Annotated in this window: 56 protein-coding genes, 1 pseudogene and 1 riboswitch (2 of these 58 running past the window's edge); of the genes and pseudogenes, 33 read left to right on the forward strand and 24 right to left on the reverse strand. The window is 68.5% G+C overall.

Annotated features, from left to right (window positions below):
• A protein-coding gene (locus AC5Y5B_RS05155; RefSeq protein WP_112631975.1) for a cystathionine gamma-synthase crosses the window boundary here: on the forward strand, window positions 1-445 show its 3' portion. It extends 716 nt beyond the left edge of the window; the window shows 445 of its 1,161 coding nt (coding positions 717-1,161); its start codon lies off the left edge, out of view; its stop codon occupies window positions 443-445.
• Between the two features lie 28 nt (window positions 446-473).
• Here AC5Y5B_RS05155 and greA read toward each other — a convergent pair whose 3' ends face one another.
• Entirely contained in the window at window positions 474-968 is a 495-nt protein-coding gene (greA, locus tag AC5Y5B_RS05160; protein WP_112631976.1) for a transcription elongation factor GreA, read from the reverse strand.
• A 219-nt stretch (window positions 969-1,187) separates the two neighbouring features.
• The gene (locus tag AC5Y5B_RS05165; RefSeq protein ID WP_500004178.1) at window positions 1,188-1,622 is read right to left on the reverse strand and encodes a DUF4307 domain-containing protein; all 435 of its coding nucleotides are present in this window, start codon (window positions 1,620-1,622) and stop codon (window positions 1,188-1,190) included.
• A 113-nt stretch (window positions 1,623-1,735) separates the two neighbouring features.
• Between AC5Y5B_RS05165 and mca the strand changes: the two genes are divergently transcribed.
• From mca to AC5Y5B_RS05185, 4 genes are read left to right on the forward strand one after another with little or no spacing between them, the layout of a single operon-like run.
• The gene (gene mca, locus AC5Y5B_RS05170; protein WP_112631978.1) at window positions 1,736-2,608 is read left to right on the forward strand and encodes a mycothiol conjugate amidase Mca; all 873 of its coding nucleotides are present in this window, start codon (window positions 1,736-1,738) and stop codon (window positions 2,606-2,608) included.
• The gene (locus tag AC5Y5B_RS05175) at window positions 2,605-2,916 is read left to right on the forward strand and encodes a hypothetical protein (RefSeq protein ID WP_112631979.1); all 312 of its coding nucleotides are present in this window, start codon (window positions 2,605-2,607) and stop codon (window positions 2,914-2,916) included. The genes mca and AC5Y5B_RS05175 overlap by 4 nt, the downstream gene beginning before the upstream one ends.
• Window positions 2,903-4,918 carry a thioredoxin domain-containing protein gene (locus AC5Y5B_RS05180; protein ID WP_500004181.1) on the forward strand — a complete coding sequence of 672 codons (2,016 nt, stop codon included), beginning with the start codon at window positions 2,903-2,905 and terminating at the stop codon, window positions 4,916-4,918. Before AC5Y5B_RS05175 ends, AC5Y5B_RS05180 begins: the two co-directional genes overlap by 14 nt.
• A gap of 21 nt (window positions 4,919-4,939) precedes the next feature.
• Window positions 4,940-5,323, forward strand: a complete 384-nt coding sequence (locus AC5Y5B_RS05185; RefSeq protein ID WP_112631981.1) for a nuclear transport factor 2 family protein — start codon at window positions 4,940-4,942, stop codon at window positions 5,321-5,323.
• 18 nt (window positions 5,324-5,341) lie between these two features.
• On the opposite strand, the gene trhA is transcribed toward AC5Y5B_RS05185, so the two are convergent.
• Window positions 5,342-6,115 carry a PAQR family membrane homeostasis protein TrhA gene (trhA, locus tag AC5Y5B_RS05190; RefSeq protein ID WP_112631982.1) on the reverse strand — a complete coding sequence of 258 codons (774 nt, stop codon included), beginning with the start codon at window positions 6,113-6,115 and terminating at the stop codon, window positions 5,342-5,344.
• A gap of 212 nt (window positions 6,116-6,327) precedes the next feature.
• Here trhA and AC5Y5B_RS05195 point away from each other — a divergent pair, with 212 nt between their 5' ends.
• The 3 genes from AC5Y5B_RS05195 to AC5Y5B_RS05205 all read left to right on the forward strand — a co-directional run bounded on the left by AC5Y5B_RS05195 (window position 6,328) and on the right by AC5Y5B_RS05205 (window position 9,197).
• On the forward strand, window positions 6,328-7,116 hold the full coding sequence (locus AC5Y5B_RS05195; protein ID WP_112632007.1) for a (2Z,6E)-farnesyl diphosphate synthase: 789 nt from the start codon (window positions 6,328-6,330) through the stop codon (window positions 7,114-7,116).
• A gap of 48 nt (window positions 7,117-7,164) precedes the next feature.
• Complete coding sequence (locus tag AC5Y5B_RS05200) at window positions 7,165-8,535, forward strand: hypothetical protein (protein ID WP_112631983.1); 1,371 nt, start codon at window positions 7,165-7,167, stop codon at window positions 8,533-8,535.
• 239 nt (window positions 8,536-8,774) lie between these two features.
• Entirely contained in the window at window positions 8,775-9,197 is a 423-nt protein-coding gene (locus AC5Y5B_RS05205; RefSeq protein WP_112631984.1) for a hypothetical protein, read from the forward strand.
• An 18-nt stretch (window positions 9,198-9,215) separates the two neighbouring features.
• Here the strand turns inward: AC5Y5B_RS05205 and coaA are convergent, their stop codons facing one another.
• Window positions 9,216-10,154, reverse strand: coding sequence for a type I pantothenate kinase (gene coaA / locus AC5Y5B_RS05210; RefSeq protein ID WP_044487112.1), 939 nt, complete (start codon window positions 10,152-10,154; stop codon window positions 9,216-9,218).
• A 116-nt stretch (window positions 10,155-10,270) separates the two neighbouring features.
• Here coaA and glyA point away from each other — a divergent pair, with 116 nt between their 5' ends.
• From glyA to AC5Y5B_RS05235, 5 genes are all read left to right on the forward strand, one after another.
• Window positions 10,271-11,551 (forward strand): serine hydroxymethyltransferase, encoded by a 1,281-nt coding sequence (glyA, locus tag AC5Y5B_RS05215; protein ID WP_112631985.1) that lies wholly within the window; start codon window positions 10,271-10,273, stop codon window positions 11,549-11,551.
• A 116-nt stretch (window positions 11,552-11,667) separates the two neighbouring features.
• Window positions 11,668-12,495 (forward strand): acyl-ACP desaturase, encoded by an 828-nt coding sequence (locus AC5Y5B_RS05220; protein ID WP_112632008.1) that lies wholly within the window; start codon window positions 11,668-11,670, stop codon window positions 12,493-12,495.
• 252 nt (window positions 12,496-12,747) lie between these two features.
• Entirely contained in the window at window positions 12,748-14,049 is a 1,302-nt protein-coding gene (gene phoH2 / locus AC5Y5B_RS05225; protein WP_500004186.1) for an RNA 5'-3' helicase PhoH2, read from the forward strand.
• Window positions 14,050-14,106: 57 nt separating this feature from the next.
• The gene (locus AC5Y5B_RS05230) at window positions 14,107-14,982 is read left to right on the forward strand and encodes a polysaccharide deacetylase family protein (RefSeq protein WP_112631987.1); all 876 of its coding nucleotides are present in this window, start codon (window positions 14,107-14,109) and stop codon (window positions 14,980-14,982) included.
• 150 nt (window positions 14,983-15,132) lie between these two features.
• The gene (locus tag AC5Y5B_RS05235; RefSeq protein WP_205869046.1) at window positions 15,133-16,575 is read left to right on the forward strand and encodes an adenylate/guanylate cyclase domain-containing protein; all 1,443 of its coding nucleotides are present in this window, start codon (window positions 15,133-15,135) and stop codon (window positions 16,573-16,575) included.
• 10 nt (window positions 16,576-16,585) lie between these two features.
• Here the strand turns inward: AC5Y5B_RS05235 and AC5Y5B_RS05240 are convergent, their stop codons facing one another.
• From AC5Y5B_RS05240 to glpX, 3 genes are read right to left on the reverse strand one after another with little or no spacing between them, the layout of a single operon-like run.
• Window positions 16,586-17,587 (reverse strand): hypothetical protein, encoded by a 1,002-nt coding sequence (locus AC5Y5B_RS05240; RefSeq protein WP_112631988.1) that lies wholly within the window; start codon window positions 17,585-17,587, stop codon window positions 16,586-16,588.
• A 54-nt stretch (window positions 17,588-17,641) separates the two neighbouring features.
• Window positions 17,642-19,051 (reverse strand): class II fumarate hydratase, encoded by a 1,410-nt coding sequence (locus tag AC5Y5B_RS05245; protein ID WP_430918048.1) that lies wholly within the window; start codon window positions 19,049-19,051, stop codon window positions 17,642-17,644.
• A gap of 37 nt (window positions 19,052-19,088) precedes the next feature.
• Window positions 19,089-20,168: a class II fructose-bisphosphatase gene (glpX, locus tag AC5Y5B_RS05250; protein WP_500004195.1), complete on the reverse strand. Its 1,080-nt coding sequence runs from the start codon at window positions 20,166-20,168 to the stop codon at window positions 19,089-19,091.
• 55 nt (window positions 20,169-20,223) lie between these two features.
• On the opposite strand from glpX, the gene AC5Y5B_RS05255 reads away from it, so the two are divergent.
• The 3 genes from AC5Y5B_RS05255 to AC5Y5B_RS05265 are packed head-to-tail and all read left to right on the forward strand — an operon-like array spanning window position 20,224 to window position 23,323.
• Window positions 20,224-20,922, forward strand: coding sequence for a DUF4245 domain-containing protein (locus AC5Y5B_RS05255; protein WP_500004197.1), 699 nt, complete (start codon window positions 20,224-20,226; stop codon window positions 20,920-20,922).
• 32 nt (window positions 20,923-20,954) lie between these two features.
• Complete coding sequence (locus AC5Y5B_RS05260) at window positions 20,955-21,752, forward strand: dienelactone hydrolase family protein (protein ID WP_112631992.1); 798 nt, start codon at window positions 20,955-20,957, stop codon at window positions 21,750-21,752.
• Between the two features lie 26 nt (window positions 21,753-21,778).
• Window positions 21,779-23,323: a carboxylesterase/lipase family protein gene (locus AC5Y5B_RS05265; RefSeq protein ID WP_112631993.1), complete on the forward strand. Its 1,545-nt coding sequence runs from the start codon at window positions 21,779-21,781 to the stop codon at window positions 23,321-23,323.
• On the opposite strand, the gene AC5Y5B_RS05270 is transcribed toward AC5Y5B_RS05265, so the two are convergent.
• From AC5Y5B_RS05270 to AC5Y5B_RS05285, 4 genes are all read right to left on the reverse strand, one after another.
• Window positions 23,320-24,408 (reverse strand): 3-beta-hydroxysteroid dehydrogenase, encoded by a 1,089-nt coding sequence (locus AC5Y5B_RS05270; RefSeq protein ID WP_112631994.1) that lies wholly within the window; start codon window positions 24,406-24,408, stop codon window positions 23,320-23,322. The two genes, AC5Y5B_RS05265 and AC5Y5B_RS05270, sit on opposite strands and share 4 nt — an antisense overlap.
• Window positions 24,409-24,480: 72 nt before the next feature.
• Window positions 24,481-24,750 carry an exodeoxyribonuclease VII small subunit gene (locus AC5Y5B_RS05275; RefSeq protein WP_240631680.1) on the reverse strand — a complete coding sequence of 90 codons (270 nt, stop codon included), beginning with the start codon at window positions 24,748-24,750 and terminating at the stop codon, window positions 24,481-24,483.
• Entirely contained in the window at window positions 24,740-25,996 is a 1,257-nt protein-coding gene (xseA, locus tag AC5Y5B_RS05280) for an exodeoxyribonuclease VII large subunit (protein WP_289176343.1), read from the reverse strand. The genes AC5Y5B_RS05275 and xseA overlap by 11 nt, the downstream gene beginning before the upstream one ends.
• The gene (locus tag AC5Y5B_RS05285) at window positions 25,993-26,592 is read right to left on the reverse strand and encodes a lipid droplet-associated protein (protein WP_112635865.1); all 600 of its coding nucleotides are present in this window, start codon (window positions 26,590-26,592) and stop codon (window positions 25,993-25,995) included. The genes xseA and AC5Y5B_RS05285 overlap by 4 nt, the downstream gene beginning before the upstream one ends.
• A gap of 89 nt (window positions 26,593-26,681) precedes the next feature.
• Here AC5Y5B_RS05285 and AC5Y5B_RS05290 point away from each other — a divergent pair, with 89 nt between their 5' ends.
• Window positions 26,682-27,692, forward strand: a complete 1,011-nt coding sequence (locus tag AC5Y5B_RS05290) for a 4-hydroxy-3-methylbut-2-enyl diphosphate reductase (RefSeq protein WP_112635867.1) — start codon at window positions 26,682-26,684, stop codon at window positions 27,690-27,692.
• A gap of 4 nt (window positions 27,693-27,696) precedes the next feature.
• On the opposite strand, the gene AC5Y5B_RS05295 is transcribed toward AC5Y5B_RS05290, so the two are convergent.
• Complete coding sequence (locus AC5Y5B_RS05295; RefSeq protein ID WP_289176342.1) at window positions 27,697-28,905, reverse strand: DUF6542 domain-containing protein; 1,209 nt, start codon at window positions 28,903-28,905, stop codon at window positions 27,697-27,699.
• A 142-nt stretch (window positions 28,906-29,047) separates the two neighbouring features.
• Here AC5Y5B_RS05295 and ychF point away from each other — a divergent pair, with 142 nt between their 5' ends.
• Window positions 29,048-30,121 (forward strand): redox-regulated ATPase YchF, encoded by a 1,074-nt coding sequence (gene ychF, locus AC5Y5B_RS05300; RefSeq protein ID WP_112635780.1) that lies wholly within the window; start codon window positions 29,048-29,050, stop codon window positions 30,119-30,121.
• Window positions 30,122-30,146: 25 nt separating this feature from the next.
• Here the strand turns inward: ychF and AC5Y5B_RS05305 are convergent, their stop codons facing one another.
• Window positions 30,147-30,647: a nitroreductase/quinone reductase family protein gene (locus AC5Y5B_RS05305; protein WP_112635778.1), complete on the reverse strand. Its 501-nt coding sequence runs from the start codon at window positions 30,645-30,647 to the stop codon at window positions 30,147-30,149.
• A 72-nt stretch (window positions 30,648-30,719) separates the two neighbouring features.
• On the opposite strand from AC5Y5B_RS05305, the gene AC5Y5B_RS05310 reads away from it, so the two are divergent.
• The 7 genes from AC5Y5B_RS05310 (at window position 30,720) to AC5Y5B_RS05340 (ending at window position 34,590) form a co-directional block, all read left to right on the forward strand.
• On the forward strand, window positions 30,720-30,932 hold the full coding sequence (locus AC5Y5B_RS05310) for a hypothetical protein (protein ID WP_112635776.1): 213 nt from the start codon (window positions 30,720-30,722) through the stop codon (window positions 30,930-30,932).
• On the forward strand, window positions 30,929-31,549 hold the full coding sequence (locus tag AC5Y5B_RS05315; RefSeq protein ID WP_112635774.1) for a cation efflux transmembrane domain-containing protein: 621 nt from the start codon (window positions 30,929-30,931) through the stop codon (window positions 31,547-31,549). Before AC5Y5B_RS05310 ends, AC5Y5B_RS05315 begins: the two co-directional genes overlap by 4 nt.
• Before the next feature lie 11 nt (window positions 31,550-31,560).
• Window positions 31,561-32,112 (forward strand): VOC family protein, encoded by a 552-nt coding sequence (locus AC5Y5B_RS05320; RefSeq protein WP_112635772.1) that lies wholly within the window; start codon window positions 31,561-31,563, stop codon window positions 32,110-32,112.
• Between the two features lie 102 nt (window positions 32,113-32,214).
• A complete protein-coding gene (locus AC5Y5B_RS05325) occupies window positions 32,215-32,613 on the forward strand; it encodes a VOC family protein (protein WP_112635770.1) in 399 nt (132 codons plus the stop codon).
• 61 nt (window positions 32,614-32,674) lie between these two features.
• Window positions 32,675-33,058, forward strand: a complete 384-nt coding sequence (locus tag AC5Y5B_RS05330; protein ID WP_289176341.1) for an Mtp family mycobacterial-type pilin — start codon at window positions 32,675-32,677, stop codon at window positions 33,056-33,058.
• Between the two features lie 283 nt (window positions 33,059-33,341).
• Window positions 33,342-33,905 carry a peptidoglycan endopeptidase gene (locus tag AC5Y5B_RS05335; protein ID WP_353852120.1) on the forward strand — a complete coding sequence of 188 codons (564 nt, stop codon included), beginning with the start codon at window positions 33,342-33,344 and terminating at the stop codon, window positions 33,903-33,905.
• A gap of 361 nt (window positions 33,906-34,266) precedes the next feature.
• Window positions 34,267-34,590 carry a putative quinol monooxygenase gene (locus AC5Y5B_RS05340; protein WP_112635626.1) on the forward strand — a complete coding sequence of 108 codons (324 nt, stop codon included), beginning with the start codon at window positions 34,267-34,269 and terminating at the stop codon, window positions 34,588-34,590.
• Window positions 34,591-34,597: 7 nt separating this feature from the next.
• Here the strand turns inward: AC5Y5B_RS05340 and AC5Y5B_RS05345 are convergent, their stop codons facing one another.
• Window positions 34,598-35,278, reverse strand: a complete 681-nt coding sequence (locus AC5Y5B_RS05345; protein ID WP_112635624.1) for a guanylate cyclase — start codon at window positions 35,276-35,278, stop codon at window positions 34,598-34,600.
• 154 nt (window positions 35,279-35,432) lie between these two features.
• Between AC5Y5B_RS05345 and AC5Y5B_RS05350 the strand changes: the two genes are divergently transcribed.
• A complete protein-coding gene (locus tag AC5Y5B_RS05350; RefSeq protein WP_112635622.1) occupies window positions 35,433-35,642 on the forward strand; it encodes a hypothetical protein in 210 nt (69 codons plus the stop codon).
• On the opposite strand, the gene AC5Y5B_RS05355 is transcribed toward AC5Y5B_RS05350, so the two are convergent.
• Window positions 35,594-36,427, reverse strand: a complete 834-nt coding sequence (locus tag AC5Y5B_RS05355; RefSeq protein ID WP_112635620.1) for an adenylate/guanylate cyclase domain-containing protein — start codon at window positions 36,425-36,427, stop codon at window positions 35,594-35,596. The two genes, AC5Y5B_RS05350 and AC5Y5B_RS05355, sit on opposite strands and share 49 nt — an antisense overlap.
• Window positions 36,428-36,548: 121 nt before the next feature.
• Between AC5Y5B_RS05355 and AC5Y5B_RS05360 the strand changes: the two genes are divergently transcribed.
• On the forward strand, window positions 36,549-37,958 hold the full coding sequence (locus AC5Y5B_RS05360) for a glucose-6-phosphate dehydrogenase (RefSeq protein WP_112635618.1): 1,410 nt from the start codon (window positions 36,549-36,551) through the stop codon (window positions 37,956-37,958).
• Window positions 37,959-37,974: 16 nt separating this feature from the next.
• Window positions 37,975-38,997 carry a phosphogluconate dehydrogenase (NAD(+)-dependent, decarboxylating) gene (gnd, locus tag AC5Y5B_RS05365; protein ID WP_112635616.1) on the forward strand — a complete coding sequence of 341 codons (1,023 nt, stop codon included), beginning with the start codon at window positions 37,975-37,977 and terminating at the stop codon, window positions 38,995-38,997.
• Here the strand turns inward: gnd and AC5Y5B_RS05370 are convergent.
• On the reverse strand, window positions 38,994-39,857 hold the full coding sequence (locus tag AC5Y5B_RS05370; RefSeq protein WP_112635614.1) for an alpha/beta fold hydrolase: 864 nt from the start codon (window positions 39,855-39,857) through the stop codon (window positions 38,994-38,996). The genes gnd and AC5Y5B_RS05370 overlap by 4 nt on opposite strands.
• A gap of 121 nt (window positions 39,858-39,978) precedes the next feature.
• Between AC5Y5B_RS05370 and AC5Y5B_RS05375 the strand changes: the two genes are divergently transcribed.
• From AC5Y5B_RS05375 to AC5Y5B_RS05385, 3 genes and pseudogenes are all read left to right on the forward strand, one after another.
• Window positions 39,979-40,455: a VOC family protein gene (locus tag AC5Y5B_RS05375; RefSeq protein ID WP_112635612.1), complete on the forward strand. Its 477-nt coding sequence runs from the start codon at window positions 39,979-39,981 to the stop codon at window positions 40,453-40,455.
• Window positions 40,456-40,563: 108 nt separating this feature from the next.
• Window positions 40,564-41,472 (forward strand): alpha/beta fold hydrolase, encoded by a 909-nt coding sequence (locus AC5Y5B_RS05380; RefSeq protein ID WP_112635628.1) that lies wholly within the window; start codon window positions 40,564-40,566, stop codon window positions 41,470-41,472.
• A gap of 16 nt (window positions 41,473-41,488) precedes the next feature.
• A pseudogene (locus tag AC5Y5B_RS05385) lies at window positions 41,489-42,732 on the forward strand (WS/DGAT domain-containing protein).
• Here the strand turns inward: AC5Y5B_RS05385 and AC5Y5B_RS05390 are convergent.
• The gene (locus AC5Y5B_RS05390; protein WP_112635794.1) at window positions 42,733-43,347 is read right to left on the reverse strand and encodes a winged helix DNA-binding protein; all 615 of its coding nucleotides are present in this window, start codon (window positions 43,345-43,347) and stop codon (window positions 42,733-42,735) included. It abuts the pseudogene before it with no gap.
• Complete coding sequence (locus AC5Y5B_RS05395) at window positions 43,344-44,924, reverse strand: pyruvate, phosphate dikinase (protein WP_112635792.1); 1,581 nt, start codon at window positions 44,922-44,924, stop codon at window positions 43,344-43,346. Before AC5Y5B_RS05395 ends, AC5Y5B_RS05390 begins: the two co-directional genes overlap by 4 nt.
• Before the next feature lie 212 nt (window positions 44,925-45,136).
• Between AC5Y5B_RS05395 and AC5Y5B_RS05400 the strand changes: the two genes are divergently transcribed.
• Window positions 45,137-45,658, forward strand: coding sequence for a DoxX family protein (locus AC5Y5B_RS05400; RefSeq protein ID WP_112635790.1), 522 nt, complete (start codon window positions 45,137-45,139; stop codon window positions 45,656-45,658).
• Here the strand turns inward: AC5Y5B_RS05400 and AC5Y5B_RS05405 are convergent, their stop codons facing one another.
• The 3 genes from AC5Y5B_RS05405 to AC5Y5B_RS05415 all read right to left on the reverse strand — a co-directional run bounded on the left by AC5Y5B_RS05405 (window position 45,659) and on the right by AC5Y5B_RS05415 (window position 49,682).
• Complete coding sequence (locus AC5Y5B_RS05405) at window positions 45,659-47,017, reverse strand: HNH endonuclease signature motif containing protein (RefSeq protein WP_289176339.1); 1,359 nt, start codon at window positions 47,015-47,017, stop codon at window positions 45,659-45,661.
• A 101-nt stretch (window positions 47,018-47,118) separates the two neighbouring features.
• Window positions 47,119-48,483 (reverse strand): flavin monoamine oxidase family protein, encoded by a 1,365-nt coding sequence (locus tag AC5Y5B_RS05410; protein ID WP_500004210.1) that lies wholly within the window; start codon window positions 48,481-48,483, stop codon window positions 47,119-47,121.
• A gap of 185 nt (window positions 48,484-48,668) precedes the next feature.
• Window positions 48,669-49,682: a GGDEF domain-containing protein gene (locus tag AC5Y5B_RS05415; RefSeq protein ID WP_500004212.1), complete on the reverse strand. Its 1,014-nt coding sequence runs from the start codon at window positions 49,680-49,682 to the stop codon at window positions 48,669-48,671.
• A 235-nt stretch (window positions 49,683-49,917) separates the two neighbouring features.
• Here AC5Y5B_RS05415 and AC5Y5B_RS05420 point away from each other — a divergent pair, with 235 nt between their 5' ends.
• Complete coding sequence (locus tag AC5Y5B_RS05420) at window positions 49,918-51,651, forward strand: DUF3556 domain-containing protein (RefSeq protein WP_112634212.1); 1,734 nt, start codon at window positions 49,918-49,920, stop codon at window positions 51,649-51,651.
• Window positions 51,652-51,719: 68 nt separating this feature from the next.
• Here AC5Y5B_RS05420 and metE read toward each other — a convergent pair whose 3' ends face one another.
• From metE to AC5Y5B_RS05435, 3 genes are all read right to left on the reverse strand, one after another.
• Window positions 51,720-53,990, reverse strand: coding sequence for a 5-methyltetrahydropteroyltriglutamate--homocysteine S-methyltransferase (gene metE, locus AC5Y5B_RS05425; protein WP_112634211.1), 2,271 nt, complete (start codon window positions 53,988-53,990; stop codon window positions 51,720-51,722).
• Window positions 53,991-54,137: 147 nt separating this feature from the next.
• Window positions 54,138-54,367, reverse strand: a riboswitch (cobalamin riboswitch).
• Between the two features lie 13 nt (window positions 54,368-54,380).
• On the reverse strand, window positions 54,381-55,034 hold the full coding sequence (locus AC5Y5B_RS05430) for an NAD(P)H-binding protein (protein WP_500004215.1): 654 nt from the start codon (window positions 55,032-55,034) through the stop codon (window positions 54,381-54,383).
• Window positions 55,035-55,135: 101 nt separating this feature from the next.
• Window positions 55,136-55,433 carry the 3' end of an SDR family oxidoreductase gene (locus AC5Y5B_RS05435; RefSeq protein ID WP_500004218.1) on the reverse strand. 545 nt of this gene lie beyond the right edge of the window, so the window shows 298 of its 843 coding nt (coding positions 546-843); the start codon falls outside the window, past its right edge; its stop codon occupies window positions 55,136-55,138.

The following is a 55,433-nucleotide window of genomic DNA, read 5'->3' on the forward strand; positions in this document are numbered from 1 at the left end:
GGTGCCCGGGCCGTTCGACGCCTACCTGACCATGCGCGGCCTGAAGACCCTGGTGCTGCGCATGCAGCGGCACAGCGAAAACGCTTCGGCCGTAGCGGAATTCCTCGCCGGGCATCCCGCCGTGGGCACGGTGCTCTATCCCGGCCTGCCCTCACACCCCGGCCACGAGATCGCGGCCCGGCAGATGCGCGGCTTCGGCGGCATGGTCTCGGTCCGCATGCGTGGCGGCCGCGACGCCGCCCGCGACCTGTGCGCCAAAACCCGGGTGTTCATCCTGGCGGAATCGCTGGGCGGGGTGGAGTCGCTGATCGAGCACCCCAGCGCCATGACCCATGCGTCGACGGCCGGGTCGCAATTGGAAGTTCCCGACGATCTGGTGCGGCTGTCGGTCGGCATCGAGGACGTCGCCGACCTGCTGGCCGATCTCGACCGGGCCTTGGGCTAACGGCGGGTCGCCGCGGGCTGAGCCCGGATCAGGAGTGGTAGGGCTCCGCGCTGACCAGCGTGACCTGGACGGTGTTGCCGTTGGGCACCACGTAGGTGCGGGTCTCGCCCTCCTTGGCGTCGATCAGGGCGCCGCCCAGCGGCGAGTTGGGCGAATAGACCTCGAGCTTGCCGTCGTTGACGCCCTCCTGGCGGGTGGCGATCAGGAAGGTCTCCGTGTCGGACTTGTCGCCGTTGTAGTAGACCTTGACCACCGAACCGGGCAGGGCGACGCCGGACTGCTTGGGCGCCTCGCCGACCTTGGCGTTGTTGAGCAGGTCCTGCAGCTGGCGGATGCGGGCCTCCTGCTGACCCTGCTCCTCGCGGGCGGCGTGGTAGCCGCCGTTCTCGCGCAGGTCGCCCTCCTCGCGGCGGTCGTTGATCTCCGCGGCGATGACCGGACGATTCGCAATCAACTGGTCGAGCTCGGCCTTGAGCCGGTCGTGTGACTCCTGGGTCAGCCAGGTCACGGAAGTGTCCGTCATCTCGTCGTGCTCCTCGTATGTTGTTCCGCGAGTCCGCGTTAAGTCCTGTTAGCTCCGCCGCCGGGAGTGTGCGGGTGCCTCCCCGTGTGCTGCCGCTCCGTTTTGCTCACGTCCGCTAATGCAGCAACACGGTCCCAACCGGAACCGTGCATTCATCCATGTTACCACCGTGCAAACAGTTGATGACCCCATATTCGCAGTTCGCTGTGGATGGGGAGGTCACGCCGGGCGCAGGTAGGCGGGCACATCGGTGCCGCAGCCATAGATGTCGGCGACCACCGGCGGCTCGAACGATTTCACCGTCGTGGTCACCTGCACGGTGCCCGCATCCGACGGCGGGACCAGCAGTTCCCGGCGGCCCGTCTCGCTGCCGTCCTCGGCGCGCACCCGCACGATGCAGTCCACCGGCCGCGACGGATCCGATCGCGTCACGCTAATCGTTATCGACGCCGTCTGGTCGTCGATCACCCGATAGCCGGCCATCGTCCCCTTGACGTCGCTCGTGCCGAACCGGTGATAACCGATGACGGCAACGACGAGTCCGGCCGCCACGACCAGCGCGCCCAGCGTGACGACCACCCACCGCCGGGGGATGCGCGATCGCCGGGAGCGCCCGTAGCGGGCCTCCGGACGAGGAATCGGGGATTCGGTCACGACTGATTTTGCCTGGTTGTGGGCCGCCCGGCACCGGCCGGCAGCATGCGACGAACTCGGAACTGGAATTATAGGGTCAGACCGGGCGACCCCCAGAGGTGACAAGGAAGCACGTGAGCGAATTGCGGTTGATGGCGGTGCACGCCCACCCCGACGACGAGTCCAGCAAGGGCGCGGCCACGCTGGCCCGCTACGCCGACGAAGGCCATCGCGTACTGGTGGTGACGTTGACCGGCGGTGAGCGCGGCGACATTCTCAACCCGGCGATGGACCTGCCCGAGGTGCACGGCCACATCGCCGAGATCCGCCGCGACGAGATGGCCAAGGCCGCCGAGATACTCGGCGTGGAGCACACCTGGCTGGGTTTCGTCGACTCCGGACTGCCCCAGGGTGACCCGCCGCCGCCGCTGCCCGAGGGCTGTTTCGCGCTGGTGCCGCTCGAGGAGTCGATCGAGGCGCTGGTCCGCGTGGTTCGCGAGTTCCGTCCGCACGTGATGACCACATACGACGAGACCGGCGGCTACCCCCATCCCGATCACATTCGCTGCCACCAGGTTTCGGTGGGCGCCTACGAGGCGGCCGGCGACTACCGGCGCTTCCCCGACGCCGGCGAGCCGTGGTCGGTGTCCAAGCTCTACTACAACCACGGGTTCCTGCGGGCCCGGATGCAGCTGCTGCACGACGAGGCCGTCAAGCACGGTCAGGAGCCCCCGTTCAAGAAGTGGCTCGAGCACTGGGACGCCGCGCACGATCCGTTCGAGTCCCGGGTGACCACGCGGGTCGAATGCTCGGCGTACTTCAGCCAGCGCGACGACGCGCTGCGGGCGCACACCACCCAGATCGACCCGGAGCACGACTTCTTCGCCGCTCCCATCGCGTGGCAGCAACGGCTTTGGCCCACTGAGGAATTCGAGTTGGCCCGCTCCCGCGTCCCGGTGTCGCTGCCCGAGGACGACCTGTTCGCCGGGATCGAGAGCGACGCGTGAACCACCTCTTTCTCGTCGTGACCGCCGCCGGCTGGCAGGCCGACGGCCCGCCCCACCACACCGGCCCCGACTTCGGCAAGGCCAGCCCGGTCGGGCTGCTGATCGTCGTGTTGCTGTTGATCAGCACGCTGTTTCTGCTGCGATCGATGAACCGGCAGCTGAAGAAGGTGCCGGAATCGTTCGATCCCAAGCACCCCGAACCGGACCAGGCCGCCGACGAGGGCACCGACGCGGTCGGCCCCGGCGCCACCCCGGACGAAGGCAACGGCCCGCCGCGAGCCCCGGGACCCGGCGATGAGCCCGGCTGACCAGGCTTCGACGAATACCCTTGGGCTGGCGACCAGCCCGTACCTGCGTCAGCACGCCGACAACCCGGTGCACTGGCAGCAGTGGACCCCCGAGGCGCTGGCCGCCGCCGCCGACCGCGACGTGCCGATCCTGCTCTCGGTGGGCTACGCCGCCTGCCATTGGTGCCACGTCATGGCCCACGAGTCGTTCGAGGACGACGACGTGGCCGCCGCGATGAACGCCGGGTTCGTCTGCATCAAGGTCGACCGTGAGGAACGTCCGGACATCGACGCGGTGTACATGAACGCCACGGTCGCGCTCAACGGGCACGGCGGTTGGCCGATGACGTGCTTCCTGACGCCGGACGGACGACCCTTCTTCTGCGGTACCTATTATCCGAAAGACGGCTTCCTGCAACTTCTTTCGGCCGTCTCGGCCACCTGGCGGGAGCGTCGCGGCGAGGTCGAGGAGGCCTCGGACCGCATCGCGGGCGAGTTACGCAGGATCTCGTCGGGCCTGCCGGGCGGCGGTCCCTCGATAGCGCCGGAGCTGTGCGACCACGCCGTCGCCACGGTGCTCGAGGATCGCGACGCGGTGCACGGCGGGTTCGGCGGAGCGCCCAAGTTCCCGCCGTCGGCGTTGCTCGAGGCGCTGTTGCGCCACTTCGAGCGCACCGGCTCATCGCAGGCGCTTGCGGCGGTGACGCACACCGGCAACGCGATGGCGCGCGGCGGCATCTACGACCAGCTCGGCGGCGGCTTCGCCCGCTACAGCGTCGACAAGGCTTGGGTGGTACCGCATTTCGAGAAGATGCTCTACGACAACGCGCTGCTGCTGCGCGCCTACGCGCACTGGGCCCGGCGCACCGCGGACCCGCTGGCGCGCCGGGTCGCCGCCCAGACCGCCCAGTTCCTGCTGGTCGAGCTGGCCGACGGCGCCATGTTCACCTCGTCGCTGGACGCCGACGCCGACGGCCGCGAGGGTTCGACCTATGTGTGGACTCCGGCGCAGCTGAACGAGGCGCTCGGCCCCGACGACGGTCCTTGGGCGGCAAGCGTTTTCGCGGTCACCCAGAGCGGCACGTTCGAGCACGGCGCCTCGGTGCTGCAGGCCCCCGCCGATCCCGAGGACGCCCAGCGGCTGGAACGCGTGCGCGCCGCGCTGCTGACGGCCCGCCGTGCCCGAGTCCAGCCCGGCCGTGACGACAAAGTCGTCACGTCGTGGAACGGCCTGGCGATCACCGCCCTGGCCGAGGCCAGCGTGGCGCTGGACGAGCCCGAATTGGCGCAGGCGGCAATGCGTTGCGCGCGAACGCTGCTCGGTCTGCACCTCGTCGACGGCCGGTTGCGACGCGCCAGCCTGGGCGGCGCGGTCGGCGACAGCGCCGCCATCCTCGAGGACTACGCGATGCTGGCCACCGGTCTGCTCGCCCTGTACCAGCTGACCGCCGAGGACACCTGGCTGAGCGCGGCCACCGGGCTGCTCGACACCGCCCTGGCCCATTTCGCCGATCCGCAGCAGCCCGGCCGCTGGTTCGACACGGCCGACGACGCCGAGCGGTTGGTGTTGCGGCCGGCCGATCCGCTGGACGGGGCGACCCCGTCGGGGGCGTCGTCGATCACCGAGGCGCTGCTGACCGCGGCGCACCTGGTCGACGGCGACCGCACCGAGCGCTACCTGCGGGCGGTCGGCGAATCGCTCGGCGCGCATTCGGTGCTGCTGGAGCGCGCGCCCCGGTCGGCCGGGCATTGGCTGGCCGTCGCGGAAGCCGCGGTGCGCGGACCCCTGCAGATCGCGGTGGCCTGCGACCCGCCGGCGTCGGCGTTGCTGGCCGAGGCGCGCCGGCTGGCGCCCGGCGGGGCGATCGTGGTGGGCGGGCCGCAGGATTCGTCGGCGCTGCTGGCCGGCCGGCCCCGGGTGGCAGGCGCCGATGCCGCGTATGTGTGCCGCGGCCAGGTGTGCGACCTGCCGGTGACCACCGCGCCCGAATTGGCGACCGCCCTGGGTGTCCCCGATCACTAGCGCGGGGTTACCCTGCGTCCCATGCCGAATGCCGCCAGGACCGAAGCGATCCGGAACACGGTCAACCGCTACATCGAATTGGTCGCTAAGGGCAGCGCCGACGATCTGGTCGAGTTGTACGCCGACGACGCCACCGTGGAGGACCCGGTCGGCGGCGAGGTGCACATCGGGCGGCAGGCGATCCACGGCTTCTACTCCGCGGTCGACAACCTGCAGCGCGAATGCGAACTGGTGACGCTGCGCGTCGCCGGCAACGAGGCGGCCTTCCATTTCCGGCTGACCGTGACCGCGGGCGAGCACCGGATGGTGATCGAACCGATCGACGTCATGGTCTTCGACGGCCGCGGCAAGATCGCCTCGATGAAGGCCTACTGGTCGCCGGAGGACGGCGTGCCCCAGGCCTAGCGGCGTGACCGTGCGGCCTCAGCCGCCCGCCAGCCAGGCATGGTCGCCCGTGTAGAACACCGCGAACCACATGGCGATGTAGTGCAGGATCGCCGCGATCGCGGTGAAGGCGTGGAAGAACTCGTGATAGCCGAACGTCCGCGGCCACGGGTCCGGCCAGCGCAGGCCATAGAAGATGCCGCCGACGCTGTAGAACACGCCGCCCACCGCCAGCAGCACCATCGCGGCCACGCCGGCCTGATGCAGGATCGTGGGAGCGAACCAGACGGCCACCCAGCCGAGCAGCAGGTAGAGCGGCACCCCGACCCAGCGCGGCGCCGTGGGCCAGCACATCTTCAGTGCGATCCCGGCCGCCGCGCCGCCCCACACGATGCACTGCACCAGCACCCCGGTGTTCTGCGGCATGACCAGCCGCGCGAATGGCGTGTAGCTGCCGGCGATGAACACGAAGATCATCGAATGGTCGAGCCGCTTCATCCGGCTGCGCGCGACGGGGGACTTCCAGTGCACCCGGTGATAGGTGGCGCTGACCGCGAACATGGCCACCGTGGCCGCGGCGTAGACCAGCGTCGAGTGGCCGGCGCGCGGCGACGCGACGGCCCACGACACCGATACCAGCGTGGCGCCGGTGATGATGGCCAGCCACGCCGAGACGAAGTGGATCCAGCCGCGCATCCGGGGCTTGCTTAAGAACTGGGCGGCACCCTCGACGAACTGTTCGACGGTGTTGCCCGGAACGATCGATTCGCGGTCGGGCTCTGGGTTGGGGACGGTGCTGGTCTGGCTGCTCATGTCTCCTGTGTCTTGTCTTCGCAACTGTCTTGGCTTCGCGACTGTCTTGGCTTCGCGACGTTTTCTTCGCGACGAGAGATTCCGGAAAGCCAGGGGCTGTTCAAGAGCCACAGTAGTCAGGGATGGTTACAGCACCGTGTCGGCTGCTCAGGTGACCGGGCCGAAATCGAGAACCGGTGAATACATCACCGCTGGCAGTAGGGTGAATGGTCGTGGAAATCATTCCGCCGCGCCTCAAAGAGCCGCTGTATCGCGTCTACGAGCTGCGGCTGAGGCAGGGCCTGGCCGCCTCGAAGTCCCAGCTCCCGCGGCACATCGCCGTGCTGTGCGACGGCAACCGCCGCTGGGCCCGCGACGCGGGATACGAGGACGTCAGCTACGGCTACCGGATGGGCGCGTCCAAGATCGCCGAGATGCTGCGCTGGTGTTCCGAAGCCGGCGTCGAGATGACCACCGTCTACCTGCTGTCCACCGAGAACCTGCAGCGCGATCCCGACGAGTTGGCCGGGCTGATCGAGATCATCACCGACGTCGTCGAGGAGATCTGCGCGCCGGCCAACCGCTGGAGCGTGCGCACGGTGGGGGACCTGGAACTGCTCGGCGACGAGCCGGCCCGCCGACTGCGCGGAGCGGTCGAGTCCACCCCCAGCGTCGCGCCCTTTCACGTCAACGTCGCCGTCGGCTATGGCGGCCGGCAGGAGATCGTCGGGGCGGTGCGCGCGCTGCTGAACAAGGAGCTGGCCAACGGCGCCACCGGCGAGGAGCTCGTCGACGCGGTGACCGTCGACGCCATTTCCGAGAACCTCTACACCTCCGGGCAACCCGATCCGGACCTGGTGATCCGCACCTCGGGGGAGCAACGGCTGTCCGGATTCCTGCTGTGGCAGAGCGCCTATTCGGAGATGTGGTTCTGCGAAACGCACTGGCCCGCGTTCCGCCGCGTCGACTTCCTGCGCGCGCTGCGCGACTACAGCCGGCGGGATCGCCGGCACGGCAAGTGACTCCCGAAGGCCTTAAGGGCCGGCGCGGCCGCGTGTCACACTAAGGACATGGCTGCGCTGTCGGCGGTGGTGTTCACGCTGAGCGCCTGGCTGGGGCTGTATCTGGTGAGCCGTGATCCGCGCAAGCCCGTCCTCGTGCTGGCGGCGATCGGACTGTGCGGGTTCGCGCTCGTGGTGGGTCTGGACGCGGTGCGGACCGCCAGTCCCGCCCACGCCGGGCTGCTGAGCCGGGTGGAGATCTACCTGGCGGCCCTCCCCGGCGTGGCGTGGTTCGCCGTGCTCGTCGAGCTGTCCCGGCCCAGCGACGGCTGGCGCTCGCGCTCCCGCGAGGTGTTGCTGGTGGCCGTCGTCGCCGCGCTGACCCTGTTCGGGGCGATGCTGGCCGGCAGCGTCGACGGGCCGCTGCGACCCGGTCACTGGGTGATGTTCGCGGTGATCTCCGTGTCGACGCTCGGCGCCGGGGTGGTCGCGTTGCGCCGCCCGCGGCGGCCCAGGCCGGCCGTGGGACTGGCGATCACCGCCACCCTGTTCTTCGCGCTGGCCAACGCGATCCTGATCATTCCGCTGGGCCTGGTGCCGAGCTGGGTCGCGCTGGCGTCGACGAGTTGCGACGTCCTCGGGCTGGGGGTCGCGGTGGCCCTGTGGGACGCGTTCGACGAGGGCCACGCGCTGCGCCCCGACATGCTCCGCTCGTTCGCCGGTTCGGTGGCGGTGGCGGTGCTGTTCGGCGGCCAGGCGCTGATCGGGCTGGCGGTGACCCGCGACGACGCCGCCGCGCGAACCGCGCTGACGGTGCTGCTGTTCACCAGCCTGGCGGTCGCGATCACCGTGCAGGTGCTCGCCGATCCCCTGGCCGGGGTGCTCGACCGGCTGGCGTTCTCGAAATCGCCTGCGCTGCGCGCGGATCGGGCCGCGCTGCGGCATACCGGGGCGGCGCTGCCGCTGCGCCAGGAGCACCCGCTCGCCGGCGTCGACGACGTCACTTTCGCTCGCCTCACCCGCCGCGCCCTGGGTCACTACGGCGACCTGAGCAAGCTGGTCGCCAGCCCGCTGACGGCGCTGCCGGTGATCGACGAGCGGCTGGCCGCCCGCGGCGCACCCGACCAGCCGATCGAGCGGGCCAACGAACTCAAGGCGGTGCTGGCCGAGGGCATCTCGCGGCTGAAGCCGCGCGACGGCGGCGACTTCGGCACCACCGAGGAGTGGCGGTACTACAACTCGCTGTACTTCCCCTACGTCGTCGGGGTGCGCGCCTACGCGCAGAACGCCACCGCCTCGGGTCTGGATCCGATCGCGCGGCAGGCGTGGCAGTGGTTCGTCACCGAGGTTCCCCAGCGCTCGCTGCACAACTGGCAGAACGCCGCCGCCCGGCTGATCGCCGCCGATCTTCGGGGACGGATCCCGGTCCCCAGCGACTAGCGGCGGGAACCTTCCGTCACGCGACCGTGGTGTCCCGCGGCCCCTGTGACTGGTGGGAACGCTGAGCCCGCCAGGGCTGGCGCGTGTCAAATATTTACCCCCCGGCGGGAATAGCCGGGTGAACCACCTCGTCTTTGTATCCGTGGCATGAGTTGGCAGTGCCACGAGTCGATATGGCAGTGCACGGGCGGCACCCTCAAAGCTGTTCGACCCAACCCGCCACCGCGAGGAGTAAGCACATGAGCTCTGTTACCGGCGTATCCAGCATCCCGGCCCGGCCCCTCTACGACGCGACCGACTCGCTGTTGCGTTTCGCCGTGCGCGCCGACGCGACCCTGACGGGGTTGCTCGGCTTGACCATCGCGTTCCTCGCCGACCCGCTATCGTCGCTGACCGGCCTGACGTCCTTCCAGGAATACGGCGTGGGCGTCCTGTTCGTGCTGTCCGGCCTGCTGGTGTTCAGCCTCGGGGCGCTGCCGGACGTGCGCCGCGTCGGCATCAGCGTGTTGGTGGTCAACGTCGCTTTCACGCTGGTGGCGATCCTGGCCGCGGAAGCGCTGCCGCTGACCCTCACCGGCGTCGCGCTGACCCTGGCCACGGCCGCCTACACCGCGGCGTTTGCCGGGCTGCAGTACCTGGGATTGCGTCGCCTCGAGGCGTGATCCGCCGGCCGCGCACCGTCACAGCTTGCGCAGCCGCAGCCGGTTGATGGAGTGGTCGGCGTCCTTGCGCAGCACCAGGGTGGCGCGCGGCCGGGTCGGCAGGATGTTCTCGACCAGGTTGGGGCGGTTGATGGATCGCCAGATCTCGCGGGCCGCGGCCACCGCCTTGGTGTCGTTGAGCGCCGAATAGTGGTGGAAGTGCGATTCGGGATCGGCGAAGGCGGTGCTGCGCATGGCCAGGAACCGCGAGACGTACCACTGCTCGATGTCTTCGATCCGGGCGTCGACGTACACGCCGAAATCGAACAGGTCCGACACCATCAGGGTCGGACCGGTCTGCAGCACGTTGAGGCCCTCGAGGATCAGGATGTCGGGGTGACGTACCACGTGCTTGGCCCCCGGGATGATGTCGTATTTCAGGTGCGAATACACCGGCGCGCACGCGTAGTCCGAACCGGATTTGACCGAGGTCACGAACCGCATCAGCGCCCGACGGTTGTAGCTTTCCGGAAACCCCTTGCGGTGCATCAGGTTTCGCCGGTCCAGCTCAGCATTCGGGTACAGGAACCCGTCGGTGGTGACCAGGTCCACCCGCGGGTGATGGTCCCAGCGCGCCAGCAGCGCCTGCAGCACGCGGGCGGTCGTCGACTTGCCGACCGCGACGCTGCCGGCCACCCCGATGATGAACGGCACCGGCCGGTCGGGGTTTTGCTGAGGTTCGCCGAGGAATTCGGCGGTGGCGGCGAACAATCGCTGCCGCGCCGCGACCTGCAGGTGAATGAGCCGGGCCAGCGGCAGGTAGACCTCTTCGACTTCCAGCAAGTCGATCTGTTCACCCAGACCGCGCAGGCCGACCAGCTCTTCCTCGGTGAGGGCCAGCGGCGTCGACATGCGAAGCGCGCGCCATTGCTTTCGGTCGAACTCCACATAAGGGCTCGGCTCGCTAAGCCGCGGCATAGTGCAAGTGTTGCAGGGGCGCCGAAAAGCCCGACGGCTGGGCTGGCGAAAGGGCGGCGCTGGATAGACTGGCGGCCGTGACTGCTGCACCTGACGCCCGTCCCTCGACATCCGTGATGTCCGCCCCGTTGGCCGAGGTCGACCCGGACATCGCCGAGCTGCTCGGCAAGGAGCTCGGCCGGCAACGCGACACGCTCGAGATGATCGCCTCGGAGAACTTCGTGCCGCGCGCCGTGCTGCAGGCCCAGGGCAGCGTGCTGACCAACAAGTACGCCGAGGGGCTGCCGGGGCGCCGCTACTACGGCGGCTGCGAGTACGTCGACGTGGTGGAGAACATCGCCAGGGACAGGGCCAAGGCGCTTTTCGGCGCCGACTTCGCCAACGTGCAGCCCCATTCGGGGGCCCAGGCCAACGCCGCCGTCCTGCACGCGCTGATGTCGCCGGGGGAGCGGCTGCTGGGTCTGGACCTGGCCAACGGCGGCCACCTGACGCACGGCATGAAGCTGAACTTCTCCGGCAAGCTCTACGAGAACGGTTTCTACGGTGTCGACCCGACGACGCATCTGGTCGACATGGACGCGGTGCGCGCCAAGGCGCTGGAATTCCGGCCGAAGGTGATCATCGCCGGCTGGTCGGCCTACCCGCGGATCCTCGACTTTGCGGCGTTCCGGTCGATCGCCGACGAGGTCGACGCCAAGCTCTGGGTGGACATGGCGCACTTCGCGGGTCTCGTCGCGGCCGGGCTGCACCCCTCGCCGGTGCCGCACGCCGACATCGTGTCGACCACCATCCACAAGACGCTCGGCGGCGGCCGCTCGGGGATGATCCTGGGCAAGCAGGAGTACGCCAAGGCGGTCAACTCGGCGGTGTTCCCCGGCCAGCAGGGCGGCCCGCTGATGCACGTCATCGCCGGCAAGGCCGTCGCGCTCAAGATCGCCGGCACCCCGGAGTTCGTCGAGCGCCAGCAGCGCACGCTGTCGGGTGCCCGGATCCTGGCCGACCGGCTGCTGGCCGCCGACGTCGCCAAGGCCGGCGTGTCGGTCGTCAGCGGCGGCACCGACGTGCACCTGGTCCTGGTGGACCTGCGCAACTCCCCGCTCGACGGGCAGGCCGCCGAGGACCTGCTGCACGAGGTCGGCATCACCGTGAACCGCAACGCCGTGCCCAACGACCCGCGCCCGCCGATGGTCACCTCGGGGCTGCGGATCGGCACGCCCGCGCTGGCCACCCGCGGCTTCGGCGACGCCGAGTTCAGCGAGGTCGCCGACGTCATCGCCACCGCCTTGGCGGCCGGGACCTCGGCCGACGTCTCGGGGCTGCGCCAGCGCGTGACGCGGCTGGCCCAGGAGTTTCCGCTATACGACGGCCTCGAAGACTGGGCGCTGGTCGGCCGGTAGCCGGCATCGCCGCAGGCAGGGTGGCCGGCGGCGGGGTTTGAGGACCTAAGTCACCAGTTGCCGCGACACGACCGCGTCGATTTCATGAACCTGTGTACGCGGGTTACAGTTACCTCATGGCCGAAAGACCCGTCGCTAACGCACTGACCCTGGAACTCGAGCCGGTCGTCGAAGCGAACATCGACCGCCACCTGTCCACCGAAGAACTCTGGTTCGCGCACGACTACGTGCCGTTCGAACGGGGCGAGAACTTCGCCTTCCTCGGTGGGCGCGACTGGGACCCGTCGTCGATGACGTTGCCGAGGCCGCTGACCGACGCCTGCGAGATCATGTTGCTGCTCAAGGACAACCTGGCCGCGCACCACCGCGAGCTGGTCGAGCACTTCATCCTGGAGGACTATTGGGGCCGCTGGCTGGGCCGGTGGACCGCCGAGGAGCACCTGCACGCCATCGCGCTGCGCGAGTACCTGGTGGTGACCCGCGAGGTCGACCCGACCGCCAACGAAGAGGCCCGCGTCCAGTACGTCATGAAGGGCTACCGCGCCGACACCTACTCGCAGGTGGAGATCCTGGTGCACATGGCGTTCGCCGAGCGCACCCACGCCGTGTTCTGCGAGAACCTGGCCGCGCAGCTCGAGGAGCCCATCCTCGCCGGCCTGATCGACCGGATCGCCCGCGACGAGCGGCGCCACGAAATGTTCTTCTCCAACCTCGTCGCGCACTGCCTCGAGTACACCCGCGACGAGACGATCGCGGCGATCGCCGCCCGCGCGGCCGACCTGGAGGTGCCCGGCGCCGACATCGACGCGTACGCGGACAAGGTGCGAAACGTCGACAAGGCAGGCATTTTCGGACCGGAGCAGCTGCGCCAGGCGATCTCCGACCGCATCGCCGCGTGGGGGCTCGCCGACGAGCCCCAGCTGCGGCAATTCGTCGCCGGCTGAGCCGGCCGGCACGCTCCTCACCCCAGCGGCCACGCGCGGGGACCGGTCGCGTCCCGCAACGTCGGCGCGCCTGCACAGCGGGCGCACGGCCACGGGAGTAGCGTCGTTCTCGATGGTCAGCGTCAAGCTCTGCTGCCAGGGCGGCACCTCCCGTCATCACAACGGAAGGACCGGCCCCGGTCCTGGTGCTGCGGTTCCCGTCGACATGCCTGTGCGGGTCCGCGCGGGCTCATCCCGCTCGAGGAGCGCTACGTGACCGAAATCCGGACCTACGTGATCGACACTTCTGTGCTGCTGTCCGACCCGTGGGCGTGCAGCCGATTCGCCGAACACGAGGTGGTTGTTCCGCTGGTGGTGATCAGCGAACTGGAGGCCAAACGCCACCATCACGAGCTGGGCTGGTTCGCGCGCCAGGCGCTGCGGCTGTTCGACGATCTTCGGCTCCTACACGGACGGCTCGATCAGCCCATTCCCGTTGGGACACAAGGTGGTTCGCTGCACGTCGAGCTCAACCACACGGACCCGGCGGTGCTGCCGGCGGGCTTCCGCAGCGACAACAACGACTCCCGGATCCTCAGCTGTGCCGCGAACCTGGCCGCCGAAGGTAAACGAGTTACGTTGGTCAGCAAGGACATTCCGCTTCGGGTGAAGGCCGCCGCGGTGGGCCTGGCCGCCGACGAGTACCACGCCCAGGACGTGGTGGCCACCGGCTGGTCGGGCATGCGCGAGATCGAGACCGCCACCGAGGACATCGACGCGCTGTTCACCGACGGCGAGATCGATCTGGTGGAGGCGCGAGACCTGCCCTGCCACACCGGAGTTCGGCTGCTCGGGGGCAGCTCTCACGCGCTGGGCCGGGTCAACGCCGACAAACGCGTCCAGCTGGTTCGCGGCGATCGGGAGGTGTTCGGGCTGCGCGGGCGCTCCGCCGAACAGCGGGTGGCGCTCGACCTGCTGCTCGACGAGACGGTGGGCATCGTGTCGCTGGGCGGCAAGGCCGGCACCGGCAAGTCGGCGCTCGCGCTGTGCGCCGGCCTGGAGGCGGTGCTGGAGCGCCGCACGCAGCGCAAGGTGGTGGTGTTCCGGCCGCTGTACGCCGTCGGCGGCCAGGAGCTGGGATACCTGCCCGGCAGCGAGAGCGAGAAAATGGGTCCGTGGGCCCAGGCCGTCTTCGACACCCTCGAGGGTCTGGCCAGCCCGGCCGTGCTCGAGGAAGTGCTGTCCCGCGGCATGCTCGAGGTACTGCCCCTGACCCACATCCGCGGCCGCTCGCTGCACGACTCGTTCGTCATCGTCGATGAGGCCCAATCGCTGGAGCGCAACGTCCTGCTGACGGTGCTGTCCCGGCTGGGCACCGGATCGCGGGTGGTGCTGACCCACGACATCGCCCAGCGCGACAACCTGCGGGTGGGCCGCCACGACGGGGTCGCCGCCGTGATCGAGAAGCTCAAGGGCCATCCGCTGTTCGCCCACATCACGCTGTTGCGCAGCGAGCGATCGCCGATCGCCGCGCTGGTCACCGAGATGCTCGAGGAGATCGCCGGCCCGCAGTGAGCGCGCCTGACCAGCGCGCTCGGCCCCGGGCGGGGCCGCCTTCGATAAACTTCCACGGTGGCGAAACGACCCGACACCCAGACCTGGCGCTACTGGCGCACGGTGGTGGGTGTGGCCGCCGCCGTCGCGGTGCTGGTCATCGGCGGGCTCACCGGTCACGTGACACGCGCCGACGACCTGAGCTGCTCGGTCGTCAAATGCGTCGCCCTGACCTTCGATGACGGGCCGGGGCCGTTCGACGAGCGGCTGCTGCAGATCCTCAAGGACAACGACGCCAAGGCGACGTTCTTCCTGATCGGCAACAAGGTGGCCGCCAACCCGGGCGGCGCCAAGCGCATCGCCGACGCCGGGATGGAGATCGGCAGCCACACCTGGGAACACCCCAACATGACCACGATCCCGCGCGAGGACATCGCCGCCCAGTTCACCAAGGCCAACGAGGCGATCGCCGCCGCGACCGGGCGCACCCCGAACCTGTACCGCCCCGCGGGCGGGCTGTCCGACCCCGTGGTGCGCCAGACCGCCGGCCAATTCGGGCTGGCCGAAATCCTCTGGGACGTCATCCCTTTCGACTGGGCGAACGACTCGAACTCCGCCGCGACGCGCTACATGCTGATGACCTACATCAAGCCGGGCTCGGTGGTGCTGTTGCACAGCACCTACTCGAGCACCGTCGACCTGGTGTACCAGTTCATCCCGGTGCTCAAGGCCAACGGCTACCGCATGGTGACGGTCAGCGACCTGCTGGGACCACGAGCGTCCGGCAGCAGCTACGGCGGCCGGGAAAACGGTCCGCCCGTCAACGGCCTGCACGACATCCCGCCCGCCGACATTCCCACGCTGCCCAACACGCCCTCACCCAAACCGATGCCCAACTTCCCGATCACCGACATCCCAGGACAGAACTCCGGCGGGCCGAACAACGGTGCGTAAAGCCGATTTCGGTCCGCGCACGACTGTAGGGTGATCATCGTGGGCTGGCTTCGGGATCGGCTTCCGCGACAGTGGCGTGCGTCCGCGCGGCGGCCGGCCGCCGGTTCGCGAAAGTCCTTTCGACGATGGCTGTTTCAATACGGGTTCGATCTGAGCCTGTCCTACGTGTTGGCCGTCGTCGAGGCGGCCGCCATCCTGATTCCGTTGCGGGGACACACTTCCGTCGGCGACAACGCGGACTTCGCGCGGCAGAACACGGTGCCGGTGGCGCTGCTCATCGTGCTGGGCATCGTCAGTGTCGCGGTGGCCGGCGCCGTGAGTCTGGCGCCCACGGTGCGCTGGTACGTCGCGGGTGACGATCCCACCCCGCAACAGCGCGAAGCCGTGATGAAGCTGGCCGGACGTCAGTCGGCGATCCTGGCGACGTCCTGGGCGATGACCGGCGGGATCTTCATCCTGCTGAATCTGACTGGCGGGCCGCGGCTTCTGCTGCCCATCGTGCTCGGCGTGCTGCTCGGCGGATCGGCCGCCGCCGGCACCGGGATGCTGCTCGCCCAGCGCACCCTGCGGCCCATCATGCGCGTCGCCACGCTGGGCGCCGAGCCGCGCCTGGCGGTGCCGAGCGTGTACGCGCGGCTGGTTCTGCTGTGGTTTCTGTGCAGCGCCTTTCCCATCGCCGTGATCGCGACGCTGGTCGTGTTGCGCTCATACGGCTGGCTGATCGAGAAGTCCGCGTCGTTGGACGTGCCGATCCTGGTGGTGTCGTTGGCGGCCCTGGTGCTGGGGCTGCCGACGATGATCTTGACCTCGCGGTCCATCTCGGACCCGGTCGGCGAGGTCGTCGACGCGATGGCCGAGGTCGAGCATGGCCGCATGGAAACCTACGTCGGCGCCTACGAACGTTCCCAAATCGGCCGTCTACAAACGGGATTCAACCGGATGGTGGCCGGGCTCGCCGAGCGCGACCGGCTGCGTGACCTGTTCGGGCGCCACGTCGGGGCCGACGTCGCGCAGCGCGCGCTCCAGGAGGGGGCGTCCCTGTCGGGCGACGTGGTCGAAGCGGCGGTGCTGTTCATCGACCTGGTGGGCTCTACCCAGCTCGCGGAAAGCCGTCCTCCCCAAGAGGTCGCCGAGGTGCTCAACGACTTCTTCCGCATCGTGGTGCACGCCGTCGACGAACATCACGGTCTGGTCAACAAGTTCGCCGGCGACGCCGTACTGGCCGTCTTCGGGGTGCCGCTGCCGACCAGCGACCCGGCATCGTCGGCCCTGGCGACCGCCCGTGCCCTCGGCTCCCAACTGCGGCGGCTGCCGGTCGATTTCGGTATCGGTGTCTCCGCGGGCCGGGTGTTCGCCGGCAACATCGGCGCCGAAAACCGGTACGAGTACACCGTGATCGGTGACGCGGTCAACGAGGCCGCGCGGCTGGCCGACCTCGCCAAGACCTCCGACCGGCGGATCCTGTGTTCGGCCGGGGCCGTCGACGCCGCCGGGGAGGCCGAGCGCGCGCAGTGGGCCGAGTGCTATTCCACCGTCCTGCGCGGGCGATCCGAGGCCACCCACATCTCGGCGCCGACGGGCCCGGCGAGCTAGCCGGGGCGGGTCAGGACTTCGAGACCTTCAGCGCGGCAATGATCTTGCCGACGAGACCCGCCGAGGCGGCGTCACCGATGGGTGTGCTGCCGATGAACACGGTGACCGGCTTGGTGTCGACGGCGATGATGGTCACCGAGTCGCCCTTGACGTTGCGGCTGGGATCGGCGATCGTGACGTCGGCGTCGACGCGGACCGCCTTGGTGCCGTCGACGGTGATCGACGCCGACTTCGTCGGCCCGAGCGTGGGCTGGGCGTTCGCGTAGCCGGGGCCGGCGACGATGCATTGCATCAACTTCGTGGCCTGCGCCGTAAGGTCCATGCTGGCAACGAAATTGGTGACGCCGACCTCGGCGGTCATCATCCACTGGTTGGCCCCGGGCACGTCCTGGGCGACGCCCAGCCCGCCGATCAGGTTGGGGCCCTGGTCGTCGGAGAACACCGTCCACCCGCCGGGCGCCGCGCTGGCCGGGAACGAGAGCTTGCCCGCGGCGATCGAGTCGGTGCGGGGCATCTCCCCGCCGGACACGTTCGGGGTGCAATCGGTCGCGTTCTGCGCGGAGTTCTTCGGTGTGGAGACCGACGTGCTCGTGGTCGACGGGGCGGCGGCCGGTTTGTTGTCGTGGCCGCCGCGCATCACCAGCAGCGTGGCGACCAGCGCGATTACCGCGAGCACGACCAGACCCGCGACGATCAACCACGGCAGCTTGGAGCCGGGCCCACCCGGCGGTGGCCCCGGGGGATATGGGCCGCCCGGCCCGCCCGGCGGAAACTGCTGTCCGGGTTGGGGATACGGCTGGTTCGGGTAGGCGGGGCCGCCGGGCGCATACGGGTACGGCCCACCCGGCGGCGGGTAGCCGTAGGGACCGCCCTGCGGATAGGGACCGGGACCGCCCTGGGGGTAAGGACCGGGCGCGCCGCCCGGCGGCTGGCCACCCCAATTCGGGTCCTGCCCATACGGATTGCTTCCGTAGGGTCCCTGGCCGTAGGGGCCACCGGGAGGAGCCGTCATGGAAAAACCACCCTTACTCTCGTCGGCCAACGCCGTCACCGGATGACGGGCGGCTCAGTCTTCGGGCTTGACCTTGGCCATCGCCAGCACGTCGAGCCGCCGGTCGAGTTCCTCGATCGACAGCTTCTCGCCGATCAGCCCGCGGTCGATCACCGTCTGGCGAATCGTCTTGCGCTCCTTGAGCGCTTGCTTGGCCACCGCGGCGGCCTCCTCGTAGCCGATCGCCGAGTTCAGCGGCGTCACGATGGACGGCGACGACTCGGCCAGCTCGCGCAGGTGCTCCACGTTGGCCGCCAGGCCGACGATGCAGCGCTCGGCGAACAGCCTCGACACGTTGGTCAGCAGCTTGAACGACTCCAGGATGTTGCGCGCCATCATCGGGATGTAGACGTTGAGCTCGAACGCGCCCGACAATCCCCCGACGGCCACCGCGGCGTCGTTGCCGATCACCTGCGCGGCGACCTGGGTAACCGCCTCTGGCAGAACGGGATTGACCTTGCCCGGCATGATCGAGCTGCCCGGCTGCAGGTCGGGCAACTGGATCTCGGCCAGGCCGGTCAGCGGGCCCGAGCCCATCCAGCGGACGTCGTTGGCGATCTTGGTCAGCGACACCGCGATGGTGCGCAGCGCGCCGGACGCCTCGACCAGGCCGTCGCGCGCCGCCTGGGCCTCGAACGAGTTTGCGGCCGTGCGTAATTCGCTCAGGCCGGTGGAAGCCACCAGCGTCTCGACCACCTTGGCGCCGAAGCCGTCGGGGGCGTTCAGGCCGGTGCCGACCGCGGTGCCGCCGATGGCCAGCTCACCCAGCCGGGGCAGCGTCGCGCGCACCCGCTCGATGCCCGCCTCGATCTGGCGGGCGTATCCGCTGAATTCCTGGCCGAGCGTCACCGGGACGGCGTCCATCAGGTGGGTGCGGCCCGACTTGACCACGGTGTGCCACTCGCGGGCCTTGCCGGCCAGGGCGTCGTGCAGCACCTCGAGCGCCGGAATCAGATGGCGCACAGCTGCTTCGGTGGCCGCGATGTGGGTGGCGGTGGGGAAGGTGTCGTTCGACGACTGCGACATGTTGACGTCGTCGTTGGGATGCACCGTCACGCCGTTGGCGGCCGCGATGCTGGCGATCACCTCGTTGGTGTTCATGTTGGAACTGGTGCCCGAACCGGTCTGGAACACGTCGATGGGGAACTGGTCGTCGTGCTGGCCGTCGGCGATCTCGCCCGCCGCGGCGATGATCGCGTCGGCCTTCTCCCGCGCCAGCAGCCCCAGGTCCTTGTTGACCTGCGCGCAGGCGCCCTTCAGCAGGCCCAGCGCGCGGATCTGGGTGCGCTCGAGCCCGCGGCCCGAGATCGGAAAGTTCTCGACCGCACGCTGGGTCTGCGCGCGCCACAACGCTTTTGCGGGTACGCGGACCTCTCCCATGGTGTCGTGCTCGATGCGGTACTCGGTGTCATCGGAGCTGTTCACGGCCATAGATTGGTTTTCCTCGTTCTTCGATCGGTGGTCAGGGCAGGGGATAGGCGGCGGAGGTATCGCCGGTGAAGTCGATGGCGGAGTACTCGTTGAGCTTCGACAGCCGGTGGTAGGCCTCGATCATGCGCACGGTGCCCGACTTCGACCGCATGACGATCGACTGGGTGGTGCAGCCACCGGGGTAGTACTGCACGCCCTTGAGCAGGTCGCCGCTGGTGACCCCGGTGGCGCAGAAGAACACGTTCTCCCCGGACACCAGGTCCTCGGTGGTCAGCACCTGGTCGAGGTCGTAGCCGGCGTCGATGGCCTTCTGGCGTTCCTCGTCGTCGGTGGGGGCCAGCTGCGCCTGGATCGCCCCGCCCATGCACCGGATGGCGGCGGCGGCGATGATGCCTTCCGGCGTGCCGCCGATCCCGGCCAGCATGTCGGTGCCCGAATGCGGCCGGCAGGCCGAGATCGCGCCGGCCACGTCGCCGTCGGTGATCAGCCGGATGCGGGCGCCGGTCGCCCGGACCTCGTGGATCAGCTGGGCGTGCCGCGGCCGGTCCAGGATGCACACGGTCATGTCGCGCACCGACAACGCCTTGACCTTGGCGACGGCCTTGATGTTCTCGGCGATCGGCGCGGTGATGTCGAGCACGTGAGCGGCCTCGGGCCCGACGGCGATCTTGTTCATGTAGAACACCGCCGACGGGTCGAACATCGCGCCGCGGTCGGCCACCGCCAACACGGAGATGGCGTTGGGCATGCCCTTGCTCATCAGCGTGGTGCCGTCGATGGGGTCGACGGCGAAGTCGCACTCCGCGCCGTCGCCGTTGCCGACCTCCTCGCCGTTGTAGAGCATCGGCGCGTGGTCCTTTTCGCCCTCGCCGATGACGACGACGCCGCGCATGGACACCGTGTTGACCAGCTCGCGCATCGCATCGACGGCCGCCCCGTCGCCGCCCTCTTTGTCGCCCCGGCCGACCCAGCGACCTGCGGCCATGGCCCCGGCCTCGGTGACGCGTACCAGCTCCAAAGCCAGGTTGCGGTCTGGGGCCTCACCGCGCGGTCGCCCCTGCGCGGGGGCCCGGCCGGCGGTGGCGGTCGAGTGGTTGCCCTCAACTGTCATGGTTGTTGATTGTCCCAGAAGCGGATCGGTCCGCTGGAACTGGGATACTTGGGGGATGACGGACGAGCGGCCGCTGAATGCCCAGCTTGATGGGAGCGTGGCCGGCGCGCCGTCTCCGCAAGCGGGGCCGGCGCCCAGGCCGGCCAAACCCCGGTTGTTGCAGGACGGCCGGGACATGTTCTGGTCGCTGATACCGCTGGTGATCGGGTGCATCGTGCTGGCCGGCATGCTCGGCATGTGCTCGGTCCAGTTCGGCCACCACCAGGGCCCCGTCCCGTCGTATGACGCGGGCGCGGCCCTGCGCGCGGACGCCTCCGCGCTCGGTTTTCCCATCCGCCAGCCGCAGCTGCCCGCCGGCTGGCAGGCCAACTCCGGTCACCGCGGGGGCATCCAGGGCGGGCGGACCGACCCCGCGAACGGTCAACGGCTCAACGCTCCCGTATCGGTCGTCGGCTACATCACCCCGACCGGGCTATACCTGAGCCTGACCCAGAGCAACGCCGACGAGGACAAGCTGGTCAATTCGATTCACCCGTCGGCCTACCCCACGGGGACCGTCGACGTCAGCGGCACCGGTTGGGTGGTCTATCAGGGTTCCGGTCAGAACGGCGCGGACGCCGAGCCGATCTGGACGACCCGGCTCAGCGGCCCGGGCGGCGCGACCCAAATTGCGATAACCGGCGCCGGAAACACCGATCAGTTCCGTACGCTGGCGTCGGCGACGCAATCGCAACCGCCTTTGCCCAGCCGCTAATCCACCCGCGCGAGCAGAGGGGTCGCATCGACGTGACTGCACCAGAGGCCGACCTGTCCGGATGGTCGGCGGCCCCTTTCAGCGGCGGCGGATACACCCATGACGTCTACCGCAAGGGCAGCGGCCCCGGGGTGGTGCTGATTCCGGAGATCCCGGGGATCCATCCCGGCGTGCTCGCACTGGGTAATCACCTGGTGGACAACGGCTTCACCGTCGCCATGCCGTCGCTGTTCGGCCGCCCGGGCAAGGCCAAGACGGCGGGTTATCTCCTAGGCGCCATCGGACGTGCCTGCGTGGCAAGGGAATTCGCGGCGCTCGCGTTGAACAAGCAGCGACCTGTGGCGTCGTTCCTGCGTGCGCTGGCCCGTGACCTCAACGCTTCGACGCCCGGCAAGGGCGTCGGGGTGATCGGCCAGTGCTTCACCGGGGGCTTCGCGCTGGCGGCCGCGGTCGACGACAGCGTGCTGGCGCCGGTGCTCTCCCAGCCGTCGGTGCCGTTCCCGCTCGGAGCCGCGCGGCGCAGCGATCCCGGCTTGAGCGAATCCGAGCTGGCCACCGTGGCCGATCGGTGCGCCAATGATGGCCTGTGCGCCATGGGATTGCGGTTCAGCGAGGACAAGATGTCGCCCGGCGAGCGGTTCGTGACGCTCAAACAACGCCTCGGCGACGCCTTCGAGGTGATCGACATCGATTCGGGTCCCACCAATCAGCACGGCTTCGGCAAGATGGCGCACTCGGTGCTCACCGACGAGGTCCGCGAGCTCGATGGCCACCCCGCCTACGAAGCCCGTAAGCGAGTGGTCGAGTTCCTCACGCAACGCCTTTTCTAGGTTCGTCCAGGAGATTTCGCACGCGCATGGCTAACGACGACCTGGTGGTCGAAACCAGCTACGGCCCGGTTCGGGGCATCGAAGTGGACGGCGTCAAGGCGTGGAAGGGCGTTCGGTACGCGGCGGCACCGGTGGGCGAGCTGCGGTTCAAGGCGCCGCAGCCGCCCGCGCGCAGCAGCGAGGTCGCCGACGCCACCGCGTTCGGGCCGGCCTGCCCGCAGCCGGTGTTTCCCAACATGCCACTGGATCTGGGCGCGCCGCAGGGCGAAGACTGCTTGCGGCTCAACGTCTGGGCGTCTTCTGACACCCGGCCCGGCGACACCAAGCCGGTGATGGTCTGGCTGCACGGCGGCGCCTACGTCCTTGGTTCGAGCAGCCAGACGCTCTACGACGGCCGCAGGCTGGTCAGCCACGGCGACGTCGTCGTGGTGACCGTCAACTATCGGCTCGGGGTGCTCGGCTTTCTCGACCTGTCACCGTTCGACTCCGGTGGGCGGCATTTCGACTCCAACGTCGGGCTGCGCGACGCCGTCGCGGCCCTGCAGTGGGTGCGCGACAACATCGCCGCCTTCGGCGGTGATCCGGCGCGGGTCACGCTGTTCGGCGAGTCCGCCGGGGCCGGGATGGTCACCACGCTGCTGGCCAGCCCCGCCGCCGAGGGTCTGTTCGCCCGGGCGATCGCGCAAAGCTCCCCGGCCACTTCGGTGTACGACCGCGAACGCGCCGGCCGGGTGGCCCGGGCGTTCCTCGACCGGCTGGGAATCGCCCCGACGGAATCGCGGCGCCTCATCGACATCCCGATGGCGGCGATCCTGGCCGCGACGCAACAGGTGTTCGACGAGGTGCCGGTGCGCAACCCGGGAACGCTGGCGTTCGTCCCGATCGTCGACGGCGATGTGCTCAGCGACTATCCGGTCAAGCTCGCCCAGGAAGGCCGCTCACAGCCGGTCCCGTTGATCATCGGCACCAACAAGCACGAGGCGGCGCTCTTCCGGTTGATGCGCTCGCCGCTGATGCCGATCACGCCGAGCGCGATCACCTCGATGTTCAACCAGATCGCCGCCGAACAACCCGATCTGCAATTGCCCACCGAGGAGGAGATCGGCTCGGCGTATTCGCGATTGCGGCGCAGGGCAAGGAGTTTGAGCATCGCGACCGACGTCGGCTTCCGGATGCCGTCGGTGTGGATCGCCGAGGGGCACGCCAGGGTGGCGCCGGTGTATCTGTACCGGTTCGATTACGCCACCCCGTTGTTGAAGCTGCTCATGGTCGGGGCCGCGCATGCCACCGAATTGCCGTTCGTCTGGGGCAATCTCGGCGCGCCCAAGGATCCCACGCTGAAGCTCGGCGGCACCAAGGCCGCCAAGGCGGTGTCCAAGAGGGTGCGCACCCGATGGACCAACTTCGCCGCGCATGCCAGGCCCACCGGTCCCGCCGGCGCGCCGGAATGGACTCCCTATGCGGAGGACGACCGTTCCTGCTTGGTCATCGGCCGCAGCGACACCGTCGCGCACGACATCGACGCCAACATCCGCGCCGCCTGGGGCAGCGACATGGTGAGCTTCCGCTAGGCGGATGCCTTGCCCGCCAACGCTTGTCGCTTCATCTGGTCGAACATCTCGACGTAGTACGACAGGCACTCCGACAGCGCCTGTTCGGTGGTGAACAGCGGCTGGTAACCGAGGTCGCGCGAGGCCTTCGCGATCGAAAAGAAATTGTCCAGATACAGCCGCTCGACGGCGAGCGGCTCGAGCAGCGGCGCCGGTATCCCGAACCGGAAATGCAACCGCTGCCAGCCCGTCATCGCCGCACGCACCATCGGCCCGTTCACCCGGACCCGCGGCCACTTCTCCCCGCACGCCTCGACCACCGGCCTGGCGAACTCGAACATGTTGATCGGCTCGGCGTCGTTGATGAAATACGCCTGGCCGGGTGCGGTGCCGCCGGGCGTCAGGTGTTCGGCGGCCAGGATGAAACCGTGAATCAGGTTGTGCACGTAGGAGTTATCCAGACGGGCCGATTTGCGGCCGATCAGCACCTTGACGTGACCGGCGATCACGCTTTCGAACAGCTTGCGGAACATCGTCTGGTCGCCGCGGCCCCAGATGCCGCTGGGCCGAATCGCACACGTCAACAGCCCGTCAACGCCGTTCTGCCCCAAGACGAATCGCTCGGCGAGCACCTTGGTCTCGGTGTAGAGGTCGTTGAACCGGTTGGTGTGGGGCAGCGTCTCGTCACCATTGACGATGTTCTGACCGCCCATGACGACGCTGTTGGACGAGGTGTAGACGAAACGCTGCACCCCGGCGGCCTGCCCGGCGCGGACCAGGTTCTCGGTGCCCCCGACGTTGACCCCGAAGCTGCGCTGCCGGTACTCGTCGGTCACCGACGCGCCGCCCATCAGATCGATGATCGCCGCGGTGTGGAAGACGGTGTCGACGCCGTCGACCGCCTGGGCGCACACGGCCGTGTCGGTGATGTCACCCTCGAGCACCTCGAGCCGCGGATGCGCCGGCAGCGGCGAGGGCACACGGTCGAAGGACCGGACGAAGTGTCCGCGATCGAGCAAGGTGGACACCAGGTTGGCCCCGACGAATCCCGAGCCCCCGGTGACCAGGACGCGGCCGAGTTCGGCCGTCAGCGATGGATCACCCATGGCCGAAGCATAACTGAAACGTGTTCCAGTTCGAAAAAAAGTTTCTCAACAAAACCCCCGATGTCGCCGAATTCAGGCATCCTCAGGCTCGCCGGCCGCGAGCGCATCCTCGATCCTCTTGCGGGCTCCAGCTAAGTGCTCCTCGCACCGTTTAGCCAGCTGCTCACCCCTTTCCCACAATTTCAGCGACTCGTCCAAATCCAGGCCGCCCTGCTCGAGCACCCGCACGACTTCGATCAGTTCGTCGCGGCAGGCCTCATACGCCAGATGACTAATAGGCGTAATCGACCCGCTCTCCTGCGGGGCCGCGGAGTCGTCCCCGCCGTCGTTGCTACGCGCCATCCGACCGCCCTTCGCTCACCGCGGCCACGGCGCCGTCAGCCACCCGCACCCGCAGCCGCGTGCCCGCCGGGGCGTCGTCGACCGACCGCAACACCCGGCTCGTCGCCCCGACGGCCTGCACGGTGGTTTGCACGATGGCGTAACCGCGGGCCAGCGTGGCCGCCGGCCCCAACGTCGCCAGCCGCGCGCGCAGGTGGCCGACCCGCTCGGTCTCGGTGGCGGCCAGCCGCGTGATGTCCCGGCGCATCGCCGCCCGCGCCCGGTGCACCTCCTCGGCGCGCGCCGTCAACGCTGCCAGCGGCTCGGCCAGCACCGGGCGGCTGCGGATCTGGGCCAGGGACCGTTGCTCGCGGGTCACCCAGTTGCGCAACGCCTGGGCGCTGCGCCGGCGCAGGTCGTCGAGCAGCCGCCGCTCGGCAGCGGTATCGGGCACCACCTTCTTCGCCGCGTCGGTGGGGGTGGCCGCGCGCAGATCGGCGACCAGATCGCACAGCGGGTTGTCGGGCTCGTGGCCAACCGCGCTGACCACCAGGGTACGGCACGCCGCGATGGCACGGCACAGCGTCTCGTCGGAGAACGGCAGCAGGTCCTCCACGCTGCCGCCGCCGCGAGCGATCACGATGACGTCGACCTCGGCGTCGCGGTCGAGGTCGCCCAGCGCCTCGACGATCTGGGCGACCGCGTTGGGCCCCTGCACGGCGGTGTTACGCACCGCGAAGCGCACCCCGGGCCAGCGCGCGGCCGCCACGGTGGTCACGTCGCGTTCGGCGGCGCTGGCGCGGCCGGTGATCAGCCCAATCATGTTGGGCAGGAAGGGGATCGGTCGCTTGAGCCGAGGATCGAAGAGGCCTTCGGCGTCCAGCAGCCGGCGCAGCCGGTCGATGCGGGCCAACAACTCGCCCACCCCGACGGCGCGAATCTCGCTGAGCCGCAACGAAAATGTGCCCCGACCCGTGTAGAACGACGGCTTGCCGCGAACCACCACCTGGGTGCCCTCGGCCAGCTTCACCGGGGCGTTCAGCACCAGATCACGCGGGCAGGTCACGGTCAGCGACATATCAGCGGCCGGGTCACGCAGCACCATGAACACGGTTTTGGAATCCTGCCGCATCGAAACCTGGGCCAGCTGACCCTCGACCCAGACGGTGCCCAGCTTGTCGATCCAGCCAGCGACCCGGATGGCCACCGCGCGCACCGGAAACGGGTTCTCGGCGGAGTTCGGTTCGGAGGTAACGGCCGGGGTCACTTCGCGTTCGCGCGGGTGATCCTGTTGGCGAGCAGCGTCTGAAACGGCGCACGGCCCTTGGTCGCCTGCTCGTAGGCCAGCAGCGCTTCGAGTTCGTCCACGCTCAGCGACTGCAGGCGCGCCCGTAGCTGCGCCAGCGTCAGCGAGGTGTAGTCGAGCTCGGTGACCACTTCCGGCTGCGGAACCGAGGCGCCGGCCGCCGGCTTCTTCGCCTGACGGGTGGGCCGGGTCAGCGCGCTGGCGTCTTCGTGCGCGTCGGCCACCGAGTACAGCGCGAACCGGCCTTCGGCCCTGCGCTCGCCCTCACCGCCGTCCTGCAACGCGCCGTACGCCCCGTCGACCGCGTCGACGAGGTCCTCGTCGAAGGTCGCCCATTCCGGCTTCTCGTCCTTGGGCGGGAAGATCGATTCCAGCGTGCTGTCACCCTTGATGGCCAGCTCGGCGAGGTTCTGCTGGAAGCGCATCACGATGTGCGCGGCCTGGCTGGCCAGTGTCATCGGGTACATCAGGATGGTTTTCGGCAGCCTGATGGTCTCTTCGACCGCGACTGTTGCCGCGCCGACCAGCAGCCGAACGCCATACGGTGCAGTGCCCATGGGTCCAAGATTGCCCTAAGCGGCGGCTAACTCCAAGCCCACCGGCGCGAGCTGGCAAGCCCGTGTCCGCGGTAAGTACCCTGGACGGCATGCCGCCGACTATCGACATGGGGATTCCCGGCCGTGTGGGAGGACCAGCGCGTTCGGCAGCCGGCGACCCAGCCCGCAAGCGCGTGCTGCTGGCCGAACCGCGCGGTTACTGCGCGGGCGTCGACCGGGCCGTGGAGACCGTGGAGCGCGCGCTGGAAAAGCACGGACCACCGGTCTACGTGCGTCACGAGATCGTGCACAACCGCCACGTGGTCACCACGTTGGAAAAGGCCGGCGCGGTGTTCGTCGAGGAGACCGACGAGGTTCCCGAGGGGGCCATCGTGGTGTTCTCCGCGCACGGCGTCGCGCCGACGGTGCACGCCGCGGCCGCCGACCGCAACCTGCACACCATCGACGCGACCTGCCCGCTGGTGACCAAGGTGCACAACGAGGCCAGGCGTTTCGCCCGCAACGACTACGACATTCTGCTCATCGGCCATGAGGGCCACGAGGAGGTCGTCGGCACCGCCGGGGAGGCGCCGGACCACGTGCAGCTGGTCGACGGGGTCGCCGCCGTGGACCACGTGACGGTGCGCGACGAGAACAAGGTGGTGTGGCTCTCGCAGACCACGCTGTCGGTCGACGAGACCATGGAAATCGTCGAGCGGCTGCGGCAGCGATTCCCCAAGCTGCAGGATCCGCCCAGCGACGACATCTGCTACGCGACCCAGAACCGCCAGGTCGCGGTCAAGGCGATGGCGCCGGAGTGCGAGCTGGTGATCGTCGTCGGGTCCCGCAACTCCTCGAACTCGGTGCGCCTCGTGGAGGTCGCGCTGGGTGGCGGGGCCGCGGCCGCACACCTGGTGGACTGGGCCGACGACATCGACCCGGCATGGCTGGAAGGCGTCACCACGGTGGGCGTCACCTCCGGGGCGTCGGTTCCGGAGGTCCTGGTGGAGGGCGTGCTGGCGCGACTGGCCGAATGCGGCTTCGACGTGGTGCAGCCGGTCACGACCGCGCAGGAGACCCTGGTGTTCGCGTTGCCGCGGGAGATCCGCTCAGTTCGCTGAGCCGCTAGACGTCGTATTCCCACGAGTCCGCCGGTGACCGCCCGGGCGTCCGCGAGCGGCTGCGGCGCTCGGTGTGCGGCTCGCGGGGCGGTTCCTGGGAACCGGCGCCCCGGTAGCGGACCTGCGAGATGGGGTGATGGGTCGTCCCGTTGGAGCCGGTTGACGGGGGCCGCCGGCGCCGCGGTTCATAGGGCGGCTCGTAGGGCTCGCGGCTCTCGTAGCGGCCGTCATAGCGGCCCCCGGAAGTCGGGCCGCTCGGCGGCTCATACCTGTCCCCATAGGGCTCGAAACCGTCGAAACGGCTGCTCCGCGGGGTGGGCCGGTCGTAGGGACTGCGGCGGGTGCGCGGTTCGCGACGCGGTTCCCGCGCTTGGCCACGCGCGTCGGCGTCGGCGTCCGGCCTGGGCCGGCGCCGGGCCCGCCGGGGCGGCTCGGCGGCGTCATAGTCGCGGGCCGACGCCGCGGTGCGGCGGGTGCTCCGCCTCGGACGTTCGGGCCGCTCGACCGGTTCGGACCCATCGCCCAACGGCTCGCGGGAGTGCCGAGAGCGGCTCCGGGCCGAACGCGCGGTGGAGCGAGTGGTGCGGGTGGTGCGGCGCGTCCTCGACGACGGACCCGACCTGCGGCCCCGTCGGGCGTCGCTGGTCTCGTCGGCGTCGTCGGTGTCGGCATCGGACTGCAACACCGACTGCGCCTTGGCGACGATGCCGTTGAAGAAGGACTTGACGTCGACGCCGGCGGCCTCCGAAGCGTCTTCAGAGGTGCTCGCCGATGTCCTTGCCTGGTAAGCGTTTCCGAAATACCAACGGGCCAGTCCGATCGCCAGTACACCGCCGGCGGTGCCCAGCATCAGCGGGAAACGCTCGATCAGCGGATAGCCGCAGTTGATCAGCAGGTCTTTGAGGCGGCCGACCTTGGCGTCGTGGAACAGCCAGTAGGCGCCCGGCACCGCGCCGAACAGGATCAGGGGCGGCTGGATGATCGTGGTGAAGATGCCGTCCTGGCGCACCGCCAGCACCGCCGCGACGCAGCCGGCTATATAGAAGCCCGCGAAGACGTGGGTCAGTTCCTTGTGACCAGCGTCGATTCCGTAGCCGATGGCGGTCGCGGTGACGGCGATGAGCAGGGCTGCGTACCAGGGGACACCTGGGATGTTCGGAAGGATCGAACGGTGACCATCCTCCACCGTCGAACTTGCCCGCTGTGCTGACACATGTAGACCGTACCGGGAATGGGGCGAAAGGCCCGTAAATACCTCGTGGGGATCCTGGGCGTGCCCTACCGGGGCGCGCGAACGCCGGTGTCCAATGGTCCCCGGCTCGCGCCGCGGCCAAGACCCCTAGACTTGGTTCCCCGTGAGCCTGAGCCTGGGAATAGTGGGGTTGCCCAACGTCGGCAAGTCGACCTTGTTCAACGCGCTGACCCGGAACAACGTGGTGGCGGCCAACTATCCGTTCGCGACGATCGAGCCCAACGAGGGCGTCGTCCCGCTGCCCGATTCCCGGCTGGACAAGCTCGCCGAGATGTTCGATTCCGAGAAGATCGTCCCGGCGCCGGTCACGTTCGTCGACATCGCCGGGATCGTGAAGGGCGCCTCCGAGGGCGCCGGCCTGGGCAACAAGTTCCTGGCCAACATCCGCGAGTGTGACGCGATCTGCCAGGTGGTGCGGGTGTTCGCCGACGACGACGTGGTGCACGTCGACGGCAAGGTCGATCCGCGCGCCGACATCGAGGTGATCGAGACCGAGCTGATCCTGGCCGACATGCAGACCCTGGAGAGGGCCGTCCCGCGGCTGGAGAAAGAAGCCCGCAACAATAAGGAGCGCAAGCCGGTGCACCAGGCGGCCGTCGCCGCGGAGGCGGTGCTGGACTCGGGCAAGACGCTGTTCGCGGCCGGGGTCGACGCCGCGCCGCTGCGCGAGCTGAATCTGATGACCACCAAGCCGTTTCTGTACGTGTTCAACGCCGACGAGTCCGTGCTGACCGACGATGCCCGCAGGGCCGAGCTGTCCGCGATGGTCGCCCCCGCCGACGCGGTGTTCCTCGACGCGAAGATCGAGGCCGAACTGCAAGAGCTCGACGACGAGTCGGCGGCCGAGCTGCTGGAGTCCATCGGGCAAACCGAGCGTGGACTGGATGCGTTGGCGCGGGCCGGTTTTCACACCCTCAAGCTGCAGACCTACCTCACTGCCGGCCCAAAAGAGGCGCGCGCGTGGGTGATTCACCAGGGCGACACCGCACCCAAGGCCGCCGGGGTGATTCACACCGATTTCGAAAAGGGCTTCATCAAGGCCGAGATCGTGTCCTACGACGACCTGATCGCCGCGGGCTCGATGGCGGCCGCCAAGGCGGCGGGCAAGGTCCGCATGGAGGGCAAGGACTACGTGATGGCCGACGGCGACGTGGTCGAGTTCCGCTTCAACGTGTAGCGAACACCGCGGGCGCGTCAGGCGTTTACTGCGAGTCCTGCGCGGAGAAGACGTCGATCGGCCGCACGGGCGTCAACATCACCAGGGGTATCTGGCGGGTCGTCGATTTCTGGTAGGAGATGTACGGCGGGTACAGGTGAGCCATGTAGGACCACACTTGATGCCGTTCCTCGCCTTCGGGTTCCCGCCACGTGGCCTCGAACGCCTGGGTCGCGATCTGCAGGCCGATTGTGTTGCTCGCCAAGATATTCAGGTACCAACCCGGATGCGTGTCGGCGCCGCCCTTCGACGCGACGATCACGATCTCGCCGCCGAAGTTGCCGTAGATCAACGGCCGGATATAAATTTTCCCCGACTTGCGGCCCACGCACCTGATCAAGCAGTGCGTCGTCATCTCGCGGCCCCCGACCGCACTGACGTCGAAGATGTGGCCGCGCGCGCCACCCGAACTCAGGTAGGTGTCCAGGTGCTCACTGATCCAGTTGTTTCGCGCCGCTCGGATCGCCGCGGCTTCGGCGTCGGCCATGGATGACTCCCTGAATTCAGACGGGCGAAGGGGATTGGACTAATCCGGGTTTGCTGACTGATCCATGTAACCATGCGCGCCGCCGGTCAGTTCGCGCAGCCGGGCGACGATGCCGAGGGTCCTGTCATGGATACCGCGCCCGGTTGCGTTTCGCCGCGGCGGGGAGCACGCACCGAATACGCTCGCACGATGATCTATCGCTGGCTGGTGCGCGAGCAGGCGGCGGCCGCTTGGCGGCGGTGGTCCGAACAACGGTTTGACGAGACGCGCCTGCGTCGCGCGTGAGCCAGCGAAGGCGACTGGGGATCGTCCTCGGACTCAACGTTTCGCTCATCGCCGCGCTGGTCATCGTGGGCCTGGTCGCACATTCGGTTGGTGTGCTCGCGGCGGCGGGTGACACCGCCGCGGATTCTGTTGCGCTGCTGCTCGGTCTGATCGCCGTCACCGTCCGGGACCGTACGACGTATGCCCGGCGTCGGCTGGCGATACCGGCGGTGGCGCTGATCAACGGCGTTGCGCTCCTGGTGGTGGCGGTGTTGATCGTGGTGGAAGCGATGCGCCGGCTGATTCGCGGCGTTCCCGCGGTGCACGGCCTGCCGGTGTCGATCGTCAGTGCGGTCACCATGGCCGTCCTGTTGGTGGGGGCGTGGGTGCTGGGCGCCTCGGCCGCAAGCGAGGACCTGCACATGCGCTCGGTCCTGCTGGACACCCTCGCCGACGCCGCGTCGGCCGCGGCCGTTGCCGTCGCTGGTGCTGTGATCGCGTTGACTGGACGCTTCTTCTGGCTCGATTCGGTCCTCGCGCTCGCGATCGCGGTCATCGTCGCCGTCCCCGCGGGCGCACTGTCCTTGAAGGCCGTCAGCGCGATGCGCGGCAAGGCAGTGGATTTCACGGACGACTAAGGTCAGACACGATGCGGTGGCGGGGTGTGTGTCACGTCGAGTTCGCGGTGCTGGACTACGACGACTCCATCGCGTTCTACGACGCATTATTCGGTTGGCTCGGCTACAGCAGCTTCTCGTCGCTCGACATGGAGTACCAATCGACGTACTACATGACGCGAAACGTCAACCCGCACAGCTACATCGGCATCCAGCCCGCGCGCAGCGGCGCGAAGCTGACGCACACCGAGCAGGCGGTCGGCATCAACCACATCGCGTTGTGGGCGCGCAACAGGGCGGAGGTCGACCGATTCCACCGCGAATTCTTGGTCGCGCGCGGCATCCCGGTCACCGACGAGCCCCAGGATTACCCGCAGTACTGGCCCGGCTACTACGCGGTCTTCTTGGACGACCCGATCAACGGGATTCATTGGGAACTGGCCTGGGTGCCGAAAATCCCTACGCCCCGCCAACTTTGGTCGTTCTATCGTGCGATCCGTGCCTTCTCCAGGAGCCGGACGGACCTGGCGAATACGGTGCCGGGCGTCGCAAGGCAGGCCAGGAGAACCCTTCCGTCCCGGTGAGGCGACGGGCGCCGGGGCCGCACCCCCGTGACGGCGCCCCGGTTGTCGGAGGCGGCGTTTAGCATGCGGTCCTCAGACACCTATCGCACCTGGAGGCACCGCATGAAGTTCATTTCGACCCGCATCATCACGGCCGACGTCAGGCGGCTCGTCGATTTCTACCAGCTGGTCACCGGCGTCTCGGCGATCTGGGGCAACGAGCTGTTCGCCGAGATCCCGACGCCGATCGGCACGCTGGCGATCGGTAGCGACAAGACCGTCCCGCTGTTCGGCGACGGGTCCGCCGAACCCGCGGCCAATCGCAGCGCCATCCTGGAATTCATCGTCGAGGACGTGGACTCCGAATACGAGCGGCTTCGACAGCACATCGCCGAGGTCGTAACGGAGCCGACCACCATGCCCTGGGGCAACCGCGCGCTGTTGTTCCGGGATCCGGATGGAAACCTGGTCAACCTGTTCACCCCGGTGACGCCGGAGGCTCGGTCCAAGTTCGGACTGTGACGGTGTGAAGGAATCCGAACTTCTACTTGCCCGGATCACCGTCGGGGGAAATTCTTAGGAGATGGCGACTGTGAAGCGCGCGGTGCGGCGGACGGCGAGCGTGGTGGTGGGCGGCGCGGTGGCGCTGTCCGTTCTGGGGCTGGCCGGCGGCCCCGTCGTGGCGGCGGCACCGCCCCCGGCACCCACCGGCCACTGGTGCCCGGGCGATCCGTGGAACCCGACCTGGGGCAACGTCTTGGACTGGGACTGGCATCAATGCCACGACTGGCAACGCCCGGGCGGCCCGTCCGCCCCGGCGGGGTGGGGCCCCTGGGGACCGCCGCCGCCGTGGGCGCCGCCGCAGCCACCGCAACCGGCCTGGGCGCCCGGCGCGCAGATGATGTGGAACCCGACCGGTGCCGGGAATTGGGGGATCTGGAACAACGGCATCTGGACGCCGGTCTGATTCGACGCCTTGGGTCGCCGCGCGCTAAGCGAGAGCACGCCGACGTCGATCGGGAGACGGCGCACAGCGAACGGAACCGCGACGGGGCCTAGCGAGCATCCGGGGAAGCGTTTGCAGGGGGCCGGGGAACCGGCGCTGCGGAACCGCAGGTAATTAGCAGCCGAAAATATACCGGTGTGTAATAAGTTTGCTCTACGTGCGGTACGCGTCATGGTCCGATTGGCGAATGACCTGCGCCACAAATTTTGGCTCACAATAAATGTTATTGCTAGCCTCCCTGCCCATGGTCGTTATTGCAACATTGATGTCGTTGATCAATCAGGTCTCCGGCACGCCCTATATCTCGGGTGGAGATTCGCCCGCAGGGACGGATTGTTCGGGACTTGCGTCCTGGATTGCTAATGCAGCATCTGATAGGCCCGTTTTCGGCGATCGATTCAACACAGGAAACGAAGAGGGTGCATTGCTGGCGCGGGGCTTCCAATATGGAACCGCCCCCAACGCGTTGGTCATCGGCTGGAACGGTGGCCACACCGCGGTGACGCTGCCGGATGGAACGGCGGTTTCCAGCGGTGAGCGTGGCGGGGTGCATGTCGGTGGAGCGGGCGCCTACCAGGCCGGATTCACGCACCACATGTTCCTCCCGCTACCCGCGGAAGACGCGCCGCCGCCGCCGTTGTTCGGGCCGCCGCCCCCGCCGGACGCCCCGCCGCCGCCGGCGGACGCCCCGCCGCCGCCCCCGGACGCTCCGCCGCCCCCGGACGCTCCGCCACCGCCGGATGCGCCGCCGCCGGCCGTTCTCATCGACGCCGCGATGCCACCGGCTGCGCCTCCGCCCGGGGTGTGAATTGCCTTTCTCCGGCTACGCGGGAATTGCGAATCAATAACAAAATAGGCCTGCCGCAGTTCGTCAAAATAAATTATCCCGGCGGTCCCGCAGGCGATAATCCGGCCGCTGCGCCGAATAGTGAAATGCGTCCGGAATCGCCTGGTATGTGAGCTCTGCCACTGCAATGGTGCGGCCAAAGTGTGCTCATGGGTCCTGCGTGACGCATGAGCACACTTTGCTCTGACCTTTACCTAAGGAAATTACGATCATCATCGCCACGGCGGGGCGGCGCGGCACCAGCCGCGGCCGGATAGGCTGGCGCTGCCCGCGGAGACCGGGGCGGGCGTAACGGCAAGCAACGAACCGAGGCGGGGCCGCAATGATCTTCATCGTCGTCAAGTTCGAAACCAGACCCGACTGGACCGACCGCTGGCCGGATTTCGTCGCCTCGTTCACCGCGGCCACCCGGGCCGAGGAGGGCAACCTGTGGTTCGAATGGTCGCGCAGCCTGGATAACCCCGCGGAGTACGTCCTGGTGGAGGCTTTCCGCGACGATGAGGCCGGCGGCGCCCACGTCAACAGCGACCACTTCAAGCGCTTCGTGGCCGAAGTCCCGCAGGCGCTGAAGTCCACGCCCAAGATCATCAACCAGACCATCGACGCCACGGGCTGGTCGGAGATGGGCGAGTTGGCGGTCGACTGATCCCGGACTAGCCGATCGCGATCTCGATCTCGTCGCCCAGGGCATAGCCCGGTGCCAGGGGAAGCCGGTCACCGCTCCAGAACGATCCCGGATCGAAGTAATTCGAATACTTCTCCGTGCTGAGCAATCCCATTTCCTCGTAGGTGATGGCCACCGTCTCCGCGCAGTAGGCCACTTCCAACCCGAGCCGCTGGCGTTCCTTGCGCCGCTGCGTCGATTCCCGAACCTTTTTGTCCACGAACGGGATTCCTCGCGCCCAGTCGTATGCGTTCGGGAGCCTGCCGCGCAGCCACCGGCCGGTCAAACGCATGGTGGTGGGAAACGCGGTGCCGTCCATCCGCGCGATCACCCGCAGCAGCTTGTTCTCTTGCTCCCGGGTGGCCGGCGGCGTCAGCTGACGTAGCCAGCACCGCTGGTGGTAACGCTGCGACCACTGCATCACCGACTGGGCAAGGTCGTTCAGTTGCACCCCACGATGATTCGTTCCGGTCCACAGGTCGACGAGCTTGTCGCCCAGTTCGGCGTGCCAGATCAGCGGCGGTAGGTCGTCGATGGCCACCGTCATGCCGACGTGGTTCACCGGGCTGTTCGTCAGCGTCTGGATCGCGCGGTCCGGTCCCGAGCCGCCGCGAAACAGCCAAAGGTCGCCGGTGCGGGTCTCTTCGAGCGCTTGGTTCAAGGGGAGCATTGTCGTAAGCCCGTCCGCCGCTGCGGCTTTCGCCGTCGTGGTCGCCAGTGTCAGCCCGCGGGGCACGGCGCGCGCGAGGCGGTGCCGTACGTTGCGGGCACACAAGTCAATCACAACCGGGCCATAACGACCCGGCGACGCATAGCCTGATGCCATGCGCAATGTGTGGAAGTGGCTGGGATTGGCCGGTGCCGCCGGTGTTGTCGCCGGGGGCGTACTCGTCGTCCGCGACCAGCGCAAGCGGCGGGCCTATACCGCGGACGAGGTCCGCGATCGCCTGCACCAGCGGTTGGCCGAATACAACGGCGACGGCGTTCAGTCCGGCTCGGAATCGCCCGGGGACTCGACGGCGAACAACCGGTAGGTGCCCGAAAACCCCTTCAACTCCACATCGCGGCCGTCGTCGAACCGGATGCCGTCGGAATCGGAAAGCGCTTCTCGCACCGACTGACTCACCAAGATCTGCCCGCCCACCGCTTGCGCGGCGACGCGTGCCGCCATCGCCACGTTGCGGCCGAACAGATCGTCACCACGGCGCACCGATCGGCCCATGTGGATCCCGATCCGAACGCGAATCTCCTCGCGCCGCTTGCGTTTTGCCTCCCGGCGCAACGCGTCCTGCAGGTCGATGCCACACTGGACCGCTTCCTCGGCGCGGGCGAACGCGATCATGAATCCGTCGCCCTGGCTCTTCACCACGTGTCCGGACCGTCGCCGCACCAGATCCGAGACCAGCTTGTCGTGCGAGCTGATCAGCTTCACCCAGGCCCGGTCGCCGATCCGCTCGTTGAGCGCGGTGGACTCCTCGATGTCGGAGAACAAGATCACCACCCGCCCGTCCGGGGTGACGCGGGCAAGGTCGGGTCGCTCGACTTCGGCCCAGTCCGCGAGGTCTTCGATGCTGCTGCGCACCGCCGCGCCGAAGCCTTCCTTGCGCATCAGGTTGGCGGTGTTCCACACCCGTTTGACGGCCTCGCGGCCGCCCGACAGCAACTGGTTGCGGGCATCGGTCCGCTGGCGCAGCTCGTCAAGCTGCTGCTGACTGCGCACCAGCAACCGCCACAACACGATCAGTGCGATACCTTCGACCGCGGCGATCCCGGCGAGAACGTACACCGTGACGTGCAGCGCGTCAGCCATGCCGGTCATCCTTTCAAGGCCGCGGTCCGCCCAGGTTGTCGGCCCTATCGGCAGTGTCTAGTGTTGAGTCCGCCGGCCGCGGGTAGTGATCTCAAGGGAGCCGATCAGGTGACTTTCGGGAGGAGCGGTTTTGGCCGAGGACGACAGTAACCCATCTGACCTGCTAGTGATCTTCGGAATCACCGGTGACCTGGCGCGCAAGATGACCTTCCGGGCGCTGTACCGCCTCGAGCGCCGCCACATGCTTAACCACCCGATCGTGGGCGTGGCCAGTGACGACATCACCGTCGAACAACTGCGGGACCGGGCGCGCGACGCCATCAAGGCATCGGGGGAGCAGTTCGACGACGCCGTCTTCGATCGGCTGGCGGACCGGCTGTCCTACCTACACGGCGACGTCACCGACGCCGACCTCTACACGCAGCTCGCCAAGAAGATCCCGTCGGACTCCCATCCGCTCTACTACCTGGAAATGCCGCCCGCTTTGTTCGCGCCCATCGTGGAGAACCTGGCGAAGGCCGACCTGCTGGAACGGGCCCGGGTGGCGGTGGAAAAACCGTTCGGCCACGACCTGGACTCGGCGCGCGACCTCAACGCACGGCTGCGCGCGGTGCTCGACGAAGACCAAATCCTGCGCGTGGACCACTTTTTGGGCAAACAACCCGTCGAGGAACTGCAATACCTGCGGTTCGCGAACAACGGCCTGGCCAAGCTGTGGGATCGCGACAGCATCTCCGAGATCCACATCACCATGGCCGAGGACTTCGGGATCGAGGACCGCGGCAAGTTCTACGACGCCGTGGGCGCGCTTCGCGACGTCGTGCAAAACCACCTGCTGCAGGTGCTCGCCCTGGTCGCCATGGAGCCCCCGGTCGGCGCCGGCGCCGACGACCTGAACGACAAGAAGGCCGAGGTCTTCCGGGCGATGCCCGCCCTGGACCCGGAGCGCTGCGTGCGCGGGCAATACCGTGGCTATACCGATGTCCCCGGTGTCGCAAAGGATTCCACCACCGAGACCTATATTGCGCTGCGGACCGAGATCGACAACTGGCGGTGGGCGGGAGTGCCGATCTTCCTGCGCGCCGGAAAAGCGCTGCCGGACAAGGTCACCGAGGTCCGGATGTTTCTGCACCACGTTCCCGGGTTTTCGTTTCTGCCCAATCGCCGGCCACCCGAGTGCAACCAGATCGTGTTACGCATCGACCCCGATCCCGGGATGCGGCTGCAGTTGTCCGCACAGGCCGGCGACTCGTGGCACGACGTGCACCTGGACTCGTCGTTCGCCGAGGACCTCGGCGAACCGGTACGGCCCTACGAACGCCTGCTCTACGCCGCGTTCAACGGTGATCACCAGTTGTTCGCCCGCGAAGACGCCATCGAAGAGACGTGGCGAATCGTGCAGCCGGTGCTGGACAAGCCGGGCCGAATCCGCCACTACGACCAGGGCTCCTGGGGGCCCGAGGCCGCGCATGCGCTGCTGCGTGGTCACCACAGCTGGCAAGAGCCGTGGCTGCCGCGCAGCACGCCCAAGAAACAGTAAGGAGACTAGAGACACGATGCAGCTTGGAATGATCGGCCTCGGCCGGATGGGCGCGAACATCGTCCGCCGCGTCGTCAAGGACGGACACGAATGTGTGGTGTACGACCACAATCCCGACGCGGTCAAGGCGATGGCGGGGGAGGACAAAACCACCGGGGTGTCCTCGCTGAAAGAACTCGCCGAGAAGCTGAAGGCACCGCGGCTGGTTTGGGTGATGGTGCCGGCCGGGACCATCACCACCGGGGTGATCGAGGAGCTGGCCAAAACGCTGGACGCCGGAGACATCGTTATCGACGGCGGCAACTCCTACTACCGCGACGACATCCGCCACGCAAAGACGCTGTCGGAGAAGGGCATTCACCTACTCGACTGCGGCACCAGCGGCGGCGTGTGGGGTCGCGAGCGCGGCTACTGCCTGATGATCGGCGGCGACGACGAGGCTTTCCTGCACGCCGAGCCGATTTTCGCCAGCGTGGCACCGGGCGTCGACGCCGCGGCGCGCACACCGGGTCGCGAAGGCGAGGTCGCGCGGTCGGAGCAGGGCTACCTGCATTGCGGCCCGTCGGGTGCCGGGCACTTTGTGAAGATGGTGCACAACGGCATCGAGTACGGCATGATGGCCTCGCTCGCCGAGGGGCTGAACATCCTGCGCAACGCCGACATCGGCAAGCAGGTGCAGGAGGGCGACGCCGAAACCGCACCGCTCGAGCACCCCGAGTTCTACCAGTACGACTTCGACATTCCGGAGGTCGCCGAGGTGTGGCGCCGGGGAAGCGTGATCGGCTCCTGGTTGCTGGACCTGACGGCGATCGCGTTGCACGAATCGCCGGAACTGAAGGAGTTCTCCGGCCGAGTCTCCGACTCCGGGGAGGGTCGCTGGACCGCCATCGCAGCCATCGACGAGGGAGTGCCCTCGCCGGTGCTGACGACCGCGCTGCAGTCCCGCTTCGCCTCGCGCTCGCTCGACGACTTCGCCAACAAGGCGCTCTCGGCGATGCGCAAGCAGTTCGGGGGCCACGCCGAGAAGCCGGCGAACTAGCGGCGGTTGACGAACGCCACCACCGCGTCGCTGAACGCGTCGTTGTCGTCACCGGCCGCGGTGTGTCCGGCGTTGGACAGCTCGACAAACTCCGCGCGCGGGACGGTGGCCAGGAAGTGCCGCACACCCTCGGGGCTCACCACGTCGGACAGCTTGCCGCGGATCAGCAGGACGGGGATGGTCAGGTTCTTGGCGGCCTGCTCGAAGCTCTCGGTGCGCAGTTCGGGATCGTCGCCCGGCTTGGTCATGAACGCCGGGTCCCAGTGCCAATACCAGCGGCCGTCGCGCAGGCGCAGGTTCTTCTTCAGCCCCTCGGGGCTGCGTGGCTTGCTCCGGTAGGGCAGGTAGGCGGCGACGGCGTCGGCGGCCTGCTCCAGCGAGTCGAAGCCGTCGAGGCCGCTGAACATGAAGTCGCGGATGCGGGCGCTGCCGCCCTTTTCGAATCGGGGGACCACGTCGACGAGCACCAATCGGGTCACCTTCGCCGGTCCGGCCCGGTGCGCGGCGAGGATGCCCGTCAGGCCGCCCATGCTGGCCCCGATGATGGTGACCGGCCGGCCGATCGCGTCCAGGACCCGCATGACGTCGCCCGTCAGCGTCTCGATCTCGTAGTCGGCGTCGGGCGAGCGGGCGCTGTCTCCGTGGCCCCGCGAGTCCAGCGCCACCACGTGCAGCCCCTCATCGGCCAGCGTTTGACCGGTGTTTTTCCAGGAAAACCGGTTCTGGCCGCCCCCGTGCAGCATCAGGATGCTCGGCCGCCCGGCGCCGTCGGAGCCGCGATTCCATTCGTCGGCGACCAGATTGATCCCGCCGACGCCGGCAAACTCAACCGTCTCGGGGCTGCTGCTGACGGTGCTCATGCGATCTGACGTTACATAGGCCGGTTAAGCACTGTTGCGCGGGTGGACGACGCGGTGAGTTTTCGTCGTCGACCCGGTCTATCCATGGCAGAGACCCACGAGCCGTCAAGGAGACCCGGACATGCCATCGATCACCCCGTCGTTGTGGTTCGACAACAACCTGGAGGAAGCCGCCACGTTCTACACCTCGGTGTTCCCCAACTCCCACATCGAGGGCTTGAACCAGACCACCGACGCCGGACCGGGCGAGCCCGGGACCGTCCTGTCCGGCAGCTTCGTGCTGGACGGCACCCGGTTCATCGGGATCAACGGCGGTCCGCACTTCCACTTCAGCGAAGCGGTGTCCTTCACGGTCCACTGCAAGGACCAGGACGAGGTCGACTACTACTGGGACCGGTTGAGCGACGGCGGTGAGGAATCGCAATGCGGCTGGCTCAAGGACCGCTTCGGGCTGAGCTGGCAAATCGTCCCGGACCGGCTCTACGAACTGATCAGCGACCCGGATCGCGACCGGGCGGCGGCGGCCACCACTGCGATGTACGGGATGCGCAAGATCGTCATCGCCGAGCTGGAACGGGCGGCCGCGCTGCAACGGTGAAAACCGCTGATACAGCGATGCTTTGACGCCGTATCGACCAGGGTCGGTGCGTCGAGCGGCCACACAGGTTAGGTTGATCCCTGCGGAGACGTCGAGCAGGGAGTGAACATGGCTGAACCAGGCTGGATCGACGTGACCGGACCCGCGGGCGACCTCAAGGCCCTGACCTGGGGGCCGGAAGACGGCCCCATCGCCTTGTGCTTGCACGGCTTCCCCGACACGCCCTACGGCTGGCGCAAAGTCGCGCCGCGGCTCGCGTCGGCGGGCTGGCGGGTGGTCGCGCCTTTCATGCGTGGATACGCGCCGTCGTCGATCCCGGTCGACGGCGGCTACCAGGTCGGTGCGTTGATGGACGACGCCCTGCGGGTGCGTGAGGCCGCGGGCGGCACCGAGAACGACGTGATCATCGGCCACGACTGGGGCGCAATCGCCGGCACCGGCCTGGCCGCCATGCCCGACAGCCCCTTCGCCAAGGCCGTGATCATGTCGGTGCCACCGTCGGCGGCGTTCCGGCGGCGCGGCGGCGGCGCGGCCGAGCGGGGCCGGCTGGCCGCCCACCTGGCGCGCCAGGTCTTCCGCAGCTGGTACATCATGTACTTCCAATTGCCTTGGCTGCCTGAGCGTTCCGCCTCCTGGGTGTTGCCGCTGCTATGGCGGCGCTGGTCGCCCGGCTATCGCGCCGACGAGGATCTGCGCCACGTCGACGCGGCGATCGGGGCGCCGGAGAGCTGGCGCGCGGCGCTGGGGCCGTACCGCGCCACCATTCGCAACACCAGGCCGTCGGCGCGGTATGCCGAGCTGAACCAGTTGTGGACCGAAGAACCCGTGCTGCCGTGCCTGTACCTGCACGGCCGCGACGACGGTTGCATGACACCGGCTTTCGTGCGCTGGGCCGAGAAGGTGCTGCCGCCGGGCAGCGAGGCCGGCATCGTCGAACACGCCGGGCACTTCCTGCAGCTCGAACAACCCGACAAGGTCGCCGACCTGGTGCTCGGGTTCATCGGCTCACCCGGCTGACGCCGTGGCCCGCGCCGTGCCGGGGCACCGGATGGCCGCCGTCGATGCGCAGTTCTACTGGATGTCGGCGAAGATCCCCAACGACGAGTTCCTGCTCTACGCGTTCGACGGCGAGCCCGCCGACTACCCGCGCGCCGTCGAACGACTCCGCGGGCGGGCCACCGTCGAGCCGGCGCTGACGATCCGGGCGTGCGACCGCAGCCGGCTGCGCTATCCCCTGTGGGTGCCGGCGGCGGTCACACCCGAGCAGATGGTCCGCCACGAGCTGGGCGAGGACAGCTGGGACGGCGTGCTCGTGGCGGTCGCCGGCCTTGCCGACGACCAACTGGACATTCGCCGGATGGCTTGGCGGCTACACCTTTTCACGTCCGTGCGCGGCATTCCGGGCGTCACCGGGCGCGGGACGGTCGCGGTGCTGCAGGTCGCACACGCGCTGGCCGACGGCGCCCGTTCCGCGGCGATGGCGGCCTGGCTGTTCGGCCGGCCGGCCCCGGTGTGCCGCCGGTGCCCGCCCCACGCTCCGGTTTCCTGCCCGGGCGGGCGGTGCAGGCGGCCCGCGCTCACCGCGCGCTGGAGCGCGACATCCGGGCGGGCCGGCTGGCCGCCGGGGCCGGGTCGCGTCCGGTGCTGGCGACGAACGCGCGCCCCGACGGCGCCCGCGCGGCGCGGACATTGGTGCGGCACCGCGCGCAGCTGCCGGGCCCGACAATCACCGTCAGCGCGCTGAGCGCGATATCCCAGGCGCTCTCCAAGCTGCTTGGCGGGCAATGCGATTCGCTGGGCGCCGAGGTGCCCATGGCCAAGCCCGGCGCGCCGCGCGCGTACAACCACTTCGGCAACGTCGTGGTGGGGCTGTACCCGAAGCTCGCACGGAACGCGCGCGCCGAACGGATCGCGGCCGACCTGGCCAACGGCCGGCGCCGGTTCGAGCACCCGGCCACCCGCGCCGCCGACCGGGCGTTCGCCGCGGTGCCCGCCGGGCTGCTGCGGTGGGGCATCGGACAATTCGATGTGGGGGAACGCGCGTCGCAGGTGTCGGGCAACACCGTGGTGTCCAGCGTCAACCGCGGCGCGGCCGATCTGAGCTTCGGCGGCGCGCCGGTGGTGCTGACGGCGGGATACCCGGCGCTCTCGCCGATGATGGGGTTGACGCACGGTGTGCACGGCATCGGCGACACCATCGCGATCAGCGTGCACGCGGCGGAATCGGCCCTGCCCGATATCGATGCCTACCTGGCGCTGCTGGACGCGGCGCTCTAGTTATTGCGCGTCACCGGATCTGGCCGCCTCCTCGCGGGTGAGCCCGACGGCGCCGATCAGCTCTTCGTGCAGTTCGAACCACACCGTGTGGTACGAGTCGATCAGCGGACGGGAAAGCCAGGCGGTCTCGCCGGCCTTGACCTTGTCCAGTGCCGCACCAAGTTTCGTGGCATAGGCGCCCAGCCGGGGCAGTTGCGCGGCGGCCGCCTCGACGATCGGCATCGTGCGGGCGTGCACGCCGTCGAGCCGGGTCAATACCGCGGCGTCGTAGTCGGCGTCGTCGTGGGGGTTGGGCGGGCCGCCGGGGCCGCCTTTGAGCTGCCAATCCGTCACAAGCCTTTTGAAGTCGGCGTTGACCGCGCGAAAGTCGTTGTAGGCGGCGGCCATCGCCGCCCGATCGATGCCCTCGCGCTCCTCGGTGAGCAACGCGGCGAGTCTGTCGTTGCCGCTGCTCGTGATCCGCAGCGGCGGGCCTTCGCTGAGCAGTCCCGCCGCGGCCAACCGCTTGACGGTCGGGGTGATGGAGCCGAGGTCGACCCCTAGCGTCGCCGCCAGCTCGGCCGCACCCACCCGGCCCTTGAGCCGAACCCCTTGCAGCACCGCCAATTCCGTCATCGATCGGCTTCCGATGCCACGCGCATCGCGGTGAGCATCACGATCAGCGGGTTCACCGAAACCACGTCGGTCTGCCCGCGGTCCAGCGCGGCGCGCACGGCGGCCTCGGAGTCGTCGTCCAGCCGCGCGTGCTCGCCCGCGGCGTGGGCGCGCAGCGGGCTGAGCCGTCGTGCGATGTCGGCCAGTTCGCGCAGCTCCGGCGTATCGTCTTCCGACCATGCCGACAGGCTCAGCTTGCCTTCGCGCACTTCGCCTTCGGCGCCGTCGACGGTGATGTGCTTGCCGGCCAGCGATGCCGCGACCCCCTGGCCGCAGCCCACCACGGCGACCCGGCCCAGCTCACGGCTGACCACGGCCGCATGGCTGGACGCTCCGCCCACCTCGGTGACGATCGCCTGCGCGGCCAGCATCCCCGACACGTCTTCGGGCCGGGTGTGGTCGCGCACCAGGATCACCGGCTCGCCGCGATCGGCGGCCCGCAGCGCCTCGTCGACATCGGTGTAGGCCGTTCCCGAGGCCACTCCCGGGCAGGCCGGCAAGCCCTTGGCCAAAAGCGGTGCCGCCAACCGTATTTCGGGCTGCAGCGCCGGCTGGAGCAGGGCCCGCACGTGCGCGGGCGTCACCCGGCGCAGCGTCTCCGCATCATCGATGAGTCCCTCGCGCCGCAATTCCAGCGCCGAGCGCACCGCCGCCTGCGCCGAGCGCTCAGCCGATCGTGTCTGCAGCAGCCACAGCTTGCCGTCCTCGACGGTGAATTCGATCTCCTGGATGTCGGCATCAAGCCGCTCGAGGCGGCGGGCGGCGGCCATCAGCTCGTCATAGACGGCCGGCTGCTCGTCACGCAACGCGACGATCGGCTCGACGTCGACCGATCCCGAGACCACGTCGTCGCCTTGGCCGCCGGGCAGCCATTCACCGAACGGTTCGTTGTCGCCGGAAATCGGGTTGCGCGAAAAGAACGCGCCGGCACCGGAATTGGGGCCAAGGTTGCCGAACACCATGGCCTGCACGACGACGGCGGTGCCGTGCCGATCGTCGATGCCGTAGTGGGCGCGGTAGGCGACCGCGCGCGGCGAATTCCACGAGGCGAACACCGCCTCGATGCCCGCACGCAACTGCGCGTACGGATCGGCGGGCACCGATTCTTGTTCGCCGACCCCGACGATGCGCCGATACATCTGGGCGAACCGCCGCCGGGTGTCGCGGGCGAACTCCCGGTTCCCGGTGGCGGCCAACGCCTGCTCGACGGCGTCGTTGATGCCGAGGTCCAGGATGGTGTCCATCATGCCCGGCATGGACTGGGTGGCTCCCGAGCGCACGCTGACCAACAGGGGCCGCGGGCCGCGCCCGAACGTGCGCGAGGTCTGCGCCTCGAGCCAGCGCATCCGGTCGAGCACGTCGTCCCAGATGGCATCCATGGTCGCTACCGGGTCGGCGAGATAGCGCAGCCCCACCGCGGTGGTGATGCAGAACGCCGGCGGCACCGGCAGATCCTGGCGGCGCATCGCCTCGATGCCGTGGCCCTTGTTGCCCAGCAGCTCCCGCGGGTGGCTCGATCCGCCGTCCAGCAACACCACGGAGTGCTCGATGGACGGGACCTCTCGCCTGCTTGACGCGTGGGCGCCGCCTCGCGCGGTACGAGCCGTGGTGCACCCCCTTTGTGGTGTAGCGACTGATCGGGCCGACGTCGGAACGCCCGCTATGTTCCCACACGGACCAGCGGATTAAGCGACGTAGCTGCTCGGCGGCTCTTGTCTTGCCACCCCGCCCATGATCTAGGTTTACAGTTATGACTTCATATGACACGTTCCATGACGTCGGAGTACTGATCCTGCGGCTGGTGTTGGGCGTGACGTTGGCCGCGCACGGCTACAACAAGTTCTTCGGCGGCGGCCGCATCCCGGGCACCGCACGCTGGTTCGAGAGCATCGGCATGAAGCCCGGAAAGTTCCATGCCACCGTGGCGGCGACCACCGAGATGGCCGCCGGCCTCGGCCTGGCCGCCGGTTTTCTGACCCCGATCCCGGCGGCGGGCTTCGTCTCCCTGATGCTGGTCGCGGCCTGGACCGTGCACCGGGCCAACGGCTTCTTCATCGTCAAGGAGGGCTGGGAGTACAACCTGGTGCTGGCGGTCAGCGCGGTCGTCGTGGCCACCCTGGGCGCGGGCAAGTACAGCCTGGACTACCTGGTCTTCGGGAAGAACTGGATGGACGGCTGGCAGGGCCTGGTGATCTCGGCGGGACTGGGTCTGGCGGGTGCCATCGGCCAGCTGGCGATTTTCTACCGGCCGCCGGCCAAGCAAGCCGGGTGATCAGGGGTCATCGACGTCTTCGGCGAGGACGCTTTCGGGGTGGTGGAAGGTGTTGGTGCGGGGTTGGCCGTGGTCGAGGTGTGGTGGTGGGATCCATTCGGTGTCGCCGTGGGTGTTTGTGCGGGTGGTCCAGCCTTGGTCGAGGAGGCGGTGGTGGGGTCCGCAGGCCAGGGTGAGTTGGTCGATGTCGGTGCGGTGAGTGTGGGCCCAGTCGGTGACGTGGTGGACCTCGCAGTAATAGCCGGACACGTCGCAGCCGGGATGCGAACACCCGCGATCCTTGGCGTACAAGACTATTCGCTGCCCGGGTGAGGCCAGCCGTTTGGTGTGATACAGCGCCAGGGCCTTGCCCTTGTCGAAGATCGCCAGGTAGTGGCGGGCATGGCGGCTCAGGCGGATCACGTCCGACATCGGCAACATGGTGCCGCCACCGGTCAAACCCCTCCCCGCCGCGGTTTCGAGCTCGCCAAGGGTGGTGGTCACGATGATGCTGGCCGGTAATCCGTTGTGCTGACCCAACTCCCCGCTGGCCAGCATCGCGCGCAGGGCGGCGTTGAGGCCGTCGTGGTTGCGCTGGGCCGCACTGCGCGTGTCGCGCTGCATCGCGTCTTCGGTGGGTGAAGCGTCAACGACGGGGTGTTCGTCGTCGGGGTTGGCCATGCCGGGGGCCGCGAGTTTGGCCAGCACCGCCTCGAGGGTGGCGCGGGCTTCCGGTGTCAGCCAGCCGCTGAGCCGCGACATGCCGTCGGTCTGCTGGTGGCCGAGCGTCAGTGCGCGCAGGCGGGCGCGGTCGGTGTCGGTGTAGGTGCCGTCGGGGTTGAGGCAGTCCATCAGGCGCCGGGCCAGTGTGGCGAGCTGGTCGGGGCGGAATTGGGTGGCGTTGGTGGCTAGTTGCTGTTCGGCGTGCGTACAGGTGTCGAGGTCGACGGACTCGGGCAGCTGGTGAAAGAACCGTCGGATCACCCCCACGTGGTCGGCCCCGATGGCTCCGGTGCGCTGGGCTGCCGCGGTGGCGGGCAGCAGCGGCGCTAGCGGCTCACCGGTCAGCGCGCGGCGCGGGCCCAGCTCGGCGGCGGCGGCGATGCGCCGGCCGGCCTCCGCGCGGGTGATGTGCAGCCGATCGGCCAACGCCCAGGACAGCTTGCCGCCCAGCTCGGCAGGATCGGCTTGCTGGCCAATCTGATTGATGAGCTGGTGGCCGAGAGCCTGCATGCGGCGCGCCTCGCGTTCGAGCGTGTCCAGCAGCCCCAGCCGCTCGGGAGTGGTCAACGCCTCGTATGAATGGTCCTGGAAGCGGGAGATGGCGGCGCGCAACGCCTCGACATCGTCCCGAAGCCCCTCGCCATCAATCGAACGCATGTTCGAATACTATGCCCCGACACCGACAAGAAAGGCCACTCCGAAACCACTGAAACAGAAGAGGCGCAAGTGATTTGGCCGCGCGACCGCGCTGATGTCCGCTACGCGACCGCCGCGGATTCGGCTTCGGCCACCTCGGCCGCGGCCCGCTCGCCGGAGCGAATCGCGCCGTCGATCCAGCCGCACATGATCGTCGAGCTTTCGGTGCCGGCCCAATGGATGCGGCCGCACGGTTCGCGCAAGGTGTAGCCGTATTCGGTCAGCACGCCGGTGGGGGCGTGGCCGATCATCCCGCCGCCGGAGTAGCGGTCCACGGTCCAGTTCTGCTCGTGGAATTCGGTTGGTGCCTTTGCCTTTTCGCCGAATCGGTCCACGAGTTCGCCGATGACCAGCGCTCTGCGCCCGGTCTCGTCGAGCTGGGTCAGGCGGCGCGCCGCCGGTCCTTCGGTGATGACGCACATGATTCCGGGCGTCCCGGTGTCGGTGCATGCGTCGATGGTGAGGGTGGCCGGGGACCCCGGCGCGGCGGACTGGCCGGAGAATCCGTCGGCGCGCCAGAACGGCTCGTCGTAGATGAGCGAGGTCTTGATGACCGCGCCGCTCGGCATGCGCTGGTGCAGAAAGGCCCGATCCACCGGGAGCATCGGCTCGTAGTGGATCGAGGTGGCGATGGCCAGCGGGATCGCGACGATGACCCGGCGGGCCCGCACCGTCAGGTCGCTCGCGCTGACCGTCACACCGTCGGCGTCCTGGGCGATGTGGCGCACCGGCTGGGAGAGGTGCAGCGCGTCACCCAGCGCGGCCACCATCGGGCGGTGCAGGGCGCCCATCCCCCCGACCGGGCGCGCGTCCTGGGACCCGCCCTTGCCCGAAATCGCGAACGTGAGCCCGCCGGCCGACGCCGTCTGCAGCAGCCCCCACAGCAGCGACGTCTCGGACGCGGCCGAGGTGTACAGGCCGGCGAAGGCCATGTCCAGCATCTCGGCGGCCTCGGAGGACAGGGAATTCTTTTCGATCCATTGCCCGATGCTGATGCGGTCCCACTCCTGGGCCTTCTTGGCCTCCCACGGGGCCTCGCGCGGAATCGCCTTGCACATCTTCTCGATGGTGGCCAGACCGATCCCGAGGTTGGCGACCGCCCACGGGCTCACGGTCCACGGGATGGTGCCGCCGTATCGGTGTTTCTTGCCCCCGACGATCATCATCGCGTCGCCGTCGTTGTGCTGCTTGTACTCCGGAACGCCGAACTCGTTCATCAGCGCATGGATTGCGTCCTGGCCCGGACCGATCCAGGCGCCGCCGCGATCGATCCACGCGCCGTCGGGCCGCGTCTCGGTGAAGGTCCGGCCACCGACCCGGTCACGCGCCTCCAGCAATGCCACCGAATGGCCCGCCTGTTGGAGCCGCAAAGCGGCCGTCAAACCCGCGAATCCCGCTCCGACCACGCAATAATCGACCTCAGACACGGTTGGCTCCTCAACCTCGCCCACCCCAGCAGCAAACTACACCGAGGCGGAGTCGGAAGTAGCGTGTTCACCGGTATTTCTCAAGCGTTCAAAGCCGTTGATCGATGACTGGAACTCGGTGCGCAAGTCGAGGCGCGATGCGGCCGGTGGTAGCAAAGCCTTTGTCGCGCTTGGCGGTTAGCCGGTCAAAGGTGATGTGCCTGATTGCCACCGCGGCGTTTGGCGGTGTACATCGCGCTGTCGGCGGCGTCGATGAGCTTCTCAACGAGTCCGAGGACGTCGAATGTGCCCATCGGCGGCAGTTCGGCAGTGGCAGTACCGATGCTGGCTGTTAGTCCCTGGGGAAGTGCGGCGATGGCGGCGCCCAAGCGCGTCGAGACCAGCTCGGCGTTCGGCGATCGGCTGGTTGCGGCCAGGAGGAACTCTTCGCCGCCGGCGCGGCACAGCACCGATGTCGATGACGCGTGCTGCCGCAGCACGCCGGCGACAGCGATCAGCGCTCGGTCCCCGGCGGCGTGACCGAAGGTGTCGTTAATGCGTTTGAACGCATCGAGGTCGATCATGGTCATGGTCAGGTGGGCATCGTCGGCGCCCGCCTCGGCGAGTCGTCGGGTGAGAGCGGTGATGAACCCTCGCCGGTTGAACAGCCCGGTCAGCGAGTCTTGATCGGCGCGCTGCGCGTAGGTCCCCATTGCCCGTGACATCCCTCGCATGCCCAGGGGGAACGACAGGTTGAGCATTGTGATCACCCAAAACGCGGCGATGCCTGTTCCCATGTCGCTCTCATGAGCCAGGTGCACGGCGGCGGCGACGGAGACAGCGATCGCCAGGACGACGTCGAACACCAGAAGTCTATTGCTGTGGAAAAGGGCGACATACCCGCTATTCGTGGCCATTGCGCAGCAGCCGACCGCGGCCAGGGCGGCCGTCGACTGGGTCAGGCTCCACCCAGCAATGCACGTCGCGGCGGCAACGCCGACGATCTCCGATTGGACGCGGGTCGGCCAGCGCGTCAACCAGTAGACGCCTGCCGCAACGACGAACACCGCTGCGGTCGCGTTGATAAGCACCACCTCGCCAGTGGGGTGACGTGTGCTGAGCAACGTGGTCAGTGGCACAAGGGCCGACATGGAGGCGATGACAGCTAGCGTCGACTGTGCCGCGCGAAGCAATCCGCGCTCGCGCAGGATCGCCGTCATCCAGTCGAACTGATCGGGCCGACCCAGCCACGACTTGAACCCAGGCACGCTAACACCTCCTCGCTGGACATAGCTCAGCACCAAACCGCTGTCGGCGGACCGAATGTGCCAAATCTGCGGACCCCTCGGGGTACGGACGCCGGCCCGCGACCCGCTTTGCATCACACCGCGAAAGCCGCATTTCGTCCCAAGGTTGCGGCACGCACGCCTAGAACACGTTCTAGTCTGTGGAACCATGGGATTTCTGAAGCCCGAGCTGCCGCAGCTCGACATGGCCGAATGGAACAAAGGCACCCGCAGCGAGAAGATCCGGCCGATGGCCAAGCACTGGGCCGAGGTGGGTTTCGGCACGCCGGTGGTGCTCCACCTGTTCTATGTCGTCAAAATCCTGCTCTACATCCTGGGCGCGTGGCTGTTCGCGTCGGCCACCGACGGTCTCGGCGGGTTCACGCGCGTCGCGTCGTGGTGGTCGGAGCCGATCGTGTTCGAGAAGGTCGTGCTCTACACGATGCTGTTCGAGGTGATCGGGCTGGGATGCGGCTTCGGGCCGTTGAACAACCGGTTCTTCCCGCCGATGGGCTCGATCCTGTACTGGATGCGCTTCGGCACCATTCGGCTGCCACCGTGGCCGGATCGCGTCCCGCTCACCAGCGGCACCAAGCGCAAGCCGGTCGACGTCGCGCTCTACGGACTGTTCCTGGTGTTCACGTTCGCGGCGCTGTTCGCCGACGGCACCGGGCCGATGCCCGAATTGGGCACCAGCATCGGATTGCTGCCCGCATGGAAGATCGTGTTGATCCTGTTGCTGCTGGCGGTCGTTGGTCTGCGCGACAAGGTGATTTTCCTGGCCGCGCGCGGTGAGGTCTACGCGACCATGGCGGTGACGTTCCTTTTCGGCGCGCCCGACATGATCGTCGGGTCCAAGGTGGTCTTCCTGGTGATCTGGATCGGGGCCGCGACATCCAAACTCAACAAACACTTTCCATTCGTGATCTCCACGATGATGTCGAACAACCCGCTGGTGCGGCCCCGCTGGCTGAAGCGGCGCTTCTTCGAGAACTTCCCGGACGACCTGCGGCCCGGCCGCCTGTCACGCTGGCTGGCGCACCTGAGCACCGCCATCGAGATGCTGGTGCCGTTACCGCTGTTCTTCTGTCACGGCGGCTGGCCGGTGACGGTCGCCGCGATCGTGATGGTGTGTTTCCACTTGGGAATCCTCGTCTCGATCCCGATGGGCGTGCCGCTGGAGTGGAACGTCTTCATGATCTTCGGCGTGCTGTCGTTGTTCGTCGCGCACACCCACATCGGGCTGCGGCAGCTGCGGCACCCGGTGGTGGTCGCGGTCCTGTTCGTCGTCATCGCCGGAATCGTGCTGTTGGGCAACATGTTTCCGCGCAAGATCTCGTTCTTGCCCGGGATGCGTTACTACGCCGGCAACTGGGACACCACACTGTGGTGCATCAAACCCTCGGCCAGCGACAAGATCAGCCGGGGCATCGTGGCGATCGCCAGCATGCCGCAGGCTCAGCTGGAGCGGTTCTACGGCAGCCCCGAGGCGGCGCAGATCCCGATCTATATGGGATATGCGTTCCGCGGCTTCAACACTCACGGCCGGGCGCTGTTCACCCTGGCGCATCGGGCCATGGCCGGCCAGAACGAGGACGACTACGTCATCACCGACGGGGAGCGGATCTGCAGCACCGCGATCGGCTGGAACTTCGGCGACGGCCACATGCACAACGAGCAACTCATCGCCGCCCTGCAGGAGCGCTGCCACTTCGAGCCCGGCGAGGTCCGCGTGGTTCTGCTTGACGCGCAACCGATTCACCAGCAGACGCAGGCATACCGGTTGGTCGACGCCGCGACCGGTGAATTCGAGCGCGGAATCGTCCGGGTCGCCGACATGGTCGTGCGCCAGCCGTGGGCCGACGACGTTCCGGTGCAGGTGGTTTCGGAGCAGCCGGAGTAGGTCCGCGAGCGTAAGCCCACTGCGAAATAATCGGCCGCAAATCACAGTGGGCTTACGCTCGCGAAACCCTAAGCGTCTGCCCGCACCTCGTGCGCGGCGGCGACCATGTTCTTCAGCGACGCGCTGACCTCGTCGGGGTTGCGCGTCTTCAGCCCGCAGTCGGGGTTGACCCACAGCCGCTCGGCCGGCACCGCCCGCAGCGCCGCCCGCAGCGACTCGGCCATCTCGTTCGTGCTCGGCACCCGCGGCGAGTGGATGTCGTAGACGCCCGGACCCACGCTGTTGGAGAAGCCGATCGAGTTCAAATCGTCGAGCACCTCCATGCGCGAGCGGGCCGCCTCGAGCGATGTGACGTCGGCGTCCAGGTCGGCGATGGCCCCGATCACCTCACCGAATTCCGAGTAGCACAGGTGGGTGTGGATCTGCGTGGAGTCCGCGACGCCGGAGGTGGCCAAGCGGAAAGACCCCACGGCCCAACGCAAATAGGCCTCCTGGTCGGCGCGACGCAGCGGCAGCAGCTCGCGCAGCGCCGGCTCGTCGACCTGGATGATGGCGATGCCGGCCGCCTGCAGGTCCACGGTCTCGTCGCGAATGGCCAGCGCCACCTGGTTGGCCGTGTCCGCCAGCGGCTGGTCGTCGCGGACGAACGACCACGCCAGGATCGTCACCGGACCCGTCAGCATGCCCTTGACCGGTTTGTCGGTCAGCGACTGCGCGTACTTGGCCCATTCGACCGTCATCTGGTGCCGGCGGATCACGTCGCCGAAGAGCACCGGCGGGCGCACGCAGCGGCTGCCGTAGGACTGCACCCACCCGTTCTTGGTCGCGAAGAAGCCGTCCAGCTGCTCGGCGAAATACTGCACCATGTCGTTGCGCTCCGGCTCGCCGTGCACCAGCACGTCGATGCCGAGGTCCTCCTGCAGCCTGATCACGTCGGCGATCTCCTGCTTCATCCGCCGCCGATACTCGGCTTCGTCGATCTCGCCGGCGACCAAAGCGGCGCGCGCCTTACGGATCTCGCCGGTCTGCGGGAAGGACCCGATCGTCGTGGTCGGCAACGGCGGCAGGTGCAAGCGCGCCTCCTGGCTGGCGCGGCGCTGCGCCGCATCACCCCGCTGTGAACCCGACGCGACGATCGAATCGATGCGGGTCCGGAGATCGTCGTCGTGCAGCCGCGGATCCTCGTTGCGGGAGGCGACGGCGGCGTCGGAGGCCGCGATCTCGTCGGCGACCGCGTCGCGGCCCTCGTTCAGGGCGCGGGCCAGCGTCACCACCTCGGCGACCTTCTCCTGCCCGAACGCCAGCCAGCTGCGCAGCGCGTCGTCCAGCCCGGTCTCCGGCTCCAGCGAATACGGCACGTGCAGCGTCGAGCAGGACGTCGAGACCGCCACGTGCGCCGCCGAACTCGACACCGTCACCAGCTTGCCCAGGGCCGCCCCAAGGTCGGTGCGCCAGATGTTGCGTCCGTCCACCACACCGGCGACCAGCGTCTTGCCGGCGAGCTCGGGCACCGCCGCCACCGCGGTGTCGGCTCCGTAGACCAGATCGACGCCGATCGCCTCGACGGGCGTGCGGGCGAGCGCCCCCAACGAGTCACCCGGGTCGCCGAAGTAGGTGGCGACGTAGATGGCGGGACGGTTGCTGGCCTTGCCCAGCGCGTTGTACACCGCCTCGGCCAGTGCCGGCGCGTCGGGGGAGATGTCGGTGACCAGTACCGGCTCGTCGAGCTGCACCCACTGCGCGCCATTGTCGGCCAGCAGCGAGAGCAGCTCTGAATAGATCGGCATCAGCTCCTGCAGCCGCTCGATGGGGGCGCGCCCGCCGTCGACCGCCTTGCTCAGCAGCAGGAACGTGATCGGGCCGATGACCACCGGACGCGCCGGAACGTTCTGTCCCAGAGCCTCTTTCAGCTCCGAAATCACCTTGTCCGGGTTCAGCGAGAACGTAGTCGAGGGCCCGATCTCGGGAACGATGTAGTGGTAGTTCGTGTCGAACCACTTGGTCATCTCCAGCGGCGCGACGTCTTGGTTGCCGCGCGCCGCGGCGAAGTAGCGATCCAGGTCGTCGGCAACCTGCGCGGCCCGGGCCGGCAACGCACCGAGCATCACCGCGGTGTCGAGCACTTGGTCGTAGTAGGAGAAGGTGTTGACCGGCACCGAGTCCAGCCCGGCGTCGGCCAGGTGTTTCCAGGTGTTGCGCCGCAGGGTGGCGGCCACCTGTTCCAACTCGGCGCGGCTGGTGCGGCCGGCCCAATAGCCTTCCGTCGCGCGCTTGAGTTCGCGTTTGGGGCCAATGCGGGGCGAGCCGACAACCGTGGCGGTGAATGCTTGAGGGGTCACGATATTCGTCCTTCAATCGACGTGGTGGTCATCGCCGGCGGACGTGCAGCCGATCCGTTAGCGGTGCGTACCCGGGTACCAACCGCAACGGCTGCAGCCTAACGCCCATTCCTCGAGGCGATGAGCCGCCGGACGCGGCGCGCCCGGCACAGCTGGCAGGTCTCCGGACTCGCAGGCGCGCACTTCGCTGGTGCTCCTAATGGCCGTCGCTTCCCAGTCTTGCGACCAGTGCTTGCCAAAAACTCTGACGGCGGTCGTTCCTGCATACCGTTGCGGGACAGTCCCGGATTCTCACCGGGTTCCCTCTCGCGAAGCGTTACTAACGTTGCCTCGCTCGATGCCGGCGCCACTTGTGTGGCGACGGCAGACCAGCTGCGAAATGGAGTGTAGTCAGCCCGCCAGCGCCTGCGCGATCGGGAGCGCGGTTGCGTCGTCGCCGTTGTTGAATTCGATGGTCCGCCGGATGGTCGAATCGTCGGCGAGCGCGGCGGCGGCGACCAGCGCGACGTCGGCGCGGGACACCTCACCCGTGCCGCGCCCGACGACGATCCTGCCGGTGGCCGGTTCCAGCGTGAGCCGGCCCGGACCCAGCACCGTCCAGTCCAGGTCGCTGTCGCGCAGGTGGGCATCGGCGGCGGCCTTGGCTTCGGCGTACGGGAAGAACGAATTGTCTTGGGAAACACCGTGGTCGGGGCCGGCGCCGAAGTAGGAGACCATCACGAACCGCTTGACGCCCGCCTGTCCGGCGGCGTCGATCACCCGGATCGCCGCGTCGCGGTCGACGGCGTAGGTCCGCGCCGCGTCGCCGCCGCCCGCGCCGGCGGAGAAGACGACCGCGTCGTGCCCGCCCACCAGATCGGCCAGCGCGTCGGTGTCGAGCCGCTCGATGTCGGCCACGACCGGCGTCGCGCCGGTGGCAGCCACATCGTCGGAGTGGTCGGGGTTGCGGAAGACCGAGGTCACCCGGTCGCCGCGCTGGGTCAGGGCGCGGGCCAGCTGCAGCGCGACCTTGCCGTGCCCGCCGAAGACGATGATGCGTGCCATGCGTCCGACGGTACCGACGTCAGCGAGTGGCGGGGGCGAGCCGCTAGTCCCTACCTGGTGGCGACCCGCTTCGCCCGGCTACGCCGCGCTCGCGATCACCACTAAAGCTTCACGCGCCCCATGATGATGTCGATGATCGGCTTGCCCGGCGGGTAGGCGTTGGTGAGCGACGCCATCGTGTGCCCGTAGTCGACCAGCAGCGTGATGCCGCTGATCCCGAACGCGGCGGCGCTGTTGAGGAACGCCATCACGTCGCCCATCTGCTCCGGGGTGTGCACCTTGGAGCCGGTCTCGTCGCGATAGTCCTGCGCGAAGGTCAGCCACAGGTCGGCGTTGGACTGCGCCAGCGGGGTGTCGGTGGGACCGGGGCAGATGGCGTTGATCCGAATGCCCTTCTTC

This window comes from Mycobacterium sp. NGS33 (assembly GCF_059812885.1).

Bases quoted from the DNA above. Each gene is read 5' to 3' on its own strand.
- greA (WP_112631976.1), bottom strand. From the start codon at position 968: ATGACGGACACTTCCGTGACCTGGCTGACCCAGGAGTCACACGACCGG.
- AC5Y5B_RS05180 (WP_500004181.1), top strand. From the start codon at position 2,903: ATGAGCCCGGCTGACCAGGCTTCGACGAATACCCTTGGGCTGGCGACC.
- AC5Y5B_RS05185 (WP_112631981.1), top strand. From the start codon at position 4,940: ATGCCGAATGCCGCCAGGACCGAAGCGATCCGGAACACGGTCAACCGC.
- trhA (WP_112631982.1), bottom strand. From the start codon at position 6,115: ATGAGCAGCCAGACCAGCACCGTCCCCAACCCAGAGCCCGACCGCGAA.
- AC5Y5B_RS05200 (WP_112631983.1), top strand. From the start codon at position 7,165: ATGGCTGCGCTGTCGGCGGTGGTGTTCACGCTGAGCGCCTGGCTGGGG.
- AC5Y5B_RS05205 (WP_112631984.1), top strand. From the start codon at position 8,775: ATGAGCTCTGTTACCGGCGTATCCAGCATCCCGGCCCGGCCCCTCTAC.
- coaA (WP_044487112.1), bottom strand. From the start codon at position 10,154: ATGCCGCGGCTTAGCGAGCCGAGCCCTTATGTGGAGTTCGACCGAAAG.
- glyA (WP_112631985.1), top strand. From the start codon at position 10,271: ATGTCCGCCCCGTTGGCCGAGGTCGACCCGGACATCGCCGAGCTGCTC.
- AC5Y5B_RS05220 (WP_112632008.1), top strand. From the start codon at position 11,668: ATGGCCGAAAGACCCGTCGCTAACGCACTGACCCTGGAACTCGAGCCG.
- AC5Y5B_RS05240 (WP_112631988.1), bottom strand. From the start codon at position 17,587: ATGACGGCTCCTCCCGGTGGCCCCTACGGCCAGGGACCCTACGGAAGC.
- glpX (WP_500004195.1), bottom strand. From the start codon at position 20,168: ATGACAGTTGAGGGCAACCACTCGACCGCCACCGCCGGCCGGGCCCCC.
- AC5Y5B_RS05255 (WP_500004197.1), top strand. From the start codon at position 20,224: ATGACGGACGAGCGGCCGCTGAATGCCCAGCTTGATGGGAGCGTGGCC.
- AC5Y5B_RS05265 (WP_112631993.1), top strand. From the start codon at position 21,779: ATGGCTAACGACGACCTGGTGGTCGAAACCAGCTACGGCCCGGTTCGG.
- AC5Y5B_RS05270 (WP_112631994.1), bottom strand. From the start codon at position 24,408: ATGGGTGATCCATCGCTGACGGCCGAACTCGGCCGCGTCCTGGTCACC.
- AC5Y5B_RS05275 (WP_240631680.1), bottom strand. From the start codon at position 24,750: ATGGCGCGTAGCAACGACGGCGGGGACGACTCCGCGGCCCCGCAGGAG.
- AC5Y5B_RS05285 (WP_112635865.1), bottom strand. From the start codon at position 26,592: ATGGGCACTGCACCGTATGGCGTTCGGCTGCTGGTCGGCGCGGCAACA.
- AC5Y5B_RS05290 (WP_112635867.1), top strand. From the start codon at position 26,682: ATGCCGCCGACTATCGACATGGGGATTCCCGGCCGTGTGGGAGGACCA.
- AC5Y5B_RS05305 (WP_112635778.1), bottom strand. From the start codon at position 30,647: ATGGCCGACGCCGAAGCCGCGGCGATCCGAGCGGCGCGAAACAACTGG.
- AC5Y5B_RS05310 (WP_112635776.1), top strand. From the start codon at position 30,720: ATGCGCGCCGCCGGTCAGTTCGCGCAGCCGGGCGACGATGCCGAGGGT.
- AC5Y5B_RS05320 (WP_112635772.1), top strand. From the start codon at position 31,561: ATGCGGTGGCGGGGTGTGTGTCACGTCGAGTTCGCGGTGCTGGACTAC.
- AC5Y5B_RS05325 (WP_112635770.1), top strand. From the start codon at position 32,215: ATGAAGTTCATTTCGACCCGCATCATCACGGCCGACGTCAGGCGGCTC.
- AC5Y5B_RS05330 (WP_289176341.1), top strand. From the start codon at position 32,675: ATGGCGACTGTGAAGCGCGCGGTGCGGCGGACGGCGAGCGTGGTGGTG.
- AC5Y5B_RS05335 (WP_353852120.1), top strand. From the start codon at position 33,342: ATGGTCGTTATTGCAACATTGATGTCGTTGATCAATCAGGTCTCCGGC.
- AC5Y5B_RS05340 (WP_112635626.1), top strand. From the start codon at position 34,267: ATGATCTTCATCGTCGTCAAGTTCGAAACCAGACCCGACTGGACCGAC.
- AC5Y5B_RS05345 (WP_112635624.1), bottom strand. From the start codon at position 35,278: ATGCTCCCCTTGAACCAAGCGCTCGAAGAGACCCGCACCGGCGACCTT.
- AC5Y5B_RS05350 (WP_112635622.1), top strand. From the start codon at position 35,433: ATGCGCAATGTGTGGAAGTGGCTGGGATTGGCCGGTGCCGCCGGTGTT.
- AC5Y5B_RS05355 (WP_112635620.1), bottom strand. From the start codon at position 36,427: ATGACCGGCATGGCTGACGCGCTGCACGTCACGGTGTACGTTCTCGCC.
- gnd (WP_112635616.1), top strand. From the start codon at position 37,975: ATGCAGCTTGGAATGATCGGCCTCGGCCGGATGGGCGCGAACATCGTC.
- AC5Y5B_RS05370 (WP_112635614.1), bottom strand. From the start codon at position 39,857: ATGAGCACCGTCAGCAGCAGCCCCGAGACGGTTGAGTTTGCCGGCGTC.
- AC5Y5B_RS05375 (WP_112635612.1), top strand. From the start codon at position 39,979: ATGCCATCGATCACCCCGTCGTTGTGGTTCGACAACAACCTGGAGGAA.
- AC5Y5B_RS05380 (WP_112635628.1), top strand. From the start codon at position 40,564: ATGGCTGAACCAGGCTGGATCGACGTGACCGGACCCGCGGGCGACCTC.
- AC5Y5B_RS05390 (WP_112635794.1), bottom strand. From the start codon at position 43,347: ATGACGGAATTGGCGGTGCTGCAAGGGGTTCGGCTCAAGGGCCGGGTG.
- AC5Y5B_RS05400 (WP_112635790.1), top strand. From the start codon at position 45,137: ATGACTTCATATGACACGTTCCATGACGTCGGAGTACTGATCCTGCGG.
- AC5Y5B_RS05405 (WP_289176339.1), bottom strand. From the start codon at position 47,017: ATGCGTTCGATTGATGGCGAGGGGCTTCGGGACGATGTCGAGGCGTTG.
- AC5Y5B_RS05415 (WP_500004212.1), bottom strand. From the start codon at position 49,682: ATGACGGCGATCCTGCGCGAGCGCGGATTGCTTCGCGCGGCACAGTCG.
- AC5Y5B_RS05420 (WP_112634212.1), top strand. From the start codon at position 49,918: ATGGGATTTCTGAAGCCCGAGCTGCCGCAGCTCGACATGGCCGAATGG.
- AC5Y5B_RS05430 (WP_500004215.1), bottom strand. From the start codon at position 55,034: ATGGCACGCATCATCGTCTTCGGCGGGCACGGCAAGGTCGCGCTGCAG.